This window comes from Paucibacter hankyongi (genome assembly GCF_037482915.1).
Classification (GTDB): Bacteria; Pseudomonadota; Gammaproteobacteria; order Burkholderiales; family Burkholderiaceae_C; genus Paucibacter_A; species Paucibacter_A hankyongi.
On record NZ_JBBHJX010000001.1, the window covers coordinates 519,045 to 576,715 of the forward strand.

Annotated in this window: 46 protein-coding genes and 6 tRNA genes (2 of these 52 cut by a window edge); 9 read left to right on the forward strand and 43 right to left on the reverse strand. The window is 60.7% G+C overall.

From position 1 onward, the window contains the following. Nucleotides 1-477, forward strand: partial view of a 50S ribosomal protein L3 N(5)-glutamine methyltransferase gene (gene prmB, locus WG899_RS02285; RefSeq protein WP_339593992.1) — the 3' portion only. The gene continues 411 nt to the left of window position 1, outside the view; only the last 477 of its 888 coding nucleotides appear in the window; the start codon falls outside the window, past its left edge; it ends in the stop codon at nucleotides 475-477. Next, nucleotides 474-2,483 carry an ABC-F family ATP-binding cassette domain-containing protein gene (locus WG899_RS02290; RefSeq protein ID WP_339593993.1) on the forward strand — a complete coding sequence of 670 codons (2,010 nt, stop codon included), beginning with the start codon at nucleotides 474-476 and terminating at the stop codon, nucleotides 2,481-2,483. The genes prmB and WG899_RS02290 overlap by 4 nt, the downstream gene beginning before the upstream one ends. A gap of 43 nt (nucleotides 2,484-2,526) precedes the next feature. Here the strand turns inward: WG899_RS02290 and WG899_RS02295 are convergent, their stop codons facing one another. Next, nucleotides 2,527-2,886, reverse strand: coding sequence for a DUF1304 domain-containing protein (locus tag WG899_RS02295; RefSeq protein WP_339593994.1), 360 nt, complete (start codon nucleotides 2,884-2,886; stop codon nucleotides 2,527-2,529). Nucleotides 2,887-3,048: 162 nt separating this feature from the next. On the opposite strand from WG899_RS02295, the gene WG899_RS02300 reads away from it, so the two are divergent. After that, nucleotides 3,049-3,546 (forward strand): MarR family winged helix-turn-helix transcriptional regulator, encoded by a 498-nt coding sequence (locus WG899_RS02300; RefSeq protein ID WP_444718802.1) that lies wholly within the window; start codon nucleotides 3,049-3,051, stop codon nucleotides 3,544-3,546. Nucleotides 3,547-3,619: 73 nt separating this feature from the next. Beyond that, nucleotides 3,620-4,045, forward strand: coding sequence for an organic hydroperoxide resistance protein (locus tag WG899_RS02305; RefSeq protein WP_339593996.1), 426 nt, complete (start codon nucleotides 3,620-3,622; stop codon nucleotides 4,043-4,045). 140 nt (nucleotides 4,046-4,185) lie between these two features. Here the strand turns inward: WG899_RS02305 and WG899_RS02310 are convergent, their stop codons facing one another. Further along, on the reverse strand, nucleotides 4,186-5,151 hold the full coding sequence (locus WG899_RS02310) for an asparaginase (RefSeq protein WP_339593997.1): 966 nt from the start codon (nucleotides 5,149-5,151) through the stop codon (nucleotides 4,186-4,188). 107 nt (nucleotides 5,152-5,258) lie between these two features. On the opposite strand from WG899_RS02310, the gene lexA reads away from it, so the two are divergent. After that, nucleotides 5,259-5,975, forward strand: coding sequence for a transcriptional repressor LexA (gene lexA, locus WG899_RS02315; RefSeq protein WP_339593998.1), 717 nt, complete (start codon nucleotides 5,259-5,261; stop codon nucleotides 5,973-5,975). 400 nt (nucleotides 5,976-6,375) lie between these two features. On the opposite strand, the gene WG899_RS02320 is transcribed toward lexA, so the two are convergent. The 24 genes from WG899_RS02320 to WG899_RS02435 form a co-directional block, all read right to left on the reverse strand. Next, nucleotides 6,376-6,452: transfer RNA gene (locus tag WG899_RS02320), tRNA-Asp, on the reverse strand. A gap of 88 nt (nucleotides 6,453-6,540) precedes the next feature. After that, nucleotides 6,541-6,616, reverse strand: a tRNA-Glu gene (locus WG899_RS02325). Between the two features lie 95 nt (nucleotides 6,617-6,711). Further along, nucleotides 6,712-6,787: transfer RNA gene (locus tag WG899_RS02330), tRNA-Ala, on the reverse strand. A 141-nt stretch (nucleotides 6,788-6,928) separates the two neighbouring features. After that, nucleotides 6,929-7,005 (reverse strand) — tRNA-Asp (locus tag WG899_RS02335). Between the two features lie 87 nt (nucleotides 7,006-7,092). Next, nucleotides 7,093-7,168, reverse strand: a tRNA-Glu gene (locus WG899_RS02340). Nucleotides 7,169-7,211: 43 nt separating this feature from the next. Next, nucleotides 7,212-7,287: transfer RNA gene (locus WG899_RS02345), tRNA-Ala, on the reverse strand. Nucleotides 7,288-7,404: 117 nt separating this feature from the next. Beyond that, nucleotides 7,405-8,835, reverse strand: coding sequence for a glutamate--tRNA ligase (gene gltX, locus WG899_RS02350; protein ID WP_339593999.1), 1,431 nt, complete (start codon nucleotides 8,833-8,835; stop codon nucleotides 7,405-7,407). Continuing rightward, nucleotides 8,832-10,073: an O-succinylhomoserine sulfhydrylase gene (locus WG899_RS02355; protein ID WP_339594000.1), complete on the reverse strand. Its 1,242-nt coding sequence runs from the start codon at nucleotides 10,071-10,073 to the stop codon at nucleotides 8,832-8,834. Before WG899_RS02355 ends, gltX begins: the two co-directional genes overlap by 4 nt. After that, complete coding sequence (purF, locus tag WG899_RS02360) at nucleotides 10,070-11,584, reverse strand: amidophosphoribosyltransferase (protein WP_339594001.1); 1,515 nt, start codon at nucleotides 11,582-11,584, stop codon at nucleotides 10,070-10,072. The genes WG899_RS02355 and purF overlap by 4 nt, the downstream gene beginning before the upstream one ends. 81 nt (nucleotides 11,585-11,665) lie before the next feature. Beyond that, the gene (locus tag WG899_RS02365) at nucleotides 11,666-12,160 is read right to left on the reverse strand and encodes a CvpA family protein (RefSeq protein WP_339594002.1); all 495 of its coding nucleotides are present in this window, start codon (nucleotides 12,158-12,160) and stop codon (nucleotides 11,666-11,668) included. A gap of 51 nt (nucleotides 12,161-12,211) precedes the next feature. Beyond that, on the reverse strand, nucleotides 12,212-13,147 hold the full coding sequence (locus WG899_RS02370; protein ID WP_339594003.1) for an SPOR domain-containing protein: 936 nt from the start codon (nucleotides 13,145-13,147) through the stop codon (nucleotides 12,212-12,214). Nucleotides 13,148-13,211: 64 nt separating this feature from the next. Further along, nucleotides 13,212-14,546 (reverse strand): bifunctional tetrahydrofolate synthase/dihydrofolate synthase, encoded by a 1,335-nt coding sequence (gene folC / locus WG899_RS02375; RefSeq protein WP_339594004.1) that lies wholly within the window; start codon nucleotides 14,544-14,546, stop codon nucleotides 13,212-13,214. Between the two features lie 77 nt (nucleotides 14,547-14,623). Continuing rightward, nucleotides 14,624-15,496: an acetyl-CoA carboxylase, carboxyltransferase subunit beta gene (accD, locus tag WG899_RS02380; protein ID WP_339594005.1), complete on the reverse strand. Its 873-nt coding sequence runs from the start codon at nucleotides 15,494-15,496 to the stop codon at nucleotides 14,624-14,626. Nucleotides 15,497-15,533: 37 nt separating this feature from the next. Continuing rightward, entirely contained in the window at nucleotides 15,534-16,331 is a 798-nt protein-coding gene (trpA, locus tag WG899_RS02385; protein WP_339594006.1) for a tryptophan synthase subunit alpha, read from the reverse strand. Then, the gene (trpB, locus tag WG899_RS02390; protein WP_339594007.1) at nucleotides 16,328-17,632 is read right to left on the reverse strand and encodes a tryptophan synthase subunit beta; all 1,305 of its coding nucleotides are present in this window, start codon (nucleotides 17,630-17,632) and stop codon (nucleotides 16,328-16,330) included. The genes trpA and trpB overlap by 4 nt, the downstream gene beginning before the upstream one ends. A gap of 13 nt (nucleotides 17,633-17,645) precedes the next feature. Beyond that, nucleotides 17,646-18,311, reverse strand: a complete 666-nt coding sequence (locus tag WG899_RS02395) for a phosphoribosylanthranilate isomerase (protein WP_339594008.1) — start codon at nucleotides 18,309-18,311, stop codon at nucleotides 17,646-17,648. A 9-nt stretch (nucleotides 18,312-18,320) separates the two neighbouring features. Next, nucleotides 18,321-19,130 (reverse strand): tRNA pseudouridine(38-40) synthase TruA, encoded by an 810-nt coding sequence (gene truA / locus WG899_RS02400; protein WP_339594009.1) that lies wholly within the window; start codon nucleotides 19,128-19,130, stop codon nucleotides 18,321-18,323. Nucleotides 19,131-19,220: 90 nt separating this feature from the next. Beyond that, the gene (locus tag WG899_RS02405) at nucleotides 19,221-22,007 is read right to left on the reverse strand and encodes a FimV/HubP family polar landmark protein (RefSeq protein WP_339594010.1); all 2,787 of its coding nucleotides are present in this window, start codon (nucleotides 22,005-22,007) and stop codon (nucleotides 19,221-19,223) included. A 238-nt stretch (nucleotides 22,008-22,245) separates the two neighbouring features. After that, complete coding sequence (gene asd / locus WG899_RS02410; RefSeq protein WP_339594011.1) at nucleotides 22,246-23,376, reverse strand: aspartate-semialdehyde dehydrogenase; 1,131 nt, start codon at nucleotides 23,374-23,376, stop codon at nucleotides 22,246-22,248. A gap of 97 nt (nucleotides 23,377-23,473) precedes the next feature. Beyond that, the gene (gene leuB / locus WG899_RS02415) at nucleotides 23,474-24,577 is read right to left on the reverse strand and encodes a 3-isopropylmalate dehydrogenase (RefSeq protein ID WP_339594012.1); all 1,104 of its coding nucleotides are present in this window, start codon (nucleotides 24,575-24,577) and stop codon (nucleotides 23,474-23,476) included. Between the two features lie 82 nt (nucleotides 24,578-24,659). After that, complete coding sequence (leuD, locus tag WG899_RS02420) at nucleotides 24,660-25,310, reverse strand: 3-isopropylmalate dehydratase small subunit (protein WP_339594013.1); 651 nt, start codon at nucleotides 25,308-25,310, stop codon at nucleotides 24,660-24,662. Nucleotides 25,311-25,357: 47 nt separating this feature from the next. Continuing rightward, entirely contained in the window at nucleotides 25,358-25,492 is a 135-nt protein-coding gene (locus tag WG899_RS02425; RefSeq protein ID WP_339594014.1) for an entericidin A/B family lipoprotein, read from the reverse strand. Between the two features lie 32 nt (nucleotides 25,493-25,524). Continuing rightward, on the reverse strand, nucleotides 25,525-26,949 hold the full coding sequence (gene leuC / locus WG899_RS02430; protein ID WP_339594015.1) for a 3-isopropylmalate dehydratase large subunit: 1,425 nt from the start codon (nucleotides 26,947-26,949) through the stop codon (nucleotides 25,525-25,527). A gap of 31 nt (nucleotides 26,950-26,980) precedes the next feature. Next, nucleotides 26,981-27,874, reverse strand: coding sequence for a LysR substrate-binding domain-containing protein (locus WG899_RS02435; RefSeq protein WP_339594016.1), 894 nt, complete (start codon nucleotides 27,872-27,874; stop codon nucleotides 26,981-26,983). Between the two features lie 363 nt (nucleotides 27,875-28,237). Here WG899_RS02435 and WG899_RS02440 point away from each other — a divergent pair, with 363 nt between their 5' ends. Beyond that, a complete protein-coding gene (locus WG899_RS02440) occupies nucleotides 28,238-29,029 on the forward strand; it encodes a substrate-binding periplasmic protein (protein ID WP_339594017.1) in 792 nt (263 codons plus the stop codon). A 17-nt stretch (nucleotides 29,030-29,046) separates the two neighbouring features. Here the strand turns inward: WG899_RS02440 and WG899_RS02445 are convergent, their stop codons facing one another. Genes WG899_RS02445 through scpA form a run of 9 tightly spaced genes read right to left on the reverse strand, consistent with a single transcriptional unit; the run spans nucleotide 29,047 to nucleotide 38,062 of the window. Then, nucleotides 29,047-29,448: a PaaI family thioesterase gene (locus WG899_RS02445; RefSeq protein WP_339594018.1), complete on the reverse strand. Its 402-nt coding sequence runs from the start codon at nucleotides 29,446-29,448 to the stop codon at nucleotides 29,047-29,049. A 50-nt stretch (nucleotides 29,449-29,498) separates the two neighbouring features. Beyond that, a complete protein-coding gene (locus tag WG899_RS02450) occupies nucleotides 29,499-29,990 on the reverse strand; it encodes a VOC family protein (RefSeq protein ID WP_339594019.1) in 492 nt (163 codons plus the stop codon). Between the two features lie 8 nt (nucleotides 29,991-29,998). Beyond that, complete coding sequence (locus WG899_RS02455) at nucleotides 29,999-32,077, reverse strand: acetyl-CoA carboxylase biotin carboxylase subunit (protein WP_339594020.1); 2,079 nt, start codon at nucleotides 32,075-32,077, stop codon at nucleotides 29,999-30,001. Continuing rightward, entirely contained in the window at nucleotides 32,070-32,204 is a 135-nt protein-coding gene (locus tag WG899_RS02460) for a hypothetical protein (protein WP_339594021.1), read from the reverse strand. Before WG899_RS02460 ends, WG899_RS02455 begins: the two co-directional genes overlap by 8 nt. 34 nt (nucleotides 32,205-32,238) lie before the next feature. After that, nucleotides 32,239-32,823, reverse strand: coding sequence for a hypothetical protein (locus WG899_RS02465; protein WP_339594022.1), 585 nt, complete (start codon nucleotides 32,821-32,823; stop codon nucleotides 32,239-32,241). Continuing rightward, a complete protein-coding gene (locus WG899_RS02470) occupies nucleotides 32,793-34,325 on the reverse strand; it encodes an acyl-CoA carboxylase subunit beta (protein ID WP_339594023.1) in 1,533 nt (510 codons plus the stop codon). The genes WG899_RS02465 and WG899_RS02470 overlap by 31 nt, the downstream gene beginning before the upstream one ends. Then, nucleotides 34,318-35,328, reverse strand: a complete 1,011-nt coding sequence (meaB, locus tag WG899_RS02475) for a methylmalonyl Co-A mutase-associated GTPase MeaB (protein ID WP_339594024.1) — start codon at nucleotides 35,326-35,328, stop codon at nucleotides 34,318-34,320. Before meaB ends, WG899_RS02470 begins: the two co-directional genes overlap by 8 nt. Continuing rightward, nucleotides 35,325-35,876 (reverse strand): GNAT family N-acetyltransferase, encoded by a 552-nt coding sequence (locus WG899_RS02480; protein WP_339594025.1) that lies wholly within the window; start codon nucleotides 35,874-35,876, stop codon nucleotides 35,325-35,327. Before WG899_RS02480 ends, meaB begins: the two co-directional genes overlap by 4 nt. Before the next feature lie 8 nt (nucleotides 35,877-35,884). Beyond that, nucleotides 35,885-38,062, reverse strand: coding sequence for a methylmalonyl-CoA mutase (gene scpA / locus WG899_RS02485; RefSeq protein WP_339594026.1), 2,178 nt, complete (start codon nucleotides 38,060-38,062; stop codon nucleotides 35,885-35,887). Nucleotides 38,063-38,151: 89 nt separating this feature from the next. On the opposite strand from scpA, the gene WG899_RS02490 reads away from it, so the two are divergent. Further along, complete coding sequence (locus WG899_RS02490; protein WP_339594027.1) at nucleotides 38,152-38,802, forward strand: GntR family transcriptional regulator; 651 nt, start codon at nucleotides 38,152-38,154, stop codon at nucleotides 38,800-38,802. A 29-nt stretch (nucleotides 38,803-38,831) separates the two neighbouring features. On the opposite strand, the gene WG899_RS02495 is transcribed toward WG899_RS02490, so the two are convergent. From WG899_RS02495 to WG899_RS02520, 6 genes are all read right to left on the reverse strand, one after another. Further along, entirely contained in the window at nucleotides 38,832-40,004 is a 1,173-nt protein-coding gene (locus WG899_RS02495) for a DegT/DnrJ/EryC1/StrS family aminotransferase (RefSeq protein WP_339594028.1), read from the reverse strand. Beyond that, on the reverse strand, nucleotides 40,001-40,948 hold the full coding sequence (locus tag WG899_RS02500) for a GDP-L-fucose synthase family protein (RefSeq protein WP_339594029.1): 948 nt from the start codon (nucleotides 40,946-40,948) through the stop codon (nucleotides 40,001-40,003). Before WG899_RS02500 ends, WG899_RS02495 begins: the two co-directional genes overlap by 4 nt. Then, nucleotides 40,945-42,078, reverse strand: coding sequence for a GDP-mannose 4,6-dehydratase (gmd, locus tag WG899_RS02505; RefSeq protein ID WP_339594030.1), 1,134 nt, complete (start codon nucleotides 42,076-42,078; stop codon nucleotides 40,945-40,947). The genes WG899_RS02500 and gmd overlap by 4 nt, the downstream gene beginning before the upstream one ends. A gap of 71 nt (nucleotides 42,079-42,149) precedes the next feature. Continuing rightward, nucleotides 42,150-43,514 carry a methyltransferase domain-containing protein gene (locus WG899_RS02510; protein WP_339594031.1) on the reverse strand — a complete coding sequence of 455 codons (1,365 nt, stop codon included), beginning with the start codon at nucleotides 43,512-43,514 and terminating at the stop codon, nucleotides 42,150-42,152. 12 nt (nucleotides 43,515-43,526) lie between these two features. Then, nucleotides 43,527-44,189 (reverse strand): acyltransferase, encoded by a 663-nt coding sequence (locus WG899_RS02515; protein ID WP_339594032.1) that lies wholly within the window; start codon nucleotides 44,187-44,189, stop codon nucleotides 43,527-43,529. 2 nt (nucleotides 44,190-44,191) lie between these two features. Further along, on the reverse strand, nucleotides 44,192-45,148 hold the full coding sequence (locus WG899_RS02520) for a glycosyltransferase family 2 protein (protein ID WP_339594033.1): 957 nt from the start codon (nucleotides 45,146-45,148) through the stop codon (nucleotides 44,192-44,194). A 490-nt stretch (nucleotides 45,149-45,638) separates the two neighbouring features. On the opposite strand from WG899_RS02520, the gene WG899_RS02525 reads away from it, so the two are divergent. Together WG899_RS02525 and WG899_RS02530 are read left to right on the forward strand one after the other, a co-directional pair. Next, the gene (locus tag WG899_RS02525) at nucleotides 45,639-55,382 is read left to right on the forward strand and encodes a beta strand repeat-containing protein (RefSeq protein WP_339594034.1); all 9,744 of its coding nucleotides are present in this window, start codon (nucleotides 45,639-45,641) and stop codon (nucleotides 55,380-55,382) included. A 135-nt stretch (nucleotides 55,383-55,517) separates the two neighbouring features. Continuing rightward, the gene (locus WG899_RS02530; RefSeq protein ID WP_339594035.1) at nucleotides 55,518-55,994 is read left to right on the forward strand and encodes an acyltransferase; all 477 of its coding nucleotides are present in this window, start codon (nucleotides 55,518-55,520) and stop codon (nucleotides 55,992-55,994) included. 44 nt (nucleotides 55,995-56,038) lie between these two features. Here WG899_RS02530 and WG899_RS02535 read toward each other — a convergent pair whose 3' ends face one another. Together WG899_RS02535 and WG899_RS02540 are read right to left on the reverse strand one after the other, a co-directional pair. After that, nucleotides 56,039-57,160, reverse strand: a complete 1,122-nt coding sequence (locus WG899_RS02535) for a DegT/DnrJ/EryC1/StrS family aminotransferase (RefSeq protein ID WP_339594036.1) — start codon at nucleotides 57,158-57,160, stop codon at nucleotides 56,039-56,041. Further along, a protein-coding gene (locus tag WG899_RS02540) for a WxcM-like domain-containing protein (RefSeq protein ID WP_339594037.1) crosses the window boundary here: on the reverse strand, nucleotides 57,150-57,671 show its 3' portion. It continues 357 nt past the right edge of the window; 522 of the gene's 879 nt are visible here — the last part of the coding sequence; its start codon lies off the right edge, out of view; it ends in the stop codon at nucleotides 57,150-57,152. The genes WG899_RS02535 and WG899_RS02540 overlap by 11 nt, the downstream gene beginning before the upstream one ends.

Below are 57,671 nucleotides of genomic sequence, written 5' to 3' on the forward strand. Positions count from 1 at the left end.
GCGGCCATGGCCTGGCCCGAGGTGACGGTGGACGCCATTGATCTCAGCCCAGACGCCTTGCAGGTCGCGCGCATCAATGTCGACAAGCATGAGTTGGGCGCGCGCATCCGCTTGCTGCAGGGCGACGGCCTGAGCCCCGCAGCGGGTCAGCGCTATGACTTGATCCTGTGCAACCCACCCTATGTGAACAGTGACTCGATGAGCAAGCTGCCGGCCGAGTACCGCGCAGAACCCGAGTTAGCGCTGGCCGGTGGCAGCGACGGCATGGACTTTGTGCGTGGCCTGCTTGCCCAGGCCAGCCAGCACCTCAGCCCCCATGGCGTGCTCGTGCTGGAAATCGGCAATGAGCGCGAATATTTTGAAGCGGCATTCCCGCAGTTAGAAGTGGCTTGGATGGAAACATCGGCCGGAGAAGACCAAGTCTTGCTCGTCACCCAAGAAGAACTCACAAAGAAAAACCAGGACTTGCAAGCATGATCACCTTACGCAATATCACGCTGCGACGCGGCACCAAGGTCGTGCTCGACGACGCTTCCGTCACCCTGCAACCGGGCGAAAAAATCGGTCTGGTGGGGCGCAATGGCGCCGGCAAGTCCAGCTTGTTTGCGATGCTGACCCACCGCCTGCAAAACGATAAAGGCGAGGTGGACATTCCGCGCCAATGGGCCGTGGGTGAAGTGGCGCAGAACATGCCCGAAACCGATATGCCGGCCACCGACTATGTCTTGGAAGGCGACACCCGCTTGATGGCCGCGCGTGCGGCACTCGACGCCGCTGAAGCCGCCGAAGATGGCCACGCCATGGCCGATGCGCATGCCTTGCTCAGCGATGTGGGCGCCTTCGATGCTCGCCCGCGCGCGCAAGCCCTGTTGATGGGCTTGGGCTTCAAGGGCGAACAGGTCGATGCGCCAGTGAATAGCTTTTCGGGCGGCTGGCGCATGCGCTTGCAGCTGGCTCGGGCGCTGATGTGCCCGGCCGACTTGATGCTGCTGGACGAACCCACCAACCACTTGGACTTGGACGCCTTGGTCTGGCTGGAAGCCTGGCTGCAACGCTATGAGGGCACGCTGATCGTCATCAGCCATGACCGCGAGTTCTTGGACGCCATCACCCGCGTCACCCTGCACCTGGACGAGGCCAAGCTGATCCGCTACGGCGGCAACTACACCACTTTTGAGACAATGCGCGCCGAGCGCATGGAGCAGCAAGCCGCCGCTTTTGGCAAGCAGCAAGAGCGCATTGCTCACTTGCAAAAGTTCATTGACCGTTTCAAGGCCAAGGCCAGCAAGGCCAAGCAGGCACAAAGCCGCGTCAAGGCCCTGGAGCGTATGGAAAAGTTGGCGCCGGTGCTGGCTTCCGCGGACTTCTCATTCGAGTTCCGCGAGCCGCTGAACCTGCCCAACCCCATGCTGATGTTTGATGAAGTGGCCTGCGGCTACGACACCGACGAAGGCGAGAACGTCATCGTGCGAGGCATCAACCGCTCGGTGCTGGCCGGCCAACGCATCGGCATCTTGGGCGCGAACGGCCAAGGCAAGTCCACGGTGGTGAAAACCGTGGCCCGCATGCAGCGCGCCATGGGCGGCAAGATCACCGAGGGCAAGGGTCTGACGATTGGCTACTTCGCTCAGCAAGAAATGGATGTGCTGCGCCCCGATGAAGGCCCGCTGTCACACATGGTGCGTCTGGCCAAAGAGGTCAGCCCAAATGCACGTGAACAGGAGTTGCGCGACTTCTTGGGCCAGTTCCGCTTTGTCGGGTCCATGGTCAATCAGGAAGTGGGCTCATTGTCGGGGGGCGAAAAAGCCCGTCTGGTCTTGGCCATGTTGGTTTGGCAGCGCCCCAACCTTCTGCTCTTGGACGAACCGACCAACCATTTGGACTTGAACACCCGCGAGGCCTTGTCCATGGCCTTGAACGAGTTCGAGGGTACGGTGATGTTGGTCAGCCATGACCGGGCCTTGCTGCGCGAAGTTTGCGATGAATTCTGGCTGGTCGCCAAGGGCGTGGTGGCGCCGTTTGATGGCGACCTGGACGACTATCAGAAGTGGCTGCTGGAACAATCGAAGGAAGCCGCCAAGGCCGCCAAGGAAGCGGCGAAAGCCGCGCTCAAGAACGCCAGAAATTCCAGCAAGTCACCAGCGGCTGCACCCGCGGCCGCACCAACGCCAGTGGCCACGCCCATCGCGGCAAAAGCCCCCGCCGGCCGGGAAGACCGCAAGGCCAGCGGCCAAGCGCGGCAAAAATTGGCCGAGCAAACCAAGCCACTTCGCCGCGAAATGGAATCCATTGACGCCAAGTTGAACAAGCTGGCCGATGAGCGCAGTGCGGTCGAGGCGCAATTGGCGGCCGGAACCGCCAATCCTGCCCAGATCGCGGAACTGGGCCGCCGATTGAAATCAATCGGTGATGAACTGGCTGAAGCAGAGATGCGTTGGCTGGAACTCAGCGCAGAAGTAGACGCGCTGCACGCAGCCGGCTAAGGGGCAGTGCCGCCGAGCGGCACTGCATTCAAGTAGCCCCGCTTCAGCGAGACAGCAGCACGGCCGCCAGACCCACGGCGGCAGGCAAGGCCTGCACGAATAGGATTTTGCGGCTGACGGTGATTGCGCCGAAGACGCCAGCCACCACCACGCAAGCCAAGAAGAACAATTGCACCGGCACGCCAGCCGCTCCTTGGCTCAGCCCCCAAAGCAAACCGGCACTGAGAAATCCGTTGTAAAGCCCTTGGTTCGCAGCCAGCGCCTTGCTGGCCTGGGCAAACTCGGCCGTCAGCCCGAAGACTTTTCGCCCCAGGGGCTTGGTCCAAAGAAACATCTCCAGCACCAAAAAGTACAGGTGCAAGCCGGCCACCAAGACCAGCAAAAGATCTGCCACCATTCGCATCGCGCACTCCCTGATCGTCGTTTGAGGTCTTCAGTCTTTCGCCTCCTTCCGGCGCGAAACTACCGCGGGAAAACTGACCCACCCCTCTTTCCCTGGGCGCCTGTATAGCATGGGCGGCAAAGGCCACATTAATTGTACGCAATTGAATTGCACCCTACATTCATGCCCATGCCACGCACAGCTCGAACCCAGCAACAGCCCCAATTCGACACCGATCAGGTTTTGCGATTGGACAATCAACTGTGCTTTGCCTTGTACGCCAGTTCCCTGGCCATGACCAAGGCCTACAAGCCCTTGCTGGAACCTCTCGGACTCACCTATCCGCAGTACTTGGTGATGTTGGTCCTGTGGGAGACCGATGGCCTCAATGTGGCCAGCCTCGGCCAACGGCTCTCACTCAATTCGGGCACGCTGACACCGCTCCTGAAACGCCTCGAAAGCACCGGGCTGATCCGGCGCCAACGTGCCCAAGACGACGAGCGGCGCGTCGACATTTTCTTGACCGCAGAAGGGCAAGCCCTGAAAAGGTCTGCCCGAGCTATTCCAACTCGTTTGGCCTGCGCCAGCGCCTGCTCCTTTGAAGAGTTGGCCGAACTGACTTCGCGATTGCAGCGCTTGCGACGCGAACTCGATAGCCAAAACGAGCACAAACCAAGCTGATCCCAGCAAGGCCGGCTTGCAAAAAGCCGGCAATCAAGTACCTCAACCCACCGCGAGCACAAAGGAAAGCACCATGGCACTCGATAAAGTTCTCTACACCGCCCACGCTACGAGCACCGGAGGCCGAGAAGGCAAATCCACCACTCCCGACGGCGCCTTGAACCTGACGCTGTCCACACCCAAAGAGTTGGGCGGCGCAGGAGGAAGCGGAACCAATCCCGAGCAACTGTTTGCAGCCGGCTACTCCGCCTGTTTCATTGGCGCGATGAAGGTCGTGGCTGGAAAAATGAAAATCGCCTTGCCGGCCGATCTGTCGATCAGCGCAGAAGTCGGCATTGGCCCCATCCCAGCGGGCTTTGGCATACAGGTTGCGATGAACATCAGCATCCCCGGCCTGGACCGAGCCAGCGCCGAGCAATTGGTCGCGGCCGCGCATCAAGTCTGCCCCTACTCCAATGCAACGCGCGGCAATATCGACGTCGCACTGAATATCGTCTGAATGGGCTGAAGAAGACCGCAGGTTTGAGTGCGCGGACGAGCGACAAAAGCGCGCAGTCCCAGCTTGTACCTGCGTCTTCTGCGATAGCCAGACTGCGTCCACTCGGCGGAACGAACTCCGCCGAGATTGGCACTTAGGCCTTAGGCGATCCGCGCCTGTAATTTCTCCTGCATCAGTTGCAGCAGCATTTCAATCCTTGCCTTCACCGGACTGAGTGCGCCGGCGCTGGGCAAGGCCTCGTCCGAAGCGGTCACCGGTCCAGCGTCACAGCGGGTGCTGCGCAAGACGCGGACACCGGCGGCCTGCGCCTCCCGCAAGGCCGCGTCCAGGCTGATCGACAGGCTGCCATTGCCAGTACCGGCAACCACCAAGCCGTCAACACCTTGGGCCACAAGCGCCCGGACCACCGAACCGCTTGCCCCTACATGGTTGAGCACGATTTCGACGCTTGGCCATTGTTTGGGCGGCAGCGTTGCCAGCAAGGACGTGCCAAAAACCGGCGCATGGCTGTGCGCAACAGCCAACCAGCGAACATGCCCCTCTTCGATGCTTGCCAAGCGACTGCCATCGACCGAACCGAAGGCATCGACGCGGTAGCTGTGCACCTTGCGCACCTGCTCGGCCGAATGAACCTGACCGGCGAACACCACCACAACACCTGACGCCGATGGATTCGTCGCGACAGTGACGGCATCCAACAGATTTTGAGGACCATCTTTTTGCAAAGCGGTGGCCGGACGCATCGCCGCGGTCAGCACCACCGGTTTAGCCGGACCCAAGACGCGCTGCAAAAAATATGCAGTCTCTTCCAAGGTGTCGGTGCCATGGGTGATGACCACCCCGGCCACCTCGGGGCGCGCTAAATGGATCTGGACACGAAGTGCTAGACGTTGCCAGGTTTCAAAATCCATGTCCTTGCTGTCGAGCTGAGCGACCTGCTCAGTCTCCAAACGTTGCCCAGCCAGCGGCGGCACCGCGGCGACCAATTGCGCAACACCCAGTTGGGCTGCGCGGTATCCCACATTGTCAGAGGCATCTTCAGCCGTACCCGCGATCGTGCCCCCGGTGCCGAGGATCAACACCAAATCAGGTGACTGCGTGGTCAAGGACTCTGGCGACCTATTGTTTGCATCGTTTTTTTGCATTTTTTTCTCAGCTGGATGAAAATACAGTAGCTGGATAAATATTCAGGCCAACCCCAAACAGGATTCCCATGGACGACAAGCCGAAACTCACCGCACGTCAGCAACAAATCCTCGATTTGGTTCGACAGGCCATTGAACTGACCGGCGCCCCTCCGACCCGGGCCGAAATCGCTGCCGAACTCGGATTCCGCTCCGCCAACGCAGCCGAAGAACATCTGCAAGCCCTGGCCCGCAAGGGCGTCATTGAGTTGGTGGGCGGAACTTCCCGCGGCATCAGGCTGAAGTCTGACACATTGAAGGCGGTCAACCAGGCTCGCGAAGCAAAAGAGTCTCGCCAAACTATAGGTGGCGCTCCCGGCCGTCAGTTTTCCCTGCCACTTGCCAGCTTGGCCCAGTTGACTCTGCCCTTGGTTGGGCGCGTTGCAGCGGGCCAGCCGATCTTGGCCCAAGAACATATTGAACAGACATACGCCGTCGAAGCCAGCATGTTTGCGCAAAAGCCTGACTTTCTACTCAAGGTCCGTGGTATGAGCATGAAAGACATTGGCATCATGGACGGCGACCTGCTCGCGGTGAAGAAAATTTCCGAGGCCAAGAATGGCCAAATCGTGGTGGCGCGCTTAGGTGATGACGTGACCGTCAAACGATTCCAACGCAATCGCAAAGGTATCGAGTTATTGCCTGAAAACCCTGACTTTGCACCGATTCTCGTTGCCGACGGCGACGAGAGTTTTGTGCTAGAAGGGTTGGCTGTTGGTTTGATTCGCGGCCAGATGTTCAATTGAATGCGCTCAAAACATGGCGCACCAGAACCTACTGGTGAATTCGTATGGGCTTGACGACGGGGATTTAAATCCGCGAAGGGCACATGCGATTGGACTCTGAGAATTCTCAGTATCAAATCTGCGCTCCTATTCGCGCGCTTTTGGAGCTCAATATACCGAGTCGGCACCCAGATCAAACTCCAGGCTTGGTGCCCGACTCGTATGAGTGAATGCTACATACGGCCTTGGAGACTGCAAATCCGTCCCGAGTTAGAGTTCTCGAGAAATCGATTCGGTAGTCTGGGATCACAGACTCGATATGAGTATGCGGGAATAGACCTCGTTCGGCCGACAAATGTGATCGAAAATGACTGGCAAAAGAAAAAGCCCTGACTGCTTTCGCAATCAGGGCTTTCAATATTGGCGGAGTGGACGGGACTCGAACCCGCGACCCCCGGCGTGACAGGCCGGTATTCTAACCAACTGAACTACCACTCCAAATGACTTAGCAGTTGATTACTCAAACACTAACTCACCGAACAAGTTTTGCAACCATCCTCAGATGATTGCCAAGCCTTGTCAAACTTGGCGTCCCCTAGGGGATTCGAACCCCTGTAGTCACCGTGAAAGGGTGGTGTCCTAGGCCTCTAGACGAAGGGGACTAAACCTTCTAATTTTCAGATTCAAAAAGCCTTTCAGCCCTTCGAATCGACCCACTTGAACCGCGCGCCGCCACTTATCACCAACAAGCAATAAGTGGTGGAGATAAACGGGATCGAACCGTTGACCTCTTGCATGCCATGCAAGCGCTCTCCCAGCTGAGCTATACCCCCAAATATTCTGCGGGCGCCGCGCTATTCAAGCGTCACTACTAATTTTATTCTATCACAAGTAATTTGATTTCTCACCTTACTCGCCGCAGCGATTTATTATCGCTGCTTCAAACAACTCTGACTTTCACCAGAGCTTAATGTTGGCGGAGTGGACGGGACTCGAACCCGCGACCCCCGGCGTGACAGGCCGGTATTCTAACCAACTGAACTACCACTCCATGTATATTAGTATAACACGAATATACAGAACAAATTTGTAGTTGTCTTAAAACATTCTCAAAACAACTACCAAGTCTTGTCAAACTTGGCGTCCCCTAGGGGATTCGAACCCCTGTAGTCACCGTGAAAGGGTGGTGTCCTAGGCCTCTAGACGAAGGGGACTAAACCTTCTAACTTCTCGAACTGCGCGCCGCCAAATTAGATTTGGTGGAGATAAACGGGATCGAACCGTTGACCTCTTGCATGCCATGCAAGCGCTCTCCCAGCTGAGCTATACCCCCAAAACCTTTACTCCGCACTACTTGCCACTGCTTCGCTTTCGCTCGCTTTGGCTGCTGTGCGTCGCGACGTTTTGTGTATCGCGCTGTTCAAGCAAGACATAGATTGTAGAACGAATTTCACACGGAGCGCAAGCGTTTGATGACAATTTCTTTTTCGAACAACTCCAGCACCGCATCCACGCTCGGCGTTTGCACGCGTCCGCACACCAAGGCGCGCACCGGCATGGCCAAAACAGGCATCTTGATGCCGTGCGCGGCAATCGTTTCTTTGATGGCCGCGGCAATACTGGCCTTGGTCCATTCCGCGCCTTCGAGCTTTTCGGCCAGGCTTGCCAGAGCGGGCTTGATTGCATCTGTCACATGAGCGGCCAAGTCCTCAGCACTGGGGCTGACGGCCACGAAATACATCGCCAGCCAATCTGCCAAAGCCACCGTTGTCGCACAACGATCCTTGAACAAGGCACACATCGCTGGCAGACGCGCCACATCAGCTTCGATTCCGCGCTTGCGTAATTGCTCAGCCACCAAGGCCGCCAAGCGTGCGTCATCGGCCTGCTTGATGTACTGGCCGTTGACCCATTCGAGTTTGGCCGGATCCCACTGAGCGGGGCTCTTGTTCAGGTGTGTGCCATCAAACCAAGACACCAACTGCTCGCGACTGAACAGTTCTTCGTCGCCATGGCTCCAGCCCAAGCGTGACAGATAGTTCAGCATCGCCTCGGGCAGATAACCGGCCTCTTCATAGGCCGTGACACTGACCGCCCCCCGCCGTTTCGACAGTTTCTGCCCGTCATCGCCCAAGATCACCGGTACATGCCCGAACTGGGGCAGCGCGGCACCCAGTGCATTGAAGATATTGATCTGCCACGGTGTGTTGTTGACATGCTCGTCACCCCGGAACACATGGCTGATTTGCATATCCCAGTCGTCCACCACCACGGCGAAGTTGTAGGTGGGTACACCCAAGCTACCGGCGGGAGCGTCTTCACCCGCGGGGCGCACGATGATCAAATCATCGATTTCCCGGTTGTTGATGGTGATGGGGCCCTTGACCAGATCGTCCCAAGTCACATCGCCTTCGAGCGGGTTCTTGAAGCGAACCACCGGCGCTACGCCGGCAGGCACTTGCGGCAAGGTCTTGCCGGCCTCGGGCCGCCAGCGGCCGTCGTAACGGGTCTTCTCGCCGCGGGCGCGCTGGGCCTCGCGCATATCGTTCAACTCGGCCGGCGTGCAGTAGCAACGGTAGGCCTTGCCTTCGGCAATCAATTGCTCGGCCACGGCCTGATAGCGCTCCAAACGCTGCATCTGATAGATCGGGCCCTCGTCATAGTCCAAGCCCAGCCACTTCATCGAGGCCAGAATCTGTTCCACAGAGTCTTGGGTCGAACGCGCCACATCGGTATCTTCGATGCGCAGCACAAACTTACCACCGAAGTGGCGGGCGTAGGCCCAGGAGTACAAGGCCGTGCGCGCCGTACCCAGATGCAGGAAGCCGGTGGGCGATGGGGCAATACGGGTGCGCACGGTGTTGGAAACGTTCTGGCTCATAGGGATTTCAAGGTAGAAAGACCGCGCAACAAATCATCGGTGATGTCATCGACATGCTCTAAACCGACCGACAAACGAATCAAGCCTTGGCCAATGCCCGCGGCCTGGCGCTGGGCCTCGCTGAGGCGACCATGCGAGGTGGTTGCCGGGTGCGTGATGATGGACTTGGTGTCGCCCAAATTGGTGGCGATGCTGAGCACACGGGTGCTGTCGATCACATGGAACGCCGCGGCGCGCGCGGCTTCCGGCGTAGCGGCGCGCAGTTCAAACGAAAGCACCGCACCACCCTGCCCCGACTGCTGCCGCATCGCCAATTCGTGTTGCGGATGCGAAGGCAAGGAAGGGCAATAGACGCGCGCCACTTCTGGGCGAGCCTCCAGCCAACGTGCCACGGCCAAGGCTTGCTCGCTTTGCGCCCGCATACGCAGGCTCAGGGTTTCGAGGCCCTTCAAAATCACCCAGGCGTTGAACGGGGCCAGGACCATGCCCAGCGTCCGCATCACCGGCCCGAACACATCTTTGATCAGATGGTTAGGACCGCACAAGGCGCCCGCCATCACGCGGCCTTGGCCGTCCATGAATTTGGTGGCCGAGTGCATGATCAAGTCGGCACCAAATTTGGCAGGCTGTTGCAGGGCCGGCGTGGCGTAGGTGTTGTCCACCACCAGCAAGGCGCCCGCGGCATGCGCGATATCAGCCAAGGCCTGAATGTCGCAGACCTCGGTCAAGGGATTGGTCGGCGTTTCGGCAAAGAAAAGCCGCGTCGTGGGCCGGATGGCCTCGCGCCACTCTTGCAGATCAGTTTGAGAGACAAAGCTGGTTTCCACCCCGAATTTGCCGAACTCCTTGGCAAACAGATTGATGGTGGAACCAAAAACCGAGCGCGAGCAAACCACATGGTCGCCCGCCTTCAAGAGGCCCATGCAGAGCAACAGTATGGCACTCATGCCGGTGGCGGTCGCGATCGCGCCTTCCGTACCTTCCATCGCGGCCAGGCGTGCTTCAAGCGCACGCACGGTCGGATTGCTGGTGCGCGAATAAGTGAAGTCCTCCGAGGCGGCAAAGCGCCGCGCCGACTCCTCGGCGTCAGGCTGCACATAAGTGCTGGTCAGAAACAAGGCTTCCGAATTCTCCCCGTACTGGCTGGGCGCCAAGGCCGTGCGCACGGCCAGGGTCTCAGGCCGCAAGCCGGATGGCAACTGGGCCCGTGCAAGACGGCGGTCGTCCTGCTGGCTCATTGGCCCTCGCCTCCACTTTGCAAGGCCAGTCGCGTACGGGCCGGGCCTTCTTCTTCATCACCTTGGGCGCGACGTTGCGCTTCTAGCTTGGCGAAGTCTTCAGCGGTCACATCACCGGTGACGTACTCGCCGTCAAAGCAAGAGGCTTCAAAGCCCTTCACGGCCGGCTGCAGCGCAGCGACCACGCGTTTCATGGCATCCACATCCTGATAGATCAAGGCGTCGGCGCCAATGAATTGACGGATTTCTTCGATGCTGCGGTTGTGGGCCACCAACTCTTCGCTCGTCGGCATGTCGATGCCGTAGACATTGCGATAGCGCACCGGCGGTGCGGCCGATGCCAGATACACCTTGCGTGCGCCGGCTTCGCGGGCCATCTGCACGATTTCCTTCGAGGTGGTGCCGCGCACGATCGAGTCATCGACCAGCAGCACATTGCGGTTCTTGAACTCCAGGCCAATGGCGTTGAGCTTCTGACGCACCGACTTCTTGCGCGCGCCCTGCCCCGGCATGATGAAAGTGCGGCCGACATAGCGGTTCTTCACAAAGCCTTCGCGATAAGGCTTGCCAATGCGATGCGCCAATTGCATCGCTGACGGGCGACTCGACTCGGGGATGGGAATCACCACATCAATATCGCTCGGTGGCATGGTGGAGATCAGGCGCTGCGCCAGGGTCTCGCCCATATTGAGACGGGCCTGGTAGACCGAGATGCCGTCCATCACCGAATCTGGGCGGGCCAAGTAGACGAACTCAAACATGCAAGGATGCAGTGAGGGGTTCTCTGCGCATTGCTGGGTGCTCAAAGTACCGTTCATGTCGATGAACAAAGCTTCACCTGGAGCCACATCGCGGATCAACTGGAAGCCATTGCCCTCCAGCGCCACACTCTCGCTGGCCACCATGTACTCACCATCGGCCGCCTGGCCGAAGCACAGCGGGCGAATGCCATAGGGATCGCGGAAGGCCAACAGACCGTGGCCGGCGATCAAGACGATGACGGCGTAAGAGCCCTTGATGCGCTTGTGGACGGCGCTGACGGCCTTGAATACGCCCTCGGCTCCCAGAGGCAGGTCGCGCGCCGCCAGTTCCAGTTCGTGGGCCAAGACATTCAGCAAAACTTCGGAGTCACTCTCGGTATTGATGTGGCGGCGGTCAATATCGAACAGCTCGGTCTTCAAGCTCTGCGCATTGGTCAGATTGCCGTTATGTACCAGCACCAAGCCAAACGGCGCATTGACGTAGAAGGGCTGCGCCTCTTCTTCGTTATAGGCATTGCCGGCGGTCGGGTAACGTACCTGCCCCAGGCCGATTGAGCCGGGCAGCGCGCGCATATTGCGGGTCCGGAAGACGTCACGCACCATACCGCGAGCCTTGTGCATGAAGCACTTATTGCCCTGCATGGTGACGATGCCTGCCGCATCCTGACCGCGGTGCTGCAGCAGCAGCAGCGCGTCATAAATCAGCTGGTTGACCGGAGAGCGAGAAATCACGCCGACGATGCCGCACATGGCTATTCCTTGTCTTGTAGAGACGCTAACGAACTAAAAAAACGAACCATCAAAAATCTTCACGCCCGGCACCACCGGAACTCAGGCCATGCCCGGCACCGACTGCAGCAGTTCCGCCGGCAGCAGCGGGCGCAACACCTGCAGGGTTGACTGCAACACCGGCAGCAATTGCGAGGCGCCCCAAGCTTGCGACTCTATCGCCGGCGTCATGCCGACGACAAGTACCAAGGCCAGACAGATCAGCAAGCCGCGCAGCAAGCCAAAACAGGCACCAAACAAGCGATCCACCACGCTGAGTGGCGACGCATGCAGCAAGGCCCGCAGCAACTTGGCCCCCAGCCCCCAAATCAACAAAACCAGCACAAAGGCGAGCACCAGGCCAAGCATATGGGCCAGACTGGCGCCGAGCTTCTCCTGCGGCAGCCAAGGCTCCAGCCAAGGCGCTAACACGGGCGAGGCCAAATAGGCGACTAACCAACCAGCCAGGGACAAAACTTCAAACACCAAGCCGCGCCACAGACCGAGCAGCAGGGACACGGACATCAAGCCCAACAAAAGCCAATCGATCCAATTCACGCGTTCAGCGCTCCAACACCGTGTTGAATCGACTCATACTGAGCGGCACGCTCAAAGCGTCAGCACAGCGGTACTCAAGCCGGCTGCACGGATACGCGCGGCCGCCTTGTCGGCCTCGTCCCGGCTGGCAAAGGGGCCAACGCGCACCCGAATGCGTTTACCGGCCGGCGTTTCAGCCACCTGCGTATAGGTCTTCATGCCCATCTTTTCCAGCTTCAGGCGAACCTCTTGGGCTGCCTTGCTTTCAGCATAAGCCCCCACCTGAACAATCATTCGACCGGCGGCTTCACTGGCCCGCGTTTCGCTGGGCTTGCCTTCCAACAAAGACTGCACGCGCGCCGCCTCCTGGCCCTTGGTTTTGGCGTCGGCATGAGCTTCGCTTGGCTTGGGCTTGTCGGCGCTCTTTTGCGCTTGGGCGGCCGGCTTGGCCTCGGGCTTGGTTTCTGGCTTAGGCTCTGGCTGAACCTGAGGCTTTGTTTCTTGCTTGGGCTCAAGCTTGGCACTGGGCTTGGCCTCTGCCGCAGTGGCGAGCACGGTCTTGCTCGCCTCGGCCGCGACCGCAGCGACGGCCGTGGCCGAAGGTGCAGTCAATGGAAGACTGGAAGCGGCGCTGGACTTGCTCGCAGTGGCCTGAGGGGCCTGAGTTCCTGTCTGGTTCACGGCCTGAGTCCCGGCGGACTGCAACTCGGATTCTGCCGCAGGCAAAGCCGGCAGGCTTTGCGTCGGCGCAGGCATGGCCGCTGGCACCTTCAGTGCAGCGCCGCCATCCTTGCTTGGAATTTCAATCGGCAGATCGACCGGAATCGGGCGCGGCTGCGTTTCAAACAGCAGCGGGAAGCCAATCACGCCCAAGCCCACCAAGACCGCCGCCCCGATCAAACGATGGCGGGCACGCAGGCGCAGTTGTTGCACCGCGTCGACGGAGTCCGACACCGATTTGGCGGCCGGCGGCGGTGTTCCGCGCTTGAAAAATGACAGCAGACCCATGGCGATTTGGCAGCGTGAGCCCGTAACAGGCGATGTAAACAGACCCCGGATAGAGGCCTGGATTTCAAGACAGGAAGGTGGGAGCTTGGGCTGGTTTGCCGGCCTGCAAACGCGGCAATCCATTCTTCAGAACGCCTCCCACGGTATGGAAGGAACCGAAGACCAGAATTCTATCAGCGGGGTCGGCCGCGGCCGCCGCTGCGTGCAAGGCATCCAACGGCTCTCCGTGCTGGTGTAGCGTTACTTGGGCGCCAGCCTTCAACTCTCCGGCCGCACGCATTTGCTCGAACTGCGCCAGCAGTGCCGCCGCAGTGGCGGCGCGTGGCATGTCGAGATCGCAGAAGTGCCATGCATCGACCAGCGGCGCCATGCGCCGGAAGATGGCTTCGATATCTTTGTCGGCCATGGCACCGAAAACCGCATGAGTGCAGGGAAAGAAGCCCATCTGGTCGAGGTTCTGCGCCAGCGCGGCCACCGCATGCGGGTTATGCGCCACATCCAGCACCAAGGCCGGCTGACCGGCGACCACCTGGAAGCGCCCCGGCAACTCCACCATGGCCAGACCATTGCGTACCGCCTGCGCACTGATGGGTAGTCGATCAAACAAGGCCTCAAAAACCGCCAGCACCCCGGCGGCGTTCAGTAATTGATTAACGCCACGCAGCGCCGGATAAGCCAAGCCGCTGAAGCGACGTGTTCGGCCCGACCATTGCCACTGCTGGCGGTCGCCGCTATAGGTGAAGTCCACACCCAGTTGGCGCAAATCGGCACCAATCTCGGTCGCCCGCAGCGCCAGGCTGGCCGGCGGCATCGGATCACTGACCACCACCGGGCGGCCGGCACGCATGATGCCGGCCTTCTCTCGGCCCACCGACTCGCGGTCAGGACCCAAGTATTCGGTGTGGTCCAGGTCGATGCTGGTGATGACCGAGCAATCGGCATCGATGGCATTGACGGCGTCGAGTCGCCCCCCCAGGCCCACCTCGAGAATCACCAGATCCAGCGGTTCGGCCGCCAGACGCAGCATGATGACCAAGGTGGTGAACTCGAAATAGGACAGGGTCATGTCCCCGCGCGCCGCCTCCACTGCCTCAAAGAAAGGCAGCAGCGACTCCGCCGTCACCGACGCACCACCGACCCGGCAGCGCTCCTGAAAGTGCACCAGATGCGGCTTGATGTAGAGCCCGACCCGGTAGCCCGCCTGCAGTGCAATGGTCTCCAGCATCGCGCAAGTCGACCCCTTGCCATTGGTACCGGCCACCATCACCACCGGGGCATCGAACTTCAGACCCAGTCGATCGCGCAAGGCGATCACCCGGTCCAAGGTCATGTCTATGGTCTTCGGGTGCAGGCGCTCGCAATGGGCGAGCCAAGCGTCCAGGCTATCAAGCATCATCATCGATTCACAAAACAGGACGGCCAGACCTTGTGGGCCTGGCCGTGTGGGGTTCAAAAGCCAGCCAGCTGGCGCGGCAATCAGGCCACCGCGTCGGAACTCATGCGCTGCAGCATGGCCAATTGACGGGCAATGGTCTCACGCAGTTCGCGACGATCCACAATCATGTCCACCGCGCCCTTTTCCATCAGGAACTCGGCGCGCTGGAAGCCTGCCGGCAGCTTTTCGCGCACGGTGTTTTCGATCACGCGAGGGCCGGCAAAACCGATCAAGGCCTTGGGCTCCGCGATCACAACATCACCGACGAAGGCAAAGCTGGCCGACACGCCACCCATGGTCGGATCGGTCAAGACCGAGATGTAGGGCAGTTTGGCCTTGGCCAAGCGCGTCAATGCGGCATTGGTTTTGGCCATTTGCATCAAGCTCAAGAGGCCCTCTTGCATGCGCGCGCCACCGGTGGCAGTAAAGCAGATGAAAGGTGTCTTTTGCTCGATGGCTGTTTCGACGCCGCGCACAAAGCGCTCGCCGACCACCGAACCCATCGAGCCGCCCATGAAGTTGAACTCGAAGCAGGCCGCCACCACCGGCACCGTCATTAACGCACCGCCGATAACGACCAAGGCATCGGTCTCGCCGGTGTGCTCAAGCGCTTCCTTGAGACGGTCCGGGTACTTCTTGCTGTCCTTGAACTTCAGAGCATCAACCGGCAACACCTCTTGGCCGATCTCGAAACGGCCTTCGCCGTCCAGGAAGGCATCCAGGCGAGCGCGTGCGCCAATGCGGTGGTGATGACTGCACTTGGGGCAGACGTTGACGTTCTGCTCCAGATCGGTCTTGTACAGCACCGTCTCGCAGGAAGGGCACTTGATCCACAAACCTTCCGGCACCATGCGGCGCTCGGTGGGATCGGTTTGCTGCATCTTGGGCGGCAGAAGTTTTTCAAGCCAACTCACAAGCGGACTCCTTTGTCTTTTGAACTGAAGCGACGGACTACGCGTCTAGCGCGGCCCGAATCTCGCGGATGAACTGGGCACCCGTTACGGCGACATTATCGCGCGGCTGGACCTCGAGCAACTCAACCAGGCGCGAACCAATCACAACGGCGTCCGAAACCTCGGCCACAGCGCGAGCGGTGACGGCATCACGAATGCCGAATCCGACCCCCACCGGCACCGAGACATGGCGGCGAATGCGCGGAATCATCTCGGCCACGGCCGCGGTATTCAGGTGGCCGGCGCCGGTCACACCCTTCAGCGAAACGTAGTAGACATAACCGCTGGCGATTTGGCCGATGCGCTGCATGCGAGCCTCGGTCGAGGTTGGCGCCAGCAGGAAGATCGGATCCAACTCCTGCGCCTTCAGCAAGGCCGCGAAACGCTCGCACTCCTCGGGCGGATAGTCCACCACCAGCACGCCGTCCACGCCAGCGGCCTTGGCGTCAACAACAAAGCGCTCCACGCCGTAGCGCTCGATCGGGTTGGCATAGCCCATCAACACCACCGGGGTACTTTGATTGCTGACTCGAAAGGCGCTCACGTCGGCCAACACGCGACTCAGGCCGATGCCGGCCTTGACGGCGCGTTCAGCAGCACGCTGAATCACCGGGCCATCGGCCATCGGATCAGAGAACGGCACGCCCAGTTCGATCACGTCGGCGCCGGCTTCGGCCATGGCCAACATCAGCGGCACGGTGGTTTCCGGGAACGGATCACCGGTGGTGACAAAGGGAATCAGGGCCTTGCGACCCTCGGCCGCCAAACGCGCAAAAGTGGCTTGGATGCGGCTCATGGCTGAACTCCCTTCACCGGCATGGCGACGGGGGCAAGCGACGCATCGCCGCCCTTCACCGACTGCCCCTTGCAGGACGGGCGACAGAAGAACTCGGCCTTGGAGATATCGGCGACGGTGCCAATATCCTTGTCTCCACGCCCCGACAGGCACACCAGCAAATGCTGATCGGCCGGCAAGGTCGGCGCCAACTTCATCGCATGGGCCACCGCATGGCTCGATTCCAAGGCAGGGATGATGCCTTCGGTGCGGCACAAATGATGGAAGGCGGCCAAGGCCTCGCCATCGGTGACGCCAACATACTCGGCGCGGCCAATGTCTTTCAGATAGGCGTGCTCGGGGCCAACGCCGGGATAGTCCAGACCGGCCGAGATCGAATGCGTCTCGATAATCTGACCATCGCCGTCCTGCAGCAGATAGGTTCGATTGCCGTGCAAGACACCAGGGCTGCCCGCCGTCAGCGTGGCGGCATGCTTGCCGGACTCAACGCCCTCGCCCGCGGCCTCAACACCAATCAGCCGCGTGCCGGCATGCTCGATATAGGGATAGAAAATGCCCATCGCATTGCTGCCGCCGCCGACGCAGGCGATCACCGCATCCGGTTGACGGCCGATCATCTCGGGCATTTGCACCAAACACTCATCACCAATGATGCGCTGGAAGTCGCGCACCATCATCGGATAGGGGTGCGGGCCGGCCACCGTGCCGATGATGTAGAAGGTTGACTCGACGTTGGTGACCCAGTCACGCATCGCCTCGTTGAGTGCGTCCTTCAAGGTCTTGGAGCCCGACTCCACAGGCACCACGCGGGCGCCAAGCAAATGCATGCGGTAGACGTTCGGGCTTTGACGCTTGATGTCCTCGCTGCCCATATAGACCACGCATTCCATGCCGTAGCGGGCGCAGATGGTGGCCGTGGCCACGCCATGCTGACCGGCGCCGGTCTCGGCAATGACGCGCTTTTTGCCCATCCGCTTGGCCAGCAAGGCCTGACCAATCGTGTTGTTGATCTTGTGGGCGCCGGTGTGGTTCAAATCCTCGCGCTTCAAGAAGATCTGCGCACCACCCAACTCGCGGCTGAGCCGATCAGCGTGATAGACGGGGCTGGGGCGGCCGACGAAATGGGCCAGCTCTTTTTTGAACTCGGCGATGAAGTCGGGATCTTGCGCGTAGTGCGCATAGGCCGTCTTCAACTCCTCGAGTGCATGCACCAGGGTTTCGGCAACAAAGCTGCCACCATAGGTCTGACCCTTGACCGGGCCGAAATGCCCTTGGGCATCGGGTTGATGATAGGAATTCATGGTGATGAAGGACTCAATCTCTGTTTGGCTGATTCACATCCGCCGCCAGCAGCACATCGGCCTGGCGCACGGCATCGCAGAACTGACGCATCAGCGTGGCGCTCTTGAGGCCCTTGGCCTCGGCTTCCACGCCCGAACTGACGTCAACGGCCCAAGGCCGCAGCTGAGTGATCCCAGTCAGCACATTTCCGGCATGCAACCCACCAGACAAAACGACTGGAGAGCGCACGTTTTTTGGAATGAGTGACCAATCGAAAACCTTTCCACCACCGCCATAGCCGTCGACATGAGCGTCGAGCAGAATGGCCTGGGCCGCTGAATATTGTTGGGCGTAGTCTAGCAAATCGAAGTCTGCCGTGACGCGGGCCGCCCGAAGAAAGGGCCGCCCTGCTCGCTCGCAAGCTTGCGGCGTCTCATCGCCATGGAACTGCAGCAGCATATTGGGCAGCGCGGCCAGTCCGGCGGCCAACTCGGCATCGCTGGCATTGACGAACAGACCGACCGGCGTCACAAACGCCGGCAACAAACGGGCCAACTCGGCGGCGCGCGCCGGGCTGACATAACGCGGACTCTTGGCGTAGAGCACAAAGCCAATGGCATCGGCGCCGGCCTCGACCGCGGCCAGCACATCGGCCTCACGGGTCAGGCCACAAATCTTGATGCGGGTGCGTTGATTCATCACTGCTTCTCAGGTGGCTTCGCGGTTCTTGCGGTAACCCGGCAACCAGTCCATGGCTGCGGTATGGGTGGGAATGCCATCCTCGGCGTCGTAATAAGGCCCGGTGAAATACAGGCCATCGGGCGGAAAAGTGGGCGCCGCAAAACGACGTTCGCCGCGGGCCAGCACTTCGGCAAACCATTCCACTGGCTTGGCGCCACGACCGACCGCAAGAAAACTGCCCATCAGATTGCGGATCATGTGATGTAAAAAGGCCGAGCCATCAAAGTCAAAACGCCAGTAGTCGCCGTACTTCTCGATCTCGATCTTGCGCATGGTCTTCACCGGCGACTTCGCCTGGCATTCCGAGGAACGGAAGGCGCTGAAATCATGCTCGCCGATCAAGAGCGCAGCAGCCTCACGCATCAAGTCGCCATCGAGCTTGCGGTAGGTCCAGCCCACAGCGCCCGCTTCCATCGAGGGGCGCACCACCGACTCGAGCAAGACATAGCTATAGCGGCGCCCGCGTGCATCAAAGCGGGCATGAAAGTCGGCGCGCGGGAACACCGCCCATTGCACCGCTATATCCTTGGGCAAATGGCAGTTGGTGCCGCGCACCCAAGAACTCAGGTCGCGCTCGACCTCGCAGTCCAGATGCACGACTTGGTTGAGCCCGTGAACGCCGGTGTCGGTTCGTCCGGCGCAAACCGTTTGAATGGGGCGCGCGGTGAACTGACTCAAGCCTTTTTCCAGCACATCTTGTACCGTCTGCCGATCGGACTGGCTTTGCCAGCCGTGATAAGCCCAACCGCGGTAACTGACCCCTAAGGCAACTCGCATCACTTCACTCAAAAAAACGCTTCACAAAGAAAAAGGCGCCCGGCCAAGCCGGGCGCCCTTGATTGTCACGCATCAAACAGGACTACCCGTTTAGCGCAACTCGTTCAGCATCGCCTGCGCCTTGTCGCGCAGCGGGCCAGCGGCCTTGGAGATCAGTTCCTGCAAGACCTCGCGCGCACCTTCGGTGTCGCCGATCTGCCGGAACTCGTCGGCCAACTCGAGCTGGCGCAGCAAGGGGTCCCCCTCGTCTTCCATCAGATCAAAGGCATTGGCGAGCGGGTCGGTTGCGGCCTCGGCGGCAACTTCCTCAGCCGCGGCAGGGCCCTCATTCAGCATTGCAGCGAATTCAGGCGGCAAGTCCAGATCATCCATTGGCGCTGCTTCGGCGGCCGGAATCGGCGCTTCGGCTTCGGCCACCTCGGGCAGATCCAGGTTGATCGACGAAAGATCGAAGTCTAAGGCGGCACCCGCGGAAGCCGGCGCAGGTGCGGGCGCATCATCCAGACTGCCCAGATCGTCGAGATCAAACTCGAGATCGGTGGCCGGCATGGTGGCCTGCGGTGCAGCCGGTTCAGACAGATCGAAATCCATCGCCAAGGGAGCTTGTTCGACCGTGGTGGCCATGGCCTGGGTGGCTTCCATCGCGATCGGAGACGCGGGAGCGGCAGGCGCACCCAAATCCAGATCAAGATCGAGATCAAAGCCGCTCATCGGGCTGGTGTCGGGCGCGCCACTGCTGCGCCCCAAGGGCTCGGTGGCTAAATGGCCTGATGTATGCGGCATGGTGCTCGCATCCATCGGCTCGGCGGGCACTTCACGACTGCCGCCGGCTTGACTGGGCGCGCCGCCCGGCTGGTAGAGCGGGTTCTCAGGGTCGATTTGACGACCCAATTCCTGGGCACGCGCCCAGTCATCACCCGCACCACCGGTTTCAGCAAAGAGCTGAATTGCCAATTGCTCGAAGCCCTTGGTGTCGCGCCGCTTGGCATACACCTCGAGCAGCTTGAGACGAATCGCCAAGCGGTCGGGCGTGGCGCGCAGTGCTTCCTTGAGAATTTCCTCGGCCTGCAGATCGCGCCCGTAGGCCAGGTAAACATCGGCCTCGGCCACCGGATCGACGTCGCCGATCGCATCAAGCTGGCTCAGCGAGTAGTTCATCGACGAAGCCGCACCCGAGGCGTCACGGGTATCGACCCGCTGCCCACCGGTGGCACCGAAAAAGGAATCGGGCTGCAGGCGGCTTTCATGGAAGCCGGTATCCGCCTTGGCGCCAGCCTTGCTGGCGCGCAGGCGGTACAAACCGAATCCACCGGCTGCCAGGGCCAAGGCACCACCTAGCAAAGCCAAGGGGTTGGCCAGCAATTGATCCAACAAACTGGGCTCAGCCTCTTGCGGCTGCGGCGCCAAGGTCATCGGCGCCGAAGCCGGTTTGGCGGCAGAAGCTGCTGCCTGTGCCTTGGGTGCGGAGGCAGCGGCGGAAGCCGGCACCGATGCAGGCTCCACGGCGGCGGGCGGCGCAGCGGCGATCACCGGCGCTGCAGGCATGACAGCCGCCGGAGCAGGCGCTGGAGCCGGAGCAGGTGCGGGGATTGGCGCGGCCGCCGATGCAGCAGGTTTCGCCGCGCTGGAAATCTTTTTCAGTTCCTCGACATTGCGGGTCAACTCGGCCATGCGGGCCGCCGCGTCCTTTTTCTCGGTCTCTTTGGAGGCCTTGGTCGCCTTGGCATCGACCGCTGCCGCGTTCGCGCTCGCCGCCTTGCTGAGCATCAGCTTGTCGGGCGTTGGCGCAGGCGCCGGCTTGCGGTCCTCCACCGCGGCCTGTACCTTGCCTTTGGCCTGGCGATCACTTTGATCCTTCTCCAGCGTCGGCGCTGCACTGCTCAAGCGCAAACGATAAGCACTGAAGTCAGCGCTCTGGGCCCGAATCACTTCGCGCGCTTCTTCCTGGGGCAATGCGCTCAGAACCTCGCCGCCAGGCACTTGCAGCACCGCACCCGACTTGAGGCGGTTCATATTGCCGTCCAAGAAGGCGTCGGGGTTGCTGCGGTACAGGCCTACCAACATCTGATCCAAGGACACACCGGGTACCTGGGTCTTGTTGGCAATGCGGGACAAGTAATCGCCCGGTTTGACCTTGTACTCGGACCCGGCCGAACTGCTGGCGGCCGGCGCGGCAGCCACCGGTGCAGCAGGCGCGCGCGTCGCGCTTGAAGCCGGCTCGGCACGCGGGCGCGCGGCCTCCGGCGCAGTACGGCTGGGCGAGGCTGCTGGTGCAGGAGCTGGCGCCGCCACAGGCGGGATCGCTTGCGTCTGTGCCGGTGCCGGGGGACTCACGGGCTCGGGCGCCGCAGCCGAAATCACCGGCGCGGCCACCACGGCAGGCGCCGCGGCTGCCGGCTTGGGCGACGATGGCGGATCAAACAAGAGCGTGTATTCCCGCACCAGACGACCGCTGGCCCAGGTCAATTCAAGAATCACATCGACGAAGGGCTCTTGCACCGCCCGATCGCTGCTAACGCGCAAAAAGGTGCGACCGTTGCTGCGCGCAACCTGAACCTGCGTGCTCGTCAACACCGCGTTGTATTCAACCCCGGTGGCACGATACGACTCGGGAGGTGCAATGCGCACCTTCAGCGTGCCGGCTTCTTCGGGGCTCAGGCTGGTGATATCGATCTCGGCCTTGAGTGTTTCACCCAGCGCCGACTGCACCGACAAGCGGCCCAGTCCTAGGCCCCATGCGCTGCTACTGGCCATGGCCAACACGGCAGCTGCGGCCGCAGCCACTTGGGATGGGCCAAAGCGCCGATTGGCATTGCGCTGCGAATCTTTCGCCGTCAGCCCTTGGGCATCAGCCCTTGCGCGAATATGTGGTTTCAAGGCGTCCCCCAAAGCAACAAGGCGGGCACCACCGGGTGTCCGCCTGTTTCGACGATGTTTGTTGTCTGCTCAACAGCGCTCACGATGCCATCCTCATGCGCACTTTCGATTGGAAATCTGAATAGCGGCAAGCATATACGCTTAGAAGCTCAGGCAAAGGCTGAAAAGGCAGATAGAGGCCGCTCTGATTCAGCCCGTTACAAGCTTGTCGCTTGCCGGCAACGGGCTGCCTGTGCAATTACTTCGCCAGCAAGATGCGCAGCATGCGGCGCAGCGGCTCGGCGGCACCCCACAAGAGCTGATCACCGATGGTGAAGGCGCCGACATAGTCCGGGCCCATGGCGAGCTTGCGGATGCGTCCCACCGGGATGGTCATGGTGCCGGTCACGGCCACGGGGGTCAGGTCTTGCACGGTCGCCTCGCGGGTGTTGGGCACCACCTTCACCCACTCGTTGTCGGCAGCGATCATCGCTTCGATGTCGGCCACCGGCACATCCTTCTTCAGCTTGAAGGTCAGCGCCTGGCTGTGGCAGCGCATGGCCCCGACACGCACGCAAAAACCATCGACCGGGATTGCGGCCGAGCCAAAGCCCTCACCCAGACCCATGATCTTGTTGGTCTCGGCCATGCCCTTCCACTCTTCCTTGGACTGACCATTGCCCAAATCCTTGTCGATCCAAGGGATCAAGGAGCCGCCCAGCGGCACGCCGAAATTGGCGGTTTCGGCAGCGCTCAGTGAACGCTGCTTGGCTGCAACCAAACGGTCGATTTCAAGAATGGCGCTCTTCGGGTCATCCAACAAGGAACGCACAGAAGCGTTCAGTGTGCCGTACTGCGTCAGCAACTCGCGCATATGCTGCGCACCACCGCCGCTGGCCGCCTGGTAGGTTTGCGTGCTCATCCACTCGACCAGACCGGCCTTGTAGAGCGCGCCCACGCCCATCAACATGCAAGACACCGTGCAGTTGCCGCCGACCCAGTTCTTGCCGCCGGCGCTCAACGCGTTCTTGATCACCGGCATATTGACCGGATCCAGAATGATGACGGCGTCGGACTCCATACGCAGCGTCGAGGCGGCATCGATCCAGTGACCGTTCCAACCGGCCGCGCGCAGCTTCGGGAACACCTCACTGGTGTAGTCACCACCTTGAGCGGTGATGATGATCTCGCAGCGCTTGAGCTGCTCGATGTCGAAGGCGTTTTGCAGCTTCGTTTCGTTCTTGGCCTGCGCCGGGGCTTGGCCGCCGGCATTCGAGGTGCTGAAGAACAGCGGCTCGATCAAATCAAAGTCACGCTCGGCCGTCATGCGGTCCATCAGGACCGAACCGACCATGCCACGCCAGCCCACCAATCCAACTAATGTCGTCATTTTCCGCTTCCTCTATCGATCTCAACAAGTGTCTTGAGCTTCGTCTCCCCCGGCTTGTGTCGCCGGGGGGATAGGGGCGAGACAAACCGGAGCTGAACTAGCCCTTAATGGTTTTGGTCATGCCGGTGTTGCCGGCCAAGGCCTTGACAACCGCATCACCCATCTCGCTTGTGCCCACCTTCTGAGTGCCCTCGCTCCAAATGTCGGCGGTACGCAGACCTTGGGACAGCACAGCGCCAACGGCCGTCTCGATACGAGCGGCAGCTTCGGGCTGGTTGAGGGAAAATTTGAGCATCATGGCAGCGGAGAGGATTGTAGCCAAAGGATTGGCGATGCCCTTGCCGGCAATGTCCGGCGCGCTGCCATGGCTGGGCTCGTAAAGGCCCTTGTTGTTCTTGTCCAGCGAGGCCGAGGGCAACATGCCGATCGAACCAGTCAACATCGCCGCCGCATCGGACAAGATGTCGCCGAACATATTGCCGGTCACCATCACATCAAAGCGCTTCGGCGCCTTGACCAACTGCATGGCGGCGTTGTCCACATACATATGGTCCAGTTCAACGTCCGGGTACTCGGCGCTGACCTCGATCATCACGTCCTTCCAGAACTGGAAGGTTTCCAACACATTCGCCTTGTCCACCGAGGTCACGCGCTTGTTGCGCTTACGGGCGGCCTGGAAGGCCACATGGGCGATGCGCTCGATCTCCGGGCGCGAATAGCGCATCGTGTCGAAGGCCTCTTCGCTGCCCGGGAAATGCCCGTCCACCGCGGTGCGGCGGCCACGCGGCTGGCCAAAATAAATGTCGCCGGTCAACTCACGGATGATCAAGATATCCAGACCCGCCACCAACTCGGGCTTTAGGCTGGAAGCATGGGTCAGCTGCTCATAGCAAATGGCCGGACGGAAATTGGCGAACAAGCCCAGGTGCTTGCGCAGGCCCAGAATGGCCTGCTCGGGGCGCAGCGGGCGATCCAGCTTGTCATACTTCCAGTCGCCCACGGCGCCAAACAGAATCGCGTCGGCGTCCTTGGCCAGTTGCAAGGTGGAATCAGGCAAAGGATGGCCCTTGGCCTCGTAGGCGGCGCCGCCCACCGGCGCGCTTTCCATCTCCAAGGGCAGGCCCAAGACCTTCAAGACCTTGACAGCCTCGGCGACGATTTCGGTGCCGATGCCGTCACCGGGAAGAATTGCGATTTTCATGAGATTGAGTCTTTCCAGAATTACAGATCGGCCATTGGCGCTTCGGGCCCGAACTCCCCATTGACCGGCATGTCGCTTTCGCTCAGCCCAGCAGGCGCTTGTTCAGCCAAGGTTTGCTGGCCATGCGCTCGGCTTCATAACTCTTGATCTTGTCGGCGTAACGCAAGGTGAGGCCGATGTCATCGAAGCCACCCAGCAAGCAAAACTTGCGGAAGGCCTGCACCTCGAAAGGCAGCTCCACACCATCGGCCTTGATCACCACCTGGCGTTCCAGGTCGATGCTCAGCTGATAGCCCGGGAAGGCATGCACCTCGTCGAACAACTGAGCCACCTGCGATTCGGGCAACTGAATCGGCAAGATGCCATTCTTGAAGCAGTTGTTGAAGAAGATGTCGGCGAAGCTGGGCGCAATCAGCGCCCGAAAGCCGTATTGATCCAAGGCCCAGGGCGCATGCTCGCGGCTTGAGCCGCAGCCAAAATTGCTGCGCGCCAGCAAGATGGAGGCACCGGCATAGCGAGGTTGGTTCAGCACGAAATCCGGGTTAGGCCTGCGGCTGGCCGGGTCCTGTCCGGGCTCACCGGCGTCCAGATAGCGCCATTCGTCGAACAAATTCGGGCCAAAGCCGCTGCGCTTGATCGACTTCAAAAACTGCTTCGGGATGATCGCGTCGGTGTCGACGTTGTCCCGGTCCATCGGGGCCACCAGGCCGCGGTGAAGATTGAACTTCTGCATTGCTATTTCTCCGGTTGCGAGGGAGGCATCTCGGGCCTCCCCGGCGCTCACTTTTTCTTCACGCTGTCTTCGATTTTTTCGCCGACCTTTTGCAGGTCACGCCCGAAGCCATGCACGGTGTTGCAGGCACTCAGCGAGACCAACATCGCCAAACCGATCAACAGGCTTGCAAACTTTTTCATGTCATGACTCCAGGCACGAAGCGAAAGGCCCGTCAGACCAACTGCCGCACATCGACAAAATGCCCTTCCATCGCCGCTGCGGCCGCCATCGCCGGGCTGACCAGATGGGTGCGACCGCCGGCGCCTTGGCGGCCTTCGAAATTGCGGTTGCTGGTAGAGGCGCAGCGTTCGCCATGCTCCAGGCGGTCGGCGTTCATGGCCAAACACATGGAGCAGCCCGGCTCACGCCATTCGAAGCCGGCCGCCTTGAAGACCTGATCCAGGCCCTCGGCCTCGGCCTGCGCCTTCACCAAACCCGAACCCGGCACCACCAAGGCCAATTTCACATGCTTGGCGATGCGGCTACCGCTCGAGCCACCGAGGCGGCGCACCACGGCCGCGGCCTCGCGCATATCTTCGATACGGCTGTTGGTGCATGAGCCAATGAAGACCTTGTCGATGCGAATGTCGGCCACCGCCTTGTTCGGCTCCAGGCCCATGTACTGCAGGGCGCGCTCGATCGCGCCGCGCTTGACGGCATCCTTTTCCTTGTCCGGATCGGGCACCCGCTCGTCGATCGCCAAGACCATCTCGGGCGATGTGCCCCAGCTGACCTGAGGGTGGATCTGAGCGGCGTCCAAGTCCACCACCGCATCAAACTTCGCGCCGGCATCGGAATGCAAACCACGCCAGTACTGCACGGCCAAATCCCACTCCACGCCGGTCGGAGAATAGGGGCGGCCCTTGCAATAGCTGATGGTTGTGTCGTCCACGGCGATCAGGCCGGCGCGTGCACCGGCCTCGATGGCCATATTGCAGACCGTCATGCGGCCTTCCATGCTGAGCGCACGAATCGCCGCACCGCCAAACTCGATGGTGTAGCCGGTGCCACCGGCGGTGCCGATCTTGCCGATGATGGCCAGCACGATGTCCTTGGCGCCACAGCCGCGCGGCAACTGCCCCTCGACCCGCACCAACATATTCTTGGCCTTCTTGGCCAACAGCGTCTGGGTCGCCAGCACATGCTCGACCTCGCTGGTGCCAATGCCATGGGCCAGTGCACCGAAGGCTCCATGGGTGGAGGTGTGGCTGTCGCCACAAACCACCGTCATGCCCGGCAAGGTGGCGCCCTGCTCCGGGCCGATCACGTGCACGATGCCCTGGCGGCGATCGTTCATCTTGAACTGGGTCAGGCCGAAGCGGTCGCAGTTTTGATCCAGCGTATCGACCTGCAACTTGGAGACCGGGTCGCTGATACCGCCGCTGCGGTCGGTGGTAGGCACATTGTGGTCACTGACAGCCAGATTGGCCGACAAGCGCCAGACCTTGCGCTGAGCCAGATCGAGGCCCTCGAAGGCCTGCGGGCTGGTCACCTCATGCAGCAGATGGCGGTCGATATAGAGCACGGACGTGCCGTCATCCTCGGTATGGACGACATGCTCGTCCCACAGTTTGTCGTACAGCGTGCGAGCCGTCATGGCAAAGCTCCTTCGGGGTTCATATACGGGTTCATGTCTTGTTTTGCGGGCACAGCGCCTCAACAAAGCGCTGCACCACCGCGGGCAAGCGCTCTTGTCGGGCCACGCCCAGGCAGTAATCACGCGCGGCCCAGGCTTCATCGAGCTTGAGCAGGCGCACCTCAAAGACGCGCGAAAAGCGCTCCGCCGGTGCGGCCGGCAAGACCGCCACGCCGAGGCCGGCCTCGACCAACTGCGCAATCGCATCGAAGCCGCGCACCTGCAGCCGCGCATTCAAGGTGCGGCCGCGGGCCTGGGCCTGCTCGCGCATCAGTTGCTGCGCCGAGGCGCCGGCGTGCAAGCCGATCAAATCGTAGTCAAGCAAGTCACTGAAACTGACCGCATCGCGGCCCGCCAGATCGTGGTCGCGTGGCACCAAGACGCCGAGCCGGCCATGCGCATAGGTCCAGGTCTGCAGGCGGTTGTCGAGCAGCGGCGGCGTGAACACGCCAACATCGGCGCGCCCCTCGGCCACGGCGGCCTGCACCTCGGCGCTGGTCTGATCTTCCAGGCTGATACGAATCTGCGGGTGAGCCTGACTGAACGCGGCCAGATCGGGGGGCAAGCATTCGGCAATGGCACCGCTATTGGCGGCAATGCGCAGATGCCCCTTGATGCCACGTGCAAACTCCACCACCTCGCTCTCCAGCGCATGCAGCGAGGCATGCAAGGAGCGGATGTGGCGCACCAACGCCCGGCAGGCCTCGGTGGGCTCTACGCCGCGCGAACGCCGCTCGAAGAGTTGCACACCGAGACGCGCCTCCAGGTCAGACACACGCTTGCTGGCCGCCGCCAGGGCCAGATGCTCACGCTCCGCGCCGCGCGTGATCGAGCGGGTTTGCTCGATCGCCAACACGAGATTGAGGGTGGTGAGGTCCAGGCGCATGGTGTGTATAGGGGATGGAGACTGGAAACGGCTATGCAGTCGGAATGAAGGGCTGGCGCTCAGGCGGCTGAAACTTTGGAGCTACTGGGATCACAAGATCGCTAATCTAGCTTTCGCAGAGAACTCTTGCAGACAGCAATTTACAAGCAAAGCTTCGTGCTTTGCGAATTCACGCCAATATTACAGAATTTACCAAACCGTGGGTTGGTGTTTGGGCCGTCAAACGCGCAGCGCTTAGACAACAAGGCGCAATGCCGTCGACAACAAAAATGAAACCCAAAGCCCGTTCTGGCTCTAGCATTGGGCGAGCCACTCAGCTGGTGTGGATGGGTTTTCACCTCACTCAATCGCTAGGAGCATCCCATGACTCGAACCTCCCGGAACTGGGCAATTGCCGGCCTGATCTTGCAGGCCCCTAACCTTGCCCTGGCTCAAGCCGCCCCGGACGCGATTCATATCTGCCACGAGAATGAAGACGCCTATCCCTGGTTGCTCAAGGACAAGCCCGGCTACAGCCAGATCATGATGACGCAGCTAGAGAAGCAGTTAGGTACGCCGATCAAGCTGATGCCCATGCCCTGGAAGCAATGCCTCGCCGAGCTCAAGGCCGGCAAAGTTGAAGGAGCCATGAACGCAAGCTTCAGCGCCGAACGCGCGGAGTTTGCCCATTACCCACTGAAGCTCGACGGCGAACCCGACGCGACCAAGCGCATGTACCGCGCGACCTACGCTTTGTACAAGGCCAAGGGAACCGCACTCAGTTGGGACGGCAAAACCCTGGCCGCCAATGGCACGGTGGGCGCGCAAACAGGCTTCTCAATCGTCGCCCAATTGAAACAACTAGGCGCCAAGGTGGAGGACAGCTCGCCCACAGCAGATGAGTTGCTGGGCCGCGTGGCCTCCGGCCGCTACTTGGCCGCGGCTCTGCAGACCACCGAGGCCGAGGCCTCCTTGAGCAGCGTGCCTTCACTGCAAGCCAAGATTGAGCGGGTCAACCCAGTCCTGGTCGAAAAGCCCTACTTCACCGTTTTTTCCAAACCGTTTTTCGCCAAACATGGCCAAACTGCCCGAGAAATCTGGCGCCTTCAGGGCAAGTTGCGCGAATCTCCCGAGTTCAAAACACAGGTGTCGCACCTGATGAAGTCGGTCGACTGACAGCCGATGATGAAGCCTCAGGCACGCGGAATGGCATAGGTGCCCACCGCGTGCGCGACCGGCTCCGGGTCGCCCTCAGAGAACAGGTCCACCTCGCCGACCGCCAAGGACTTGCCGACTTTTTTCATCCGGCAGACGCCGATGATGTCTTTGTCGGAGGCCGGCTTACGCAAGAAATTGATGTTCAGGCTGGTCGTCACCGCCAAAGGCACGATGCCGATCTGCCCCAGCAGCGCCACATACAGCGCCACATCGGCTACCGTCATCATGACCGGGCCGGAGACGGTGCCGCCGGGTCGCAACTCAGCCGGGCCGACCGGGTGCCGAATCGTGGCGGTGCCGGCTGCTACGGCTTCGATGCGGCAACGGGTTTGCGGGAACTGCTCCTGCAGAAAAGCCGCCAAGCTGGCTTGGCTCACCGGGTTAGCCTGAGTCACGGGGGCCTGTCCCGCGTGACCGGCAGGACGATTCACGCAGCGCCTCCGCTCGGCGCAAGTGCAGCAATCACCTCGGCCGGCGCCTGCACCAACTCAATCAAGACGCCCTCGCCTCCGATCGGGAACTCGGCGCTGGACTTTGGGTGGATGAAGCAGATGTCGTACCCCGCCGCGCCCTTGCGGATGCCACCGGGCGCGAATCGCACACCGTTCGCCGTCATCCACTCGACAGCCTTGAGCAGGTCGTCCACCCACAGGCCCACATGGTTGAGCGGTGTGGTGTGCACGGCCGGCTTCTTGTCGGGATCGAGCGGCTGCATCAGGTCGATCTCGATCTTGTGCGGGCCCTGGCCAATGGCGCAGATGTCCTCGTCGACGTTCTCTCGCTCGGAGACGAAGTTGCCGGTAACCTGCAGACCCAGCACATCGACCCAGAGCTTGCGCAAGGCCTGCTTGTCGGGGCCGCCGATGGCGATCTGCTGGATGCCGAGGACTTTGTAGGGCTTGCTGTTGGTACTCGTCATGGCGTCACTCACTCGAATCGCAGGATCAACTGATCCACCGACAAACTCTCACCTACCTTGGCCAGCACCTCGGCGACCTTGACGTCGCGCTCGGCGATCAAGATGTTCTCCATCTTCATCGCCTCAATCACCGCCAGGCGCTCACCCGCTTGCACCACTTGGCCCGCTTGCGCGGCGATATGAACCAAGAGGCCCGGCATCGGCGAGAGCAAGAACTTGCTGGTGTCGGGCGGCACCTTGTAGGGCATCAAGGCCTGCAACTCGGCAGCGCGGGGCGACAGCACATTGACGACGATGGCGTAGCCGTTGTGCTGCAGGCGGTAAGCGAGCGGCTGCTTGTGCGCGCCACGCTCAGCCTGGGCTACAAAGGGCTGGCCGTTGACCGTGCCGCTCAGGCGTATGTCGTTCAGGCGCGAGTTGCAAACAATGCGGTATTGCTTGTCACCCACGCGCACCAGCGCTTCGCCGAGATGACCGCTGAATTCGGAAATATGCAGCTGATGGCGCGCCTGCTCGCCGGCGGTACCCACATCGACCAGGGCCACATAGTCATGCTCGATGCGCACCTCGTGGCCCGGTAATTGCCCGGTGATGCCGGCCTCGCGTTCACGCGCCTTGCGGCGGATGAAGCCGGCCAGGGCAACCAGGAACAAGGGGTCCTCATGCGGCACGTCCTCGGCCCGGAAGCCGCCACCGTAGTGCTGGGCGATGAAGCCGGTATTGAAGTTGCCTGTCTTGAAGTCGGGATGCGCCAGCAGCGCCGACTGGAAGGGGATATTGCTCGAGATGCCGCGGATGACGAAGCCGTTGAGCGCCTCACGCATCTTGACGATCGCATCACTGCGGTCGCGGCCATGCACGATGAGCTTGGCGATCATCGAGTCGTAGAACATCGGGATCTCGCCGCCTTCGTAGACGCCTGTATCCACACGGACACCGCCAAACTGGCCGGCGGCATAACTTTCACCCTGCAGGGTTTGCGTGCCCTGCTCCAGATTCGCCTGCGGCGGCTGGTACTTGACCAGCCGGCCCGTGGAAGGCAAGAAATTGCGGAACGGATCTTCCGCATTGATGCGGCATTCAATCGCCCAGCCTTCGCGCTTGATGTCTTTCTGCTTGATCGTCAGCGCTTCGCCGGCGGCCACGCGGATCATCTGCTCCACCAGGTCCAGGCCGGTGATGCACTCGGTCACCGGATGCTCCACCTGCAAGCGAGTGTTCATTTCCAGGAAGTAGAAGCTCTGGTCCTTGCCGACGACGAACTCGACCGTGCCGGCACTCTGGTACTTGACCGCCTTGGCCAGCGCCACGGCTTGCTCGCCCATGGCCTTGCGCGTTGCCTCGGAGATAAAGGGCGACGGCGCCTCTTCGATCACTTTCTGATGGCGGCGCTGGATCGAGCATTCACGCTCCCACAAATAGAGCACTTCGCCCTGGCTGTCGCCCAAGACCTGGATCTCGATGTGGCGCGGCTCTTCGACAAACTTCTCCATGAAGACGCGGTCGTCGCCAAAGCTATTGCGGGCCTCGTTGCGGCAACTGGTGAAGCCCTCAAAACATTCTTTGTCGTTGAAGGCGACCCGCAAGCCCTTGCCACCGCCGCCGGCGCTGGCCTTGATCATGACCGGGTAGCCAATGCCTTGAGCGATATTGACCGCCTCCTCGGCCGACAGAATCGGTTCGTTGTGGCCGGGGATGGTATTCACCTGGGCCGCATTGGCCAACTTCTTGGAGGCGATCTTGTCGCCCATCGCGGCGATCGAGTAATGCTTGGGGCCAATGAAGGCCATGCCCTCCTCTTCGACACGGCGAGCGAATTCTTCGTTCTCGCTCAAGAAGCCATAGCCGGGGTGGATGGCTTGCGCGCCGGTCTGCTTGGCCGCAGCAATGATCTTGTCGGCGACCAAATAGGACTCACGGCTGGGCGCCGGGCCCAGCAGCACGGCCTCATCGGCCAGCTCCACATGGCGAGCGTCCTTGTCCGCCTCGGAGTAAACGGCCACGGTTTGGATGCCCATCTTGCGGGCCGTCTTGATGACCCGGCAGGCGATTTCACCCCGGTTGGCAATCAATATCTTGTTAAACATGAGCAGCTCCCGGGGTGAAATCGCCTGCGTGACCGGCTTCGCCGTTCTCCACGCAATGTGTCGTCTTGCAGACGACCGCGCCTTCGGTGCGAGCACCGCGCTTGGCAATCAGAATCTTGTTAAACATGGTGTGTACCCATCTCAAGAATAATCAATTCATCTCACTGCGGCAGTGGCAGTCGGCCACTCAGGCACTGATCGATCCACGCAGTAACACGCCCATCAATCCAGGCCGGCCCTTGGCCCTTGGCCGGGCCTGCGCCTTGATAGGCAAAGTTCAGCATGACGGGCGCCCGGCGGGCGTAGTCACTGCCATCGTTGAGGGCGCCCTCGCGTTGCAAATCAGCCAGCGCCGCGACCCGCGACTGGCCATCGACACGGAACAGCAAAATCACCGGCAAGGCATACAGATCGGCGGCACAGGCCTCAGCGCGAGCCTCGGCCGCGGCGCCATAGTTGCGAATAGCACAGCGCATAAAGGCTTCGCGCGCATACTGCTGCACACGCGAATCCGCCCAGCCGAGCTCGCCCTCCGAGGCTGCTGATGATGCAGCCGAGGCCGCAGCTTCCGGCCCATTCGGTGCGTCACCCGCTTGTACCGCCGCCGCATGCGCAGCGACGCACTCGGTCGACCGCAGCGGAGCAGGCTTGCCCTTCTGCGCCCACACCGGCTGGCTCACACACAGCGCCATGGCCAATCCGATCACGGCGACGATCAGAGCGGGATATTGCCGTGCTTGCGCCACGGGTTCTCCAGCTTTTTGTCCTTGAGCATGACCAGCGAGCGGCAGATGCGCTTGCGGGTTTCATGCGGTTGGATTACATCGTCGATAAAGCCCCGCGCGCCGGCCACGAAGGGGTTGGCAAAGCGCGCCTTGTACTCGGCCTCGCGGGCGGCTAGTTTGACCGGATCGCCCTTGTCCTCGCGGAAGATGATCTCCACCGCGCCCTTGGCGCCCATCACCGCGATTTCGGCGTTAGGCCAGGCGAAGTTGACGTCGCCGCGCAGGTGCTTGGAGGCCATCACGTCGTAGGCGCCGCCGTAGGCCTTGCGGGTGATGACGGTGACCTTGGGCACCGTGCATTCGGCGTAGGCATACAGCAGCTTGGCGCCGTGCTTGATGATGCCGCCGTACTCCTGGCTGGTGCCGGGCATGAAGCCGGGTACATCAACGAAGGTGATCACCGGGATGTTGAAGGCATCGCAGAAGCGCACAAAACGCGCCGCCTTGATGGAGCTCTTGATGTCCAGGCAGCCCGCCAGCACGAGCGGCTGGTTGGCCACGATGCCGACCGTCTGACCTTCCATGCGGGCAAAGCCGGTCAGGATGTTCTTTGCGTACTCGGGTTGCAACTCAAAGAAGTCGCCATCGTCGACCGTCTTGAGGATCAGTTCCTTCATGTCATAGGGCTTGTTCGGGTTGTCCGGCACCAGGGTGTCGAGCGAATGGTCGAGCCGGCTGCCGGGGTCACCGCTGGGCCGGGTGGGTGCCTTCTCGCGGTTGTTCAGCGGCAGGTAGTTGAAGAAACGACGCAGCATCAGAATCGCTTCGACATCGTTCTCGAAGCTCAGGTCGGCCACACCGCTCTTGCTGGTGTGGGTGCCGGCGCCGCCCAATTCCTCGGCGGTCACTTCCTCATGCGTCACCGTCTTCACCACCTCGGGTCCGGTCACGAACATATAGCTCGAGTCCTTGACCATGAAGATGAAGTCGGTCATGGCCGGCGAGTAGACCGCACCGCCGGCGCAAGGGCCCATGATCATGCTGATCTGCGGGATCACACCCGAGGCCAGCACGTTTTTCTGGAACACATCGGCATAGCCACCCAGCGAGGCCACGCCTTCCTGGATGCGCGCGCCACCCGAATCATTCAGGCCGATCACGGGCGCGCCGACCTTCATGGCCTGGTCCATCACCTTGCAGATCTTCTCGGCATGCGATTCGCTCAGCGCGCCGCCAAAGACGGTGAAGTCTTGGCTGAAGCTGAAGGCCAGGCGGCCATTGATCATGCCGTAGCCGGTGACGACACCGTCGCCGGGGATCTTGTTGTCCTGCATGCCGAAGTCGACACAGCGGTGCTCAACGAACATATCCCATTCTTCGAAAGTGCCTTCGTCAAACAAGAGCTCAAGCCGCTCCCGTGCGGTCAGCTTGCCCTTGGCGTGTTGGGCGGCAATGCGTTTTTCGCCACCGCCCAATCGCGCCAAGGCACGCATTTCCTCAAGCCTTTGTTGGATGTCATGCATCACCGTCTCCAATGAAATGTTCGGAACCAGATTGATTGAATTTTGTCAGCAGATCGCGGGCCGCCGCCGAAGCCGGCAAACGCCCCTGGCGGACCTGCTCGGCCACTTCGGCCAGCACCGCCTTGACGGCCGGCGCCTGCGCAAACTGTTGGCGCAGGCCGGCGTGAATGCGTTCCCACATCCAGTCCAGCGCCTGCGCCTGACGCTTGGCCTCGCGCCGCCCATCGCGCGCTTGTTCGGCCTGAAATTGTTCGACCGCAGCCCAAAACGCCTCCAGCCCGGAGGCTTTGAGCGCACTGACCTGCAAGACCTTCGGGTGGCTGGCCTGCTGGCCGGCGTGACCATAGTGGCGCAGGCTGGAGGCAATCTGAGCCTGGGCGCGCGTGGCGGCGGCCCAGTCCAGATCGGCCTTGTTGATGACGACCAGATCGGCCAGCTCCATCACGCCCTTTTTGATCGCCTGCAAATCGTCTCCGGCATTGGGCAGCTGCAGCAGCACATACATATCCGTCATGCCGGCCACGGCGGTCTCGCTTTGGCCCACGCCGACCGTTTCAACAATGACCACATCAAAGCCGGCCGCCTCGCAGACCAACATCGCCTCGCGGGTCTTCTCGGCCACGCCGCCCAGCGTGCCGCTGCTGGGGCTGGGGCGGATGTAGGCGCGCTCATCCATCGAGAGCCGCTCCATGCGAGTCTTGTCGCCGAGGATGGAGCCGCCCGAGACGCTGCTGCTCGGGTCCACCGCCAGCACCGCCACGCGGTGACCACGCTCGATCAGAAACAGGCCCAGCGCTTCAATGAAGGTGCTCTTGCCGACGCCGGGCACGCCGGACAGCCCGAGCCTGAAGGCCCGGCCGGTGTGCGGCAGCAACTCGGTCAACAAGGCATCGGCCTGGGCGCGGTGGTCGGCGCGGGTCGATTCGAGCAAGGTGATGGCCTTGGCCATCGCGCGCCGCTGCATGGGGCCAGGGCCGGACAAAAGTGCGGGCGCCAGACTCATGGGCGCGACGCCTCAAGGGCAGAATCACCAGCAGGCTCGCTGGCCACGCCGGTCCACACCGGCTCGATGCCGACCGGCACCACCGCCAGTTGAGCATCTTCGCCGGGCCGGGGAACGCGCCAACGATAGTCGATATCGAACTCGCTTTCGCCCGTCTGCGCAAAGCCATGGCGCCGGTAGAAGCGGTTGGCATCACTGAGCTTGAGGGCCGAGAGGGTCACGTCTTGCCCAGCCGCGCGGGCTCGGTCCTTGATCCAGCTGATCGCCCAGGCGCCAACACGCTGACCTTGCTGAGCGGGGCGCAGGTAAAGATGGTCGAGGCGCAAGCAGTCGCCATCGGGCCGCAGGGTTAGGAAGCCGATACGTTCACCGTCGCGGCAGATGTGCTGCATAAATTCGGGCGCGAAGCCGGCACGAAAACGCTCGCGGCCGCGTTGCAGATCAAAACGGCCGAGCCGCTCCAGGCTGTCGCGCAGCGCCTCCATACGCAGCGCCAACATCGCCTCGAAGTCTTCGTCTCGTACGGCTTGAAGGCTGAAACCGTTCATCGTCGCGCTCAGGCTGCGGGCGACTGCAGACTCAAGCGGATCTGCTCCAGCACATCCTTGGCACTGGCCGGGATGGGGGTGCCGGGGCCGTAGATGCCCTTGACGCCGGCCTCATAGAGCATGTCGTAGTCCTGCGCCGGGATCACGCCGCCGACGAAGACGATGATGTCGTCGGCCCCTTGTGCCTTCAGCGCGGCGATGATGGCCGGCACCAGGGTCTTGTGCCCTGCAGCCAGGGTCGAGATGCCGACCGCGTGCACATCGTTTTCAATCGCCTGGCGGGCGCATTCCTCGGGGGTCTGGAACAGCGGGCCGATGTCCACATCGAAGCCCAGGTCGGCATAGGCCGTGGCCACCACCTTGGCACCGCGGTCGTGGCCATCCTGGCCCAGCTTGGCCACCATCACGCGCGGGCGGCGGCCGTGTTCATCGGCAAAAGCCTTGATCTCGTCCTGAAGCTTGGCCCAGCCTTCGGCCGAGTCATAAGCCGCCGCATAAACGCCGGTGACTTTTTGCGTGTCGGCACGGTGGCGGCCGTAGACGGCCTCGAGGGCATCGCTGATCTCGCCGACCGTGGCGCGCAGGCGCACGGCCTGGATGCTCAGGTCCAGCAGATTGCCTTGGCCGGTTTTGGCGGCTTCGGTTAGCGCGTTCAAGGCGGCTTGAACGGCGGCGCTGTCGCGGCTGGCCTTGATGGCCTTGAGCCGCTCAATCTGGCCGTCACGCACGCGGACGTTGTCGACATCGAGGATCTCGATCTTGTCTTCCTTGGCCAGCTTGTACTTGTTGACGCCGACGATGACATCGCGGCCCGAGTCGATGGCCGCTTGCTTCTCGGCCGCGCTGGCCTCGATCTTGAGCTTGGCCCAGCCGCTGTCCACGGCCTTGGTCATGCCGCCCATGACCTCGACCTCTTCGATGATGGCCCAAGCCTTCTCGGCCATGTCCTGGGTCAAAGACTCCATCATGTAGCTGCCGGCCCAGGGGTCGATCACGCTGGTGATGTGGGTCTCTTCCTGGATGATGAGCTGGGTGTTGCGGGCAATGCGGGCGCTGAAATCGGTGGGCAGTGCAATCGCCTCGTCCAGCGAGTTGGTGTGCAGGCTTTGTGTGCCGCCGAAGACCGCCGCCATGGCCTCGATGGTGGTGCGCACGACGTTGTTGTAGGGGTCTTGCTCGGTCAGCGACCAGCCCGAGGTCTGGCTGTGCGTGCGCAGCATCAGGCTCTTCGGGTTCTTGGCCTCAAAGCCCTTCATGATCCGGCACCAAAGCAGGCGCGCCGCCCGCATCTTGGCGATCTCCAGATAGAAGTTCATGCCCACGGCCCAGAAGAAGGACAGGCGCGGCGCGAAATCATCGACATCCAGGCCCTTGGCCAGGGCGGTCTTCACATACTCCTTGCCGTCGGCCAGGGTGAAGGCCAACTCCAGCGCCTGGTTGGCGCCGGCTTCCTGCATGTGGTAACCCGAGATCGAGATCGAGTTGAACTTGGGCATCTTCTGCGCCGTGTACTCGATGATGTCGCCGATGATCTTCATCGAGGGCTCGGGCGGGTAGATGTAGGTGTTGCGGACCATGAACTCCTTGAGGATGTCGTTCTGGATGGTGCCGCTCAGCTTGTCTTGAGTGACGCCCTGCTCTTCAGCCGCCACCACATAGCCCGCCAGCACCGGCAGCACGGCGCCGTTCATGGTCATGGAGACAGAGACCTTGTCGAGCGGGATCTCGTTGAAGAGGAGCTTCATGTCCTCGACCGAATCGATCGCCACGCCGGCCTTGCCGACATCGCCGGTCACGCGCGGGTGGTCGCTGTCATAGCCGCGGTGGGTGGCCAGATCGAATGCGACCGACACGCCCTGGCCGCCGGCCGCCAAAGCCTTGCGGTAGAAGGCATTGCTTTCCTCGGCGGTCGAGAAGCCCGCGTACTGGCGAATCGTCCAGGGCCGCACCGCATACATTGTGGCCTGCGGGCCGCGCAGAAAGGGCTCGAAGCCGGGCAAGGTGTCGGCGTAGGGCAGGTTCGCCGTGTCGGCCGCGGTGTAGAGCGGCTTGACCGTCAGGCCTTCGGGCGTGTGCCAGTTCAGGGCCGAGACATCGCCCCCGGGGGCGGATTTGGCGGCGGCTTTTTCCCACTGCGCCAGCGTGGCTTGCGGGAATTCGAACGCTTGCTTCTTGGATTCAGACATCTCTTGGCTCCTGCGGACGCTGCATCATAGCGCGACCATCATTCATAATTATAAATTCAGAATTGACGCTACACTGACGGCAGATCGCCATGAACGCCGACGCCAAAACCCGCACGCTCGCCCCACGCGCCCTTTATCAAGAAGTGGCCGAGCATTTGCGCCAGCAGATTTTTGGCCGCCAGCTGGAGCCGGGCGCCTGGATTGATGAGTTGAAACTATGCGCCGAGCTAGGCATCAGCCGCACGCCGATGCGTGAAGCGCTGAAAGTGCTGGCCGTTGAGGGTTTGGTGACCATGAAGCTGCGCCGCGGGGCCTATGTCACCGAGATGAGCGAACGCGATGTGCGCGAGGCTTATCAGCTATTGGCATTGCTGGAGAGTGATGCTGCCGGCCAAGTGGCGCGCGCCGCCAGCGATGAAGAGTTGGCAGACTTGAAGCGGCTGCATGAGCAACTCGAGCAGCAAATCGGCCACCGGGACGCGTTTTTCGCCGCCAATGAGCAATTCCATTTGCGCTTGTTGGAGATTGACGCCAACCGTTGGCGCTCGCAAATCGTCACCGACCTGCGCCGGGTGATGAAGCTCAACCGGCATCACTCGCTGTTCAAGCAAGGGCGCCTGCAAGAGTCGTTACAAGAACACCGCGCGCTCATCCAGGCACTGCTGGCCCGAAATGCGAACGAAGCGGCGCGGCTGATGCGCGCCCACTTCGACAATGGATTGGCTGCAGCCACGGCCTGAAGTTAGGCCGCGCACGCGCTCGCTATTCCTTAGCGCCAGATCGCTCGCAATGCGTCGATCGCTTCGGGAATGGGGTAGTGGTGATTGCCGACAAACAAGCTGTTTTTGTCTAGGTAGTCGGCGTGGCGCAAGCTGCCATGGATCTCATGATCAAAATACTGCACCACAGAGTTCTTGGCGAAATTGCCAGCCACCACGGGTCGGCATTCAAAACCGACCTCGTTCAGCGCTGCAACCAGTTCAGCCCGAGTTCTCTTGCTGCCTGGCTTGATGGTCAGGGCAAAACCAAACCAACTGCTTTCACCCAGCTCCCGCTGAATCGCAAGGCTGGGGTGATCGGCCATGGCGGTCTGTAAGGTCCGGCCGTTCTCGCGGCGCGCTTGAATCAAAGCTGGCAAGCGTTTGGTTTGCTCGATCCCGAGAGCGCCGGAGAGTTCCAATGGGCGCAGGTTGTAGCCGGGTAGCACAAAGCGGAAGGACTCCTCGAAGGGATCATCGCTCTTGGTGCCACTGACGTGGTTGTGCTTGGGCAAATTGCGCGTCCAGCCATGGGCGCGCAGCGACAGCATCACGTGGTAAAGCTCTTCATCGTCAGTGATGACCATGCCGCCTTCCATCGTTGAGATATGGTGCGAAAAGAAGGCACTGAAGCTGCCCATCACGCCGAAAGTGCCGGTCTGTTTACCCTTGAAAGTCGCGCCCATTGACTCGCAGTTGTCCTCCATCAGCACGATCTCGCGGCCCGCAACAAGGTTGCGAATGGCGTCAAAGTCATTGGGGTTGCCCAACAGATTGACGATCATGATCGCTCGGGTGCGTTCGCCAATCGCAGAAGCCAAAGCTTCTAAGTCGTAATTCAGCGTCTCAGGGTCAATATCGACAAACTTCAGGCGCAAGCCGTATTGATGCAGCGGGTAGTACGTCGTCGGCCAGGACACCGCCGGCACAATGATTTCGTCGCCACGCTTGAGCCTCAGCTTGTCGTTCTTGGTATAGAAAAGAGCGGCTGTCATCAAGAGGTTGGCCGAAGAACCGGAATTCACCATTACGCAATGCTTGCTGCCCGTGAAGCTCGCGAAATCACGCTCAAAACTCGCAACCTTTTCGCCCATGGTGAAGTGGCCGCTGGCAATCACGCCTGCCATGGCGGCGTACTCCTCTGCACCCCAGGACGAAGTGGCAAGTGGGAACTGATGTGTCATGTCGAAACAACCTTGTCGAGAAAATAGTCGTAGCAGCGTGCAATGCCCTGTTCCAGGCTGATCTTGGGCGCCCAGCCCCAGGCGGTTTGCCGGCTGACATCCACCAGCTTTTGGCGCATGCCCACCGGTTTGCTGAGATCGTGAACGAACTCACCATGCCAACCCACGACTTGAGCGGCGGCCTCATAGTAGGCCTTGATCGTGTAGTCATGGCCCAAACCGATATTCATCAAGTCCGGCGCTTGCTCGCCATGTTCGACATGGCGAACGACCGCATCGGCTAGGTCCGCTGCATCCATGAACTCGCGGCGCGCCGAGCCATCACCCCAGATCTCGACCGTTGAGCTGCCTGCCGCCTTGGCTTCATGCAGCTTGCGAATTACCGCAGGAATTAGATGCGAATGCACAGGATCAAACTTATCAAAGCGCCCGTACAAATTGCAGGGAATCAAGGTCTTGAATTGCAACTCCGGCTCTTGGCGACGCAGGTATTGGCAAAGTCGGGTGGCATAGATCTTGGCGAGAGCGTATCCCTCATTGGTGGGCTCAAGCTCGCCGCTCAAGACCTGCTCTTCGCGAAGTGGGTTGACGCCATTGCGCGGATACATGCACGAACTGGCCAGATTGATCAGACGCGCGACACCGGCACCATGAGCTGCCAAGATGATGTTGCGACCCACATCGGTATTGCGCACCAGAAAGTCCACTGGACGCGCAATATTGGCCTGAATGCCGCCAACCAGCCCCGCAGAATGAATCACCACATCCGGCCTGACTTCACGCACAAAGGCCTGAACCGCGTCAAAGCGTTCCAAGTCCAATTCGGCGCGGGTCGGTGCCATCAAGTCCCATTCGGCAGCGCCCGGATGCTCCGCAATATTGCGACCCACCATGCCGGCGCCGCCGGTCAGCAGCACCCGCTGCTTAGCAACAAGGCCGCTCATTCAATGGTGACCGGCAGTTCATAGCCATGGCTCTTGAGCAGCGCGTGGCGACGAGCCTGGTCCAAATCGGCGGCCACCATCTCGGCAGCCATTTCTTGCACCGTGATTTCAGGCGTCCAGCCCAGCTTGGCCTTCGCCTTGCTGGGATCACCCAGCAGAGTCTCGACTTCGGTCGGGCGGAAATAGCGCGGGTCCACACGCAGGATGACGTCACCCACGGCGAGGGCGGGTGCTTTGTCCGCGTCAGCGATGGCGTCCACAATGGCCACTTCGTCCACGCCCTGGCCCTCGAAGCGCAGACTCAAACCCAGCTCGCCCGCGGTCATTTGAACGAACTCACGCACGCTGTGTTGCACGCCGGTAGCTATGACGAAGTCCTCAGCATGGTCTTGCTGCAACATCATCCATTGCATGCGCACATAGTCTTTGGCATGACCCCAATCGCGCAAGGCGTCCATATTGCCGACGTACAAGCAATGCTCCAGGCCTTGCGCAATATTGCAAAGTCCACGCGTGATCTTGCGCGTTACAAAGGTTTCGCCGCGACGCGGGCTTTCGTGATTGAACAAAATGCCATTGCAAGCGTAGACGCCATAAGCCTCGCGGTAATTCACTGTGATCCAGTAGGCGTACATCTTGGCTACCGCGTAGGGGCTGCGTGGATAAAAAGGGGTAGTTTCGCGCTGAGGCACTTCCTGCACCAGGCCGTACAACTCGCTCGTGCTGGCCTGATAGAAGCGGGTGGTTTTTTCCAAACCCAGGATTCGAATCGCTTCTAGCAAACGAAGGGTGCCCATGCCATCGACATCGGCGGTGTACTCGGGAGACTCAAAACTGACAGCCACGTGGCTTTGCGCGCCCAGGTTGTAGACCTCGTCAGGCCGAACCTCCTGCATGATGCGAATCAGGTTGCTGGTGTCGCTCAAGTCGCCATAGTGCAGATGGAATTGCGGAGATGGCACATGCGGGTCTTGGAAGATATGGTCAACGCGGGCTGTATTGAAGGAAGAGGCTCGGCGTTTGATGCCGTGTACCTCATAGCCTTTTCCCAGCAGGAACTCCGCCAAGTAGGAGCCATCTTGCCCAGTAACGCCGGTGATCAGCGCCACTTTCTTTTTTGCTGCTTGCATTGTCCTAACTCCGTTATTCGATGCCGCCTAAAGCAGCACACTGTAAAGCCTCTCGCAGCTATTGAGGCCACTCAGGCGACAACAGCTCTCACCACATATTGCAAAGGCAAGGCATCGCGTACCGCGCCCTCTGCATCACGACCTTGGGCGATAGCCATTTGGCGGATCGCCGCCAAGATCGGCTCCCGTCCCGGCTCATCAAAGACTCGCGGCACGCCAGCCTCGATACGCAAGCCGGCCCGGGCGAACAGCTCAAACAATGTCACGCGGGTGAACCAGCGCAAATGGGTACGGTCGAGCAAGCCGGCGCTTTCGTAACGGAACTCGCCTACGGCCAACCGAGCCTGCAAGCTCCAGTGCTGGGCGTTCGGAATGCTGGCCACCACGCAGCCGCCGGGCGGCAAAACTTTACGGATCTTCGTGAGCACAGCCCAGGGGTCGCGCAGATGCTCCAAGACATCCCCAAACACCCAGCAGTCGCGCGAAACGTAGTCGCGATAAAGGGATTCATCGGCCCCCTCAATGTCCAGCGCAGCCATGCCGTCGCAGTAACGTGCCGCGATCTCGGCCGCCTTAGGATCCAGCTCCATACCCATATAGTGAACGTCAGGCCGCTGCCGCTTGAGTGCAAAAGCCAAGGCGCCTGTGCTGCAGCCCACTTCCAAAATAGCTTTGGCCTGCGGCGGGATCATGGCGAGCAAGTCAGGGTTGAAGCCCTCGCCTGGCCCTTCGCTGGGCATGGTGCCAGTGGGTTTCGCGGCTTGGCGGGCTTGAACTTCGGCCATCCACTCTTCCAAGTGATAGCCGCCAGTCGCTGAGCTGGTGCCCATGCCGATATGGTCGATATAGACCTTGCGCGTGCCCATCAGCACATCGTTCTTGGCCCAATCGAGATTGCGCAGCAAATCGGATTGACCAGCATCGTGCAAAGCAAGCATGGGCGCGACCATCGGTGCGCCATGTTTGATCGGCAAAGGCCATTGGCGCATCACCTCCACATTGCACAGCATGCATGGTGGATGCAAATAGGCCACCGCACCATAAGCGTAAGGAATGTCGAAACCATCGCGGTTTACATAGGCCACGCCGCCTGCACCATAGTCACCGGGACGCAGCGCTTCGTTGAGTGCCTCGAGAAAGCCTTCACGTAGCACGAGCACATCGGTATCCAAGAACAAGGCTCGCTCGCCGAGCGGCAAGTTCGTGATGGCCCAAGCCATGCCCGGGCCGTGATGAATATTGAAACCCTGGACGTGCAGTTCTACGCTCTCAAATTGTTCGGTCACTGCTCGGATCTGGTCGACAAACTCAGGCCCAGAGCCGTCCACAACATGGACGGTATTGGGATAGAAGCGGCGCAAGGAAGCCAGCATGCCCTGCAACAACTCTGGCGCGTTGTAGGACACGGCGACAACGGGAATGTCATGAATGCTCATATCAGTTTCTTCTCAGTTGTTGCCACCGGCTTCGTCAGCAACACGTCCAACCACGGACGCCGGATTGCCGGCCACGATCGACAGCTCAGGCGCCTCAAAACGCGGCATCAGCACCGCACCGGCAGCAATCACGCAGCCACGCCCGATACGAGCGCCCTTCAAAATAGTCACCCGCGAACCAATGAAAACATCGTCTCCAATTTCCACCGCCATGGGCTTGGGGTCGGGCTGGCGACGCTGCTCCAAGCGCAAGTCATGCGAATTGCTGTCCATCACATGAAGCTCAGGGCCGATCAGGCAGCGCGCGCCAAAACGAATGGACGCACCTTCGGAAATCAGCACGCAACGATTATTGAAAACCGTGTCAGCGCCAATTTCGATCAGGGAGTCAGGCGTTCGAGATTCGATATAGCTGGCGCCATAGCTGCCTGGAGAACGCGGCACGCCAAAGACCGAGCTGGCCGCCAAGCGAATCCTGCCTGCCCCTTTGAAATGGGTTGGTGTTAGCAAGTTAAGAACGCGTGCCCCCTCACCCATCAACTCCATCCGCGCCCGATCTGAGACATGGAAGAAGTAGTGCACCAACAAGGCCCGTAGCCATTGGTCCAAATCAAAAGGATTGCTGACGCCAATCAGGCCGCGCAGTCGTTCAAATCGCTTTTGCAGGGCAGCCACGGTCAAAACCCGTTGTTGACAAGGTACGCTGACCAGAGCTGCTCAAAGCGTTCTTCGGCGCCCGCCTCGCCGGCCGCCATTTGCGGCAAGACTTGGCAAAACGGCAACATGTCTTCTTGCTGGCTGTAGCGCTGAACCAATGCCGCAGCAATGCCGTGATAGCACAGGCGTGCATGGTATTCACCCAAGCGTCCCAGTTTCTTGCCGCCCAGCGCCAAGGCCACATAGCCCAGGTGTGCGGCCTTCATATGCTTGCCATACAACTGCGCAGAATGGCCATCGCCCCCGGTTCTGAAGTAGCCCAAGCGGTCCTGGATGTAGGCGATCGGCCCGCGAATACTGGCCGCCAGAAAAAAACCCAGATCCCATAGACCGGCATAAGACACGCCTGCGAACTCATGCTGGAACATCAAGTCCGCAGCATTCGCGCGCATGACGCAATTGGAGAACTCGCCAAACCAGTTCTGGCATTGCGGCACGGTGCTGACAAACATGGCGGCCGCGTCCAGAGTCACCAAGCGATTCAGTGAATTGAACACTCCGTCCGGAACGGGCATGCCTTCGATGGGCTGGCCGCGCTCGTTGGCCGTCCAGCGGGCACTGATGCTGCAGGGAAAGCTCCCCATTTCGTGCGCCCCCAAATGGCGCGCATAGAAGTCGGGGTAGATCACATCGTCGTCCAACAAGAGGTGAACGAGTTCTGAGCTGCCATTCCAGAGCTTCAGCAAATGAGTGAAGTTCTGATAGGCGCCAATCTTTGGTCCGGTGGCGATCTCAATCGGCAAGCGTGCCCGCAGATAGCCCATCTCCGGGCTGTTGAGTCGTTCGGTGAATTCCCCGTTGGGGCTGTCATCAGAAATGATGATCCGCTGACTCGGACGTGTTTGCGTCGCCAAGCCTGTAAGCAACTCCAACATGTGCTTGGTCTTGTAAGCCGGAATCAAGGTGGTGATCTTCATGGGCGAGCGGGCGTCCGAGGTCTTGCAGGGGAATGAGCTTGCTGCATTGCGGAACAGATTTAAGCGCAGCAATTCACACTGCCAAGCGCAGAACAAGCAAGTATTGCTACAGCTTTTGAATCTTTTTCCGAAAACGCACGCCCCTAGCATTGCTGAACCTTGCAATCCGTGGGCACGCCTGCGCGAGTTGCAGCTTTCGACGTCACATCCTTTCACTATGAACGCAACTTCGAATCTAGTCGCCGACTCACAAGAGTGTGCTGGGCTTTGCGCCCATGCTAGGAGCGGCTTGGCTCAAGTTAAAGGCCAGGACGCCGAAATCCGAGTGAACTGCCAAGAGAGTTGGTCGTCGGAGCAAACCTCCGCGTTCTCGTTCTTGGCGGAAATTCCAGTCCCAGTTTTTCAGCGCTGCTGCTGAATTTCATCAACAGCGCTCAAAAGGCCGATCGACATTCGATCGCCCTCGCGAAATTAACCAAGTGAGCTAACCATGCCCTCATCCATTTTGTCCTTCGGAACGGCAGCGATCCAAAAGTTGAGCACCAAAGGCTTGGCCAAGCTCACCACGGAAGACTGGGCAGCGTTTTCCTCGGACCAGATCGTGGCGCTGACCACGAGCCAGGTCAGTTCACTGGGCTCCTTCGCCATCCGTGCCTTGGGCACCGATCAGCTCAGAGCCCTGGAGTCCGATGACTTTCGCGTGCTGAACTCCGCAGCGATTCGCGCGCTGACCACCGAGCAGTTTGCCGCTCTGGGCACCGACCAGATTGAACGCCTAACCTCAGCGCAACTGAAGGTACTGGCCTCCAATCAGATCGCCGGCCTGTCCAGCGACAGCTTGAACGCACTCTCAACCGAGCAATTCCGCAATCTGGGCTCGGCTCAGATCGGCGCCATCAGCACCGATCAGCTGCGTACCATGACGACCGAAGACTTGGCCGCCATCAGCACGGCTTCCATCAAGGGCTTCAGCTCCAGCCAAGTTGGCGCATTGACCTCCGACGGTGTAGTTGCCCTGAGCACCGCCCAAGTGGCCGCATTGACCTCGGCCCAATTGCGAGGTCTGAACAGCGACCAGATCGCCAAGCTGGAAACTGACGACTTGCGCGCGATCAGTACCGCCGCCTTGCGCGCCTTGGGCACGGACCAACTGGCGGCTCTGGGTACCGATCAGATCACCAAGCTGACCTCCGCGCAGGTCAATGCGCTGAGCTCCACTCAAGTCAGCGGTTTGAGCAGCGACAACCTGAACGCCTTCACGACCGAGCAGTTCAAGCAAATGGGCTCGGCCCAGATCGCTGCCATCAATACCGATCAGTTGCGCACCCTGCAGACAGAGGACTTGGCCGCTATCAGCACGGCCGGCATCCGCGGACTGAGCTCGGCTCAGATCGCCGCGCTGACCACGGACGAAACTGTGGCGCTGACGACCGCACAGTTCTCGGCATTGACGTCCGCACAAGTGCGAGGTTTGAACAGCGATCAGCTCTCCAAACTGGAGACCGATGATCTTCGCGCGATCAGCACGGGTGCTTTGCGAGCACTGGGTACGGATCAACTCGCGGCTCTGGGTACGGATCAAATTGGCAAGCTGAGTTCTTCACAGGTCAACGCACTCACCTCCACACAGATCAGCGGGCTGAGCAGCGACAACCTGAACGCCTTCACCACCGAGCAGTTCAAGCAAATGGGCTCGGCCCAGATCGGTGCGATCAACACCGATCAGCTGCGCAGCATGCAGACGGAGGACTTGGCATCGATCAGCACCAATGGCATCCGCGGCTTGAGCTCTGCCCAGATCGCCGCGCTGACGACCGATGAAACCGCGGCGCTGAGCACCGCTCAGTTCGCCGCCCTGAGTTCCTCTCAGATAAAGGGTCTTAACAGTGACCAGCTCTCCAAGCTGGAGACTGATGACCTGCGCGCCATCAACACCTCTGCTCTACGCGCACTGAGCACTGAACAATTGGCCGCGCTGACCACTGACGAAATCGCCAAACTGAGCACCGCGCAGGTCAATGCCCTGACCTCCACGCAGATCAGCGGCCTGAGCAGCGACAACCTGAACGCCTTGACCACTGAGCAGTTCAAGCTGATGGGCTCGGCCCAGATCGCCTCGATCAACACCGATCAGCTGCGCACCATGACCACGGAGGACTTGACCGCCATCAGTACGGCAGGCATCCGCGGTCTGAGCTCGACCCAAATCGGCGCCTTGACGACTGATGAAACCGTGGCGCTGACCACGACCCAGTTCGCCGCAATGACGTCCGCACAGGTACGCGGATTGAACAGTGATCAGCTCTCCAAGCTAGAAAGCGATGACCTGCGCGCCATCAGTACCGCTGCAATCAAGGCCCTCGGCACGGATCAACTGGCCGCCTTGACGACCGAGGAAATCAGCAAACTGACGACCGCTCAGGTCAATGCGCTCACCTCCACTCAGATCGCAGGCTTGAGCAGCGACAATCTGAACGCCTTCACGACCGAGCAGTTCAAGCTGATGGGTTCGGCCCAAATCGGCGCGATCAACACCGATCAGCTGCGCACCATGACGACCGAGGATCTGGTCGCCATTAGCACCAACGGCATACGCGGTCTGACTTCGGCCCAAATCGCCGCGCTGACCACCGACGAAACCGTGGCCCTGACTACAGCCCAATTCGCCGCACTGACGTCCGCACAGGTGCGTGGTCTGAACAGCGATCAAATCTCCAACCTGGAGAGTGATGATCTGCGGGCCATCAGCACCGCCGCGCTGCGTGCACTGGGCACAGATCAGCTGGCAGCCCTCACCACGGATGAAATCAGCAAGCTGAGTTCGGCGCAAGTCAATGCCCTGACCTCGACCCAAGTGGGTGGCCTGAGCAGCGATAACCTGAACGCCTTCACCACTGAACAATTCAAACTGATGGGCTCGGCCCAGGTTGGCGCGATCAACACCGATCAGCTGCGCACCATGACCACAGAGGACCTGGTCGCTATCAGTACCGCCGGCATCCGCGGACTGAACTCGTCGCAGGTTTCCGCGCTGACCACCGATGAAACGGTGGCCATGACCACCGCCCAGTTCGCCGCCCTGAGCTCTGCGCAAGTGCGTGGCTTGAACAGCGATCAACTCTCCAAACTGGAAAGCGATGACCTGCGCGCCATCAGTACCGCAGCGCTGCGCGCTCTCGGCACCGACCAGCTGGCAGCATTGACCACTGAAGAAATCAGCAAGCTAAGTTCGGCCCAAGTCAATGCCCTCACTTCGACCCAAGTCGGCGGCCTGAGCAGCGACAACCTGAACGCCTTCACCACCGAGCAGTTCAAGCTGATGGGCTCGGCCCAGATCGGCGCCATCAACACCGACCAGCTGCGTACCATGACCACGGAGGACCTGGTCGCTATCAGTACAGCCGGAATCCGCGGCCTGAATTCGGCCCAGATTGCAGCGCTGACCACCGATGAAACGGTGGCCATGACCACCGCCCAGTTCGCTGCCTTGACCTCCGCGCAAGTACGTGGGCTGAACAGCGATCAACTCGCCACGCTTGAGAGCGATGACCTGCGCGCCATCAGTACCGCAGCCATCCGCGCCTTGGGCACCGATCAATTGGCCGCTCTCACTACCGACGAAATCAGCAAGCTCACCTCCGCTCAGGTCAACGCCCTCACCTCCACTCAAGTCGGCGGTCTGAGCAGCGACAACCTGAACGCCTTCACGACCGAGCAGTTCAAGCTGATGGGCTCGGCTCAAATTGGCGCTATCAACACCGATCAGCTGCGCACGATGACGACCGAAGATCTGGTCGCCATCAGCACCAACGGCATCCGTGGCCTCAGTTCGGCCCAGATTGCCGCGCTGACCACCGACGAGACAGTGGCCATGACCACCGCCCAGTTCGCGGCCCTCACCTCCGCTCAGGTGAAGGGCTTGACCAGCGACCAGATTTCCAAGTTGGAAAGCGATGACCTGCGCGCCATTACCACAGCACCAGTTCGCGCCTTGGGCACGGATCAACTGGGCGCTTTGACCACTGACGAAATTTCCAAGCTCACTTCGGCCCAGGTGAACTCACTCACGTCCACGCAGATCGCGGGCTTGAGCAGCGATAACTTGAACGCCTTCACGACTGAACAGTTCAAGCTGATGGGCTCGGCCCAGATTGGTGCGATCAACACCGATCAACTGCGCACCATGCAGACGGAAGACTTGGTGGCCATCAGCACAGCGGGTATCCGAGGCCTGAGCACGGCGCAGATCGCCGCGCTGACCACCGACGAAACCGTGGCTCTGACCACCGCTCAGTTCGCCGCGCTAGCTTCGGCACAGGTTCGTGGCTTGAACAGCGATCAGCTGGCCAAGTTGGAAAGCGATGACCTGCGTTCGATCAGCACAGCGTCACTGCGAGCCCTGGGCACCGAACAGTTGGCTGCACTGAGCACTGATCAAATCGCCCAACTGAGCTCAGCCCAAGTCAATGCTTTGACCTCGACCCAAATTGGCGGTTTGAGCAGCGACAACCTGAACGCCTTCACCACCGAGCAGTTCAAGCTGATGGGCTCGGCTCAGATCGGCGCGATCAATACCGATCAGCTGCGCACGATGACGACCGAGGACCTGGTCGCCATCAGCACCAACGGCATTCGCGGCCTGAATTCTGCACAGATTGCCTCGTTGACCACGGACGAAACCGTGGCGATGACGACCGCCCAGTTCGCCGCCCTGACCTCAGCCCAAGTGCGCGGCCTGAACAGTGATCAACTCGCCAAGCTGGAAACCGATGACCTGCGCGCCATCGGCACCGCAGCCATTCGTGCCCTGAGCACGGATCAGTTGGCCGCCTTGACCACCGACGAGATCAGCAAGCTGAGCTCCGCGCAAGTCAATGCCCTGACTTCGACCCAAGTGGGAGGCCTGAGCAGCGATAACTTGAACGCCTTCACGACCGAGCAGTTCAAGCTGATGGGCTCGGCCCAGATTGGTGCGATCAACACCGATCAGCTGCGCACCATGCAGACTGAGGACCTGGCCGCCATCAGCACAAATGGCATCCGAGGTTTGAGTTCGACCCAAGTTGGCGCGTTGACTACAGACGAAACCGTTGCCCTGACCACCACTCAGTTCTCGGCCATGACCTCGGCACAGGTGAAGGGTTTGAACAGCGACCAGCTCGCCAAGCTGGAGAGTGATGACCTGCGGGCCATCAGCACCGCCTCGATTCGGGCCCTGGGCACGGATCAGCTGGCAGCCCTAACCACCGACGAGATCAGCAAGCTCACTTCCGCCCAAGTCAACGCACTCACATCCACTCAAGTCGGCGGCCTGAGCAGCGACAACCTGAACGCCTTCACCACCGAGCAGTTCAAGCTGATGGGCTCGGCCCAGATCGGAGCGATCAACACCGATCAGCTGCGCACGATGACAACGGAAGACCTCGTTGCCATCAGCACCGCCGGCATCCGCGGCCTGAGCTCAGCTCAGATCGCCGCCTTGACGACGGACGAGACCGTGGCCCTCACCACGACCCAGTTCGCCGCCTTGACCTCCGCACAAGTGCGTGGTTTGAACAGTGACCAACTCTCCAAACTGGAGACCGATGACCTGCGTGCCATCAGCACCGCCGCGATTCGCGCCCTGGGCACGGATCAATTGGCCGCCTTGACCACCGACGAGATCAGCAAGCTGAGCTCCTCACAAGTCAACGCGCTTACTTCGACGCAGATCGCTGGCCTGAGCAGCGACAACCTGAACGCCTTCACGACCGAACAGTTCAAACTCATGGGCTCCGCTCAGATCGGTGCCATCAACACCGATCAGCTGCGCACCATGACGACCGAGGATTTGGTCGCCATCAGCACCAACGGCATTCGCGGTTTGAGCTCGGCTCAGATCGCAGCGCTGACCACCGACGAGACCGTGGCCCTGATGACGGCCCAGTTCGCTGCGCTGACGTCCGCACAAGTCCGCGGTCTGAACAGTGATCAAATCTCCACGCTCGAGAGTGATGACCTGCGCGCCATCAGTACTGCGGCAATTCGAGCCCTGGGCACCGATCAGCTGGCTGCCTTGACCACCGACGAAATGGGCAAGCTCAGCTCCGCTCAAGTCAACGCCCTGAGCTCGACTCAGATCGCCAGCCTGAGCAGCGACAACCTGAACGCCTTCACGACCGAGCAGTTCAAGCTGATGGGCTCAGCGCAGATTGGTGCGATCAACACCGATCAGCTGCGCACCATGACGACGGAGGATCTGGTTGCCATCAGCACCAACGGCATTCGTGGTCTGAGCACGGCCCAGATGGGCGCCTTGACGACGGACGAAACCGTGGCACTGACCACGGCTCAGTTCGCCGCCCTGACTTCCGGTCAGGTGCGTGGTTTGAACAGCGATCAACTCTCCAAACTGGAGAGCGATGATCTGCGAGCTATCAGCACCTCCGCCATTCGCGCACTGGGCACCGATCAGTTGGCCGCCCTCACCACTGAGGAGATCAGCAAACTCACCACCGCACAGGTCAATTCCCTCAGCTCTACGCAAATTGCCGGCCTGAGCAGTGACAACCTGAATGCGCTCACGACCGAACAGTTCAAGCTGATGGGCTCAGCACAGATCGGTGCCATCAATACCGATCAGCTGCGCACGATGACGACCGAGGACCTGGTCGCGATCAGCACCGCCGGCATCCGAGGCCTGAGCTCAAGCCAGATCGCAGCCCTCACCACCGAAGAAACCGTGGCCTTGACCACGACCCAGTTCGCCGCCCTGACCTCCGCACAAGTGCGTGGTTTGAATAGCGATCAGCTCTCCAATCTCGAGAGTGATGACCTGCGCGCCATCAGCACCGCGGCGATTCGTGCCCTGGGCACCGATCAATTGGCCGCCTTGACCACCGACGAGATTGGCAAACTGAGTTCGGCCCAGGTCAACGCGCTCACCTCCACCCAAATTGGCGGCTTGAGCAGCGACAACTTGAACGCCTTCACGACTGAACAGTTCAAGCTGATGGGCTCAACGCAAATTGGGGCCATCAACACTGATCAGTTGCGCACGATGACGACCGAAGATCTGGTCGCCATCAGCACCAACGGCATCCGCGGTCTGAGTTCGGCGCAAATCGCCGCGCTGACCACCGATGAGACCGTGGCCCTGACCACTGCCCAGTTCTCGGCCTTGACTTCTGCACAAGTCAAGGGCTTGAACAGCGACCAAATCGCCAAGCTGGAAAGCGATGACTTGAGGGCCATCAGCACCGCCGCGATTCGGGCCTTGGGTACCGATCAGTTGGCGGCCATGACCACCGATGAAATCAGCAAGCTGATCACCTCGCAGGTCAATGCCCTCACCTCCACCCAGATCGCAGGCCTGAGCAGCGACAACCTGAATGCCTTCACGACCGAGCAGTTCAAGCTGATGGGTTCCGCCCAGATCAGTGCGATCAACACCGATCAGCTGCGCAGCATGCAGACGGAAGACTTGGCCGCGATCAGCACCAATGGCATCCGCGGTCTGAGCTCAGCACAGATCGCCGCGCTGACCACGGACGAGACCGTGGCCCTGACCACGACCCAGTTCGGGGCCCTGACCTCCGCACAAGTGCGTGGTTTGAACAGCGATCAGATCGCAAAATTGGAAACCGATGACCTGCGCGCCATCAGCACGGCCGCCATTCGCGCCCTGGGCACCGATCAGCTGGCGGCGCTGACCACCGACGAGATCAGCAAGCTGAGCTCCTCACAGGTCAACGCGCTGACATCGACACAGATTGCAGGCCTGAGCAGCGACAACCTGAACGCCTTCAGCACCGAGCAATTCAAGCTGATGGGCTCGGCCCAGATCGGCGCTATCACCACCGATCAGTTGCGCGCCATGACCACCGAGGACTTGGCCTCGATCAGCACCAGCGGCATCCGAGGCTTCACTTCCGTGCAACTCGGCGCCTTGACGACCGATGAATTCGTGGCCATGAGCAGCGCGCAGTTCTCGCAACTGACAACGCAGCAAATAGGCGGGCTGACGACCGAACAGATGAGCAAGTTCGAGACAGAAGATCTGCGAGCCCTGTCCACCGCAGCCTTGCGCGGCCTGGCCAGCGATCAGTTTGCAGCCTTGGGGACCGATCAGCTGCGTGCCTTGAGCACCGCTCAGGTCGCATCGATGACCACCAGCCAGGTCAAGGGCCTGTCCACCGACAACTTGAACTCGCTGACCACCGAGCAATTCAAAGCCCTCAATTCCGCCCAATTGGGTGCGATGACGAGTGACCAGGTGCGCGGCTTGGCCAGCGACGATCTGTCGTCGATCAGTTCGACCGCCATCCGCGGCTTCACTTCTGATCAGTTGGCCTCGTTGACGACGGACTCTGTGGTGGCCATGAGCACGGCGCAGTTTGCGGCTCTGAGCTCCGCACAGACTTCGGGATTCAACACCGAGCAGATCGCCAATATGCAGACGGAGGATGTGCGCGCCCTGTCGACGGCGGCACTGTCCAAGTTCAGCACGGATCAGTTCGTGGCATTGAGCTCGGATCAGATCACCAAGCTGAGCAGCAGCCAGATCGCCAGCATCAATTCGGCGCAGGTCCTGGCCATGGGCTCGGATGACCTGAACTCTCTGAGCTCAGCACAGTTCGCCTCGCTCACTGCCGTCCAGGTGGCGGGCATCAGCACCGACATGATGCAGGCGCTGCAAACCGAAGACCTCAAGGCCCTGAGTGTGTTCGCAATGCGCGCACTGACCACGGATCAACTGAATGCACTGACAACGGAGCAGGTCACCAATTTGACCAATCTGCAGCTGACCGCCTTGAGCAGCACACAGATCGCCGGCTGGGCGACCGATGATGTACAAGCCCTGAGCACCCGCCAAGTCGCCGCACTGACGTCCTCGCAGCTCTCTGTGATGTCCACGGATCAGATCACTGTCATGGCGACAGACGACCTGCGGGCCATGACGACCAGTGCAGTGCGCGGCCTGACCTCTGCCGATATGACCGCCTTTACCTCTGACCAGGTGGGCGCCTTCTCGAGCAGCCAATTCGCCAGCTTCTCGAGTGCTCAGCTCACTGGCCTGCAGACAGACGACATCGGTGCGATCTCGACCAGCAGCTTGGTCGGCCTGTCGACGTCGGGCCTCTCGTCCTTCTCGACCGAGCAGTTCCAAGCGCTGACAACCGACCAAATCCACAGCTTCTCCAGCGCTCAGATCCGCGCCTTTACTTCGGATCAGATCGGAACATTGGCAAGCGACGATGTGGACGCCTTGAGTACGGCGCAAATCGCGGCATTCACTTCGTCGCAAATCCATGCCTTCAGCACAGATCAGTTCCACCGCTTCGGTTCGGAAGACATCAAGGCTCTGACCACAGCGCAAATGGCCGGCATCACCACCGATCAGATCGTCAGCCTGACCACCGATCAGATCGCCGGGCTCGAGGCTGTCGATATTGCCAAGATGAACATGACGCAGGTGTCCTCCTTCACCACCGACCAGATCAGCGCGATGTCGGGCGATCAACTGGACGCGTTGTTCCTGGCAACACCGATCGTTTTGGACCTGGACGGCAACGGCATCAACACCTTGTCAGCGGCCAGTGGCGTCAACTTCGACTTGAACGGCACCGGCCAGGCTCAGAAATGGGGCTGGGTCGGCGGCAACGATGGTCTGCTGGTGATGGACAGAAACCATGACGGCCATATCAACGACGGTAAGGAGTTGTTCGGCACCGGCACGGTTCTGGCTAACGGCAAGCACGCGGCCAACGGCTACCAGGCCATGGCGGGTGAGGACAGCAACCACGACGGCAAGCTGGACCTCCATGATGCGAGCTTCAAGGATCTGCGTGTCTGGGTCGACGCCAACCACGATGGCAAGACCGACGCCGGTGAACTGCGCGCGCTGACCGAGCTGGGCATCACCGAGATTGGATTGAACGCCAACAAGCACAGCGAGTTGGACAACGGCAATCTGATCGGCCTGGTCTCTGGCTACAAGACCGCGGATGGCGCAAGCCATACGGTGGCGGACGTCTGGTTCAGCAAGGATGTTCAACCTGAGGGCGCAGCCCACGAGGCCAAACCCGATGTGAAGCTGGGAGACTTGTTGAGCGGCCCGTCCGGTAGCCTGCTCCAGGAAGCCAATCTGGCCAGCGGATTCACACCGCCCGCGTCGTCCGAGCATGCTGGCCATCTCTTGGTGCCACGTAAGCACAACGATGAGGAAGATAATCGATTCAATCCTCTGATCTAAGAGGGAATGATCGACCGGCGGGGGCCTTGCCCCCCCCTGCGTCCAAGGCGCTTTGGGTCTGTTCAAGCCCCAAGGCGCCTTGGCTCATTTGAAATGCCCTGTTTCTTTGATCAACCCCAGCGCGCGAGCACCGTGATGAGCAGCAACTTCAAAGTCCACCCCACAGCCGATGTGCAGAGCCCAAACATTGGCACCGGAACCATGATTTGGCAGTTCTGCGTGGTGCTGCCAGGCGCACGCATCGGCCAGGACTGCAATGTCAATGCCCAGTGCCTGATCGAAAACGACGTTTTGGTTGGCGACCGAGTCACGGTCAAGTCCGGCGTGCAACTGTGGGACGGGATCACCGTGGAAGACGATGTCTTCATCGGCCCCAATGTGACCTTCACCAACGACAAATATCCGCGCTCGAAAGCCTATCCCGAGGCTTTTCAACGCACCCATCTCGAGCGTGGCGCCTCGATCGGCGCCAATGCCACAATTTTGGGTGGGGTGCGGATTGGGGCGGGCGCTTTGATAGGCGCCGGCAGTGTGGTGACCAAGGATGTACCAGCGGACGAACTCTGGTTTGGGAACCCGGCAACCTACAAGGGGCCAAGTTCAGTCCGCTAAAAATGGCCGGGCCTTGTCGACCTGGCCCTAGCCGTGCCCATACTTCAAGCCGAGGCGCGCACTGCCTGGATCACTTGTTCGACTTGGGCCTCACTCATGCCGGGCCATATGGGCAAGCTCAGCACCTCCCGGTGCATCGCCTCCGAAATCGGAAAGGCACCCGCCTCGTAACCCAATTCCGCGTAGGCGGGCTGCAGATGCGGCGGCACCGGGTAATGAATCAAACTGCCCACGCCTCGAGCTGCAAGGCGCCGCTGCAAGCCATCGCGGTCGGCGTGGCGGACCACGAACAAATGCCAAGCCGGCCCAGCCCAATCGGGCACAAAAGGCAGTTGTAAATCCAAGCCGGCCAAACCCTCCAAAAACTGCGCGGCAATCAGCGCTCTTTGCTCGGTGGCGGCGCGCAATTGCGGCAACTTGGCCAAGAGAACGGCTGCCTGAATTTCATCCAGTCGTGAGTTAAAGCCCTTAAGCTCGTTGTGATATTTGACCCGCGATCCGTAGTTGCGCAACACACGAACCGTGTCAAGCAAGGCCTCGTTGGAGCTGCTGACGCCGCCGCCGTCTCCAAAAGCGCCCAGGTTCTTACCGGGATAAAAACTCCAGGCCGAGATGTCCGCCAAATTGCCGATCTGGCGGCCTTTGTACCGGGCCGCATGAGCCTGAGCACAATCGTCCAAAACGCTGAGACCGTGAGCCCTTGCGAGCGCTAGGATCGCGTCCATATCGGCCGGCTGCCCGTACAAATGCACAGGCAGAATCACTTTGGTCTTGCGGGTAATGGCCGCAGCAACTTTCGAGGGGTCCAGATTGAAGGTCTTCTCATCGGGTTCGACCGGCACGGGTCTAGCACCGCATTGGCTGACCGCCAGCCAGGTAGCAATGTAGGTGTTGGACGGCACAATGACCTCATCCCCCGGCCCGACGCCAAGCGCCAACAAGGAGAGATGCAGGGCGTCCATACCGTTGGCGACACCGGCGCAAGCTCGGGCTTCACAAAACTCTGCAAACGCAGTTTCAAAGGCCTTCAACTCCTGACCCAGCAAGAACCAGCCACTGGCAGCAACGCGCTGCAGAGCTTCATCAATGGCAGGTTTTGACGCCGTATAACTCGGCTGCAGATCCAAGAACGGAACTGAAATAGGGGTCTGCTGCTCAAGCGCCATGGCGGCCTCCTTGCACGGCACCCAAAAATTCGTCGTAATTCCGGATGTAGTCCTCGGCGCTATAAGTATCAGAGGCCAGCACCAATAGAACGGCATCACTAGAGAACTGGTACTGAATACCCCAGACCATCGGCGGGATGTGCAGACCGACGCGGGCGCTGTCCAGCAGGATTTCATCGCGGAACTGGCCGTCGTCCACCACGATGCCGCAACTGCCTTTCACGCAGACCAGGAATTGGTGACAAGCCTTGTGTGCATGCTCACCCCGCACTTCGCGGCTCGGGACGTCATAGACCATGAAAAAGCGCTTCGGTTCGAATGGAAGATGAGCACCCACCTCGCCAAAGGACAAGGCACCGCGCAAGTCGACGATCTTGGGCAAGCGGTGCAAGGCGGCTTGTTTGACATGCAAAACAGGCAAATCGCCGTCAGCAGCTCCCGTACGGGCGGAGGCCGCTTGACCCGGCAGGTCAAGGTGAGGTGTATTGACGTAACCGGTAATGTGCGCGGG

Coding starts and splice junctions, on each gene's coding strand:
- WG899_RS02290 (WP_339593993.1), top strand. CDS start 474: ATGATCACCTTACGCAATATCACGCTGCGACGCGGCACCAAGGTCGTG.
- WG899_RS02295 (WP_339593994.1), bottom strand. CDS start 2,886: ATGCGAATGGTGGCAGATCTTTTGCTGGTCTTGGTGGCCGGCTTGCAC.
- WG899_RS02300 (WP_444718802.1), top strand. CDS start 3,049: ATGCCCATGCCACGCACAGCTCGAACCCAGCAACAGCCCCAATTCGAC.
- WG899_RS02305 (WP_339593996.1), top strand. CDS start 3,620: ATGGCACTCGATAAAGTTCTCTACACCGCCCACGCTACGAGCACCGGA.
- lexA (WP_339593998.1), top strand. CDS start 5,259: ATGGACGACAAGCCGAAACTCACCGCACGTCAGCAACAAATCCTCGAT.
- gltX (WP_339593999.1), bottom strand. CDS start 8,835: ATGAGCCAGAACGTTTCCAACACCGTGCGCACCCGTATTGCCCCATCG.
- WG899_RS02355 (WP_339594000.1), bottom strand. CDS start 10,073: ATGAGCCAGCAGGACGACCGCCGTCTTGCACGGGCCCAGTTGCCATCC.
- purF (WP_339594001.1), bottom strand. CDS start 11,584: ATGTGCGGCATCGTCGGCGTGATTTCTCGCTCTCCGGTCAACCAGCTG.
- WG899_RS02370 (WP_339594003.1), bottom strand. CDS start 13,147: ATGGGTCTGCTGTCATTTTTCAAGCGCGGAACACCGCCGCCGGCCGCC.
- folC (WP_339594004.1), bottom strand. CDS start 14,546: ATGATGATGCTTGATAGCCTGGACGCTTGGCTCGCCCATTGCGAGCGC.
- trpA (WP_339594006.1), bottom strand. CDS start 16,331: ATGAGCCGCATCCAAGCCACTTTTGCGCGTTTGGCGGCCGAGGGTCGC.
- trpB (WP_339594007.1), bottom strand. CDS start 17,632: ATGAATTCCTATCATCAACCCGATGCCCAAGGGCATTTCGGCCCGGTC.
- WG899_RS02395 (WP_339594008.1), bottom strand. CDS start 18,311: ATGAATCAACGCACCCGCATCAAGATTTGTGGCCTGACCCGTGAGGCC.
- truA (WP_339594009.1), bottom strand. CDS start 19,130: ATGCGAGTTGCCTTAGGGGTCAGTTACCGCGGTTGGGCTTATCACGGC.
- asd (WP_339594011.1), bottom strand. CDS start 23,376: ATGACGACATTAGTTGGATTGGTGGGCTGGCGTGGCATGGTCGGTTCG.
- leuB (WP_339594012.1), bottom strand. CDS start 24,577: ATGAAAATCGCAATTCTTCCCGGTGACGGCATCGGCACCGAAATCGTC.
- leuD (WP_339594013.1), bottom strand. CDS start 25,310: ATGCAGAAGTTCAATCTTCACCGCGGCCTGGTGGCCCCGATGGACCGG.
- WG899_RS02425 (WP_339594014.1), bottom strand. CDS start 25,492: ATGAAAAAGTTTGCAAGCCTGTTGATCGGTTTGGCGATGTTGGTCTCG.
- leuC (WP_339594015.1), bottom strand. CDS start 26,949: ATGACGGCTCGCACGCTGTACGACAAACTGTGGGACGAGCATGTCGTC.
- WG899_RS02435 (WP_339594016.1), bottom strand. CDS start 27,874: ATGCGCCTGGACCTCACCACCCTCAATCTCGTGTTGGCGATCGAGCAA.
- WG899_RS02440 (WP_339594017.1), top strand. CDS start 28,238: ATGACTCGAACCTCCCGGAACTGGGCAATTGCCGGCCTGATCTTGCAG.
- WG899_RS02450 (WP_339594019.1), bottom strand. CDS start 29,990: ATGACGAGTACCAACAGCAAGCCCTACAAAGTCCTCGGCATCCAGCAG.
- WG899_RS02455 (WP_339594020.1), bottom strand. CDS start 32,077: ATGTTTAACAAGATATTGATTGCCAACCGGGGTGAAATCGCCTGCCGG.
- WG899_RS02460 (WP_339594021.1), bottom strand. CDS start 32,204: ATGTTTAACAAGATTCTGATTGCCAAGCGCGGTGCTCGCACCGAAGGC.
- WG899_RS02470 (WP_339594023.1), bottom strand. CDS start 34,325: ATGCATGACATCCAACAAAGGCTTGAGGAAATGCGTGCCTTGGCGCGA.
- meaB (WP_339594024.1), bottom strand. CDS start 35,328: ATGAGTCTGGCGCCCGCACTTTTGTCCGGCCCTGGCCCCATGCAGCGG.
- WG899_RS02480 (WP_339594025.1), bottom strand. CDS start 35,876: ATGAACGGTTTCAGCCTTCAAGCCGTACGAGACGAAGACTTCGAGGCG.
- scpA (WP_339594026.1), bottom strand. CDS start 38,062: ATGTCTGAATCCAAGAAGCAAGCGTTCGAATTCCCGCAAGCCACGCTG.
- WG899_RS02490 (WP_339594027.1), top strand. CDS start 38,152: ATGAACGCCGACGCCAAAACCCGCACGCTCGCCCCACGCGCCCTTTAT.
- WG899_RS02495 (WP_339594028.1), bottom strand. CDS start 40,004: ATGACACATCAGTTCCCACTTGCCACTTCGTCCTGGGGTGCAGAGGAG.
- WG899_RS02500 (WP_339594029.1), bottom strand. CDS start 40,948: ATGAGCGGCCTTGTTGCTAAGCAGCGGGTGCTGCTGACCGGCGGCGCC.
- gmd (WP_339594030.1), bottom strand. CDS start 42,078: ATGCAAGCAGCAAAAAAGAAAGTGGCGCTGATCACCGGCGTTACTGGG.
- WG899_RS02510 (WP_339594031.1), bottom strand. CDS start 43,514: ATGAGCATTCATGACATTCCCGTTGTCGCCGTGTCCTACAACGCGCCA.
- WG899_RS02520 (WP_339594033.1), bottom strand. CDS start 45,148: ATGAAGATCACCACCTTGATTCCGGCTTACAAGACCAAGCACATGTTG.
- WG899_RS02525 (WP_339594034.1), top strand. CDS start 45,639: ATGCCCTCATCCATTTTGTCCTTCGGAACGGCAGCGATCCAAAAGTTG.
- WG899_RS02530 (WP_339594035.1), top strand. CDS start 55,518: ATGAGCAGCAACTTCAAAGTCCACCCCACAGCCGATGTGCAGAGCCCA.
- WG899_RS02535 (WP_339594036.1), bottom strand. CDS start 57,160: ATGGCGCTTGAGCAGCAGACCCCTATTTCAGTTCCGTTCTTGGATCTG.